General features: G+C 42.8%; 49 protein-coding genes and 1 pseudogene (2 of these 50 only partly in view). 30 read left to right on the top strand and 20 right to left on the bottom strand.

What is annotated here, in order from left to right:
• Positions 1-1,588: the 3' end of a beta strand repeat-containing protein gene (locus tag HUW51_RS23795; RefSeq protein ID WP_185272071.1), read on the top strand. It extends 1,802 nt beyond the left edge of the window; 1,588 of the gene's 3,390 nt are visible here — the last part of the coding sequence; the start codon falls outside the window, past its left edge; the stop codon is at positions 1,586-1,588.
• 50 nt (positions 1,589-1,638) lie between these two features.
• On the top strand, positions 1,639-3,153 hold the full coding sequence (locus tag HUW51_RS23790) for a T9SS type A sorting domain-containing protein (protein ID WP_185272070.1): 1,515 nt from the start codon (positions 1,639-1,641) through the stop codon (positions 3,151-3,153).
• Between the two features lie 150 nt (positions 3,154-3,303).
• Here HUW51_RS23790 and HUW51_RS23785 read toward each other — a convergent pair whose 3' ends face one another.
• Positions 3,304-3,780 (bottom strand): Dps family protein, encoded by a 477-nt coding sequence (locus tag HUW51_RS23785; protein WP_185272069.1) that lies wholly within the window; start codon positions 3,778-3,780, stop codon positions 3,304-3,306.
• Positions 3,781-3,981: 201 nt separating this feature from the next.
• A complete protein-coding gene (sucD, locus tag HUW51_RS23780) occupies positions 3,982-4,872 on the bottom strand; it encodes a succinate--CoA ligase subunit alpha (RefSeq protein ID WP_185272068.1) in 891 nt (296 codons plus the stop codon).
• Positions 4,873-5,218: 346 nt separating this feature from the next.
• Between sucD and HUW51_RS23775 the strand changes: the two are divergent.
• Both HUW51_RS23775 and HUW51_RS23770 read left to right on the top strand, forming a co-directional pair.
• A pseudogene (locus HUW51_RS23775) lies at positions 5,219-6,196 on the top strand (PLP-dependent cysteine synthase family protein); the annotation flags it as partial.
• Positions 6,197-6,640: 444 nt separating this feature from the next.
• Positions 6,641-7,078 (top strand): response regulator, encoded by a 438-nt coding sequence (locus HUW51_RS23770; protein WP_185272066.1) that lies wholly within the window; start codon positions 6,641-6,643, stop codon positions 7,076-7,078.
• A gap of 107 nt (positions 7,079-7,185) precedes the next feature.
• On the opposite strand, the gene HUW51_RS23765 is transcribed toward HUW51_RS23770, so the two are convergent.
• Complete coding sequence (locus tag HUW51_RS23765) at positions 7,186-10,776, bottom strand: choice-of-anchor tandem repeat GloVer-containing protein (RefSeq protein WP_185272065.1); 3,591 nt, start codon at positions 10,774-10,776, stop codon at positions 7,186-7,188.
• Positions 10,777-11,474: 698 nt separating this feature from the next.
• On the opposite strand from HUW51_RS23765, the gene HUW51_RS24815 reads away from it, so the two are divergent.
• The 4 genes from HUW51_RS24815 to HUW51_RS23750 all read left to right on the top strand — a co-directional run bounded on the left by HUW51_RS24815 (position 11,475) and on the right by HUW51_RS23750 (position 14,075).
• Positions 11,475-11,597, top strand: coding sequence for a hypothetical protein (locus HUW51_RS24815; protein ID WP_262891306.1), 123 nt, complete (start codon positions 11,475-11,477; stop codon positions 11,595-11,597).
• Positions 11,598-11,656: 59 nt separating this feature from the next.
• Positions 11,657-12,718: an SMP-30/gluconolactonase/LRE family protein gene (locus tag HUW51_RS23760; protein ID WP_228466881.1), complete on the top strand. Its 1,062-nt coding sequence runs from the start codon at positions 11,657-11,659 to the stop codon at positions 12,716-12,718.
• Between the two features lie 110 nt (positions 12,719-12,828).
• Complete coding sequence (locus tag HUW51_RS23755; protein ID WP_185272064.1) at positions 12,829-13,518, top strand: hypothetical protein; 690 nt, start codon at positions 12,829-12,831, stop codon at positions 13,516-13,518.
• A gap of 143 nt (positions 13,519-13,661) precedes the next feature.
• The gene (locus tag HUW51_RS23750) at positions 13,662-14,075 is read left to right on the top strand and encodes a VOC family protein (RefSeq protein ID WP_185272063.1); all 414 of its coding nucleotides are present in this window, start codon (positions 13,662-13,664) and stop codon (positions 14,073-14,075) included.
• 316 nt (positions 14,076-14,391) lie between these two features.
• On the opposite strand, the gene HUW51_RS23745 is transcribed toward HUW51_RS23750, so the two are convergent.
• Positions 14,392-15,633, bottom strand: a complete 1,242-nt coding sequence (locus HUW51_RS23745; protein WP_185272062.1) for a PQQ-dependent sugar dehydrogenase — start codon at positions 15,631-15,633, stop codon at positions 14,392-14,394.
• A gap of 264 nt (positions 15,634-15,897) precedes the next feature.
• Here HUW51_RS23745 and HUW51_RS23740 point away from each other — a divergent pair, with 264 nt between their 5' ends.
• From HUW51_RS23740 to HUW51_RS23695, 10 genes are all read left to right on the top strand, one after another.
• Positions 15,898-16,854: a DMT family transporter gene (locus tag HUW51_RS23740; RefSeq protein WP_185272061.1), complete on the top strand. Its 957-nt coding sequence runs from the start codon at positions 15,898-15,900 to the stop codon at positions 16,852-16,854.
• Positions 16,855-16,953: 99 nt separating this feature from the next.
• Positions 16,954-17,403: a VOC family protein gene (locus tag HUW51_RS23735; RefSeq protein ID WP_185272060.1), complete on the top strand. Its 450-nt coding sequence runs from the start codon at positions 16,954-16,956 to the stop codon at positions 17,401-17,403.
• Positions 17,404-17,595: 192 nt separating this feature from the next.
• A complete protein-coding gene (locus tag HUW51_RS23730) occupies positions 17,596-17,988 on the top strand; it encodes a lysozyme inhibitor LprI family protein (protein WP_185272059.1) in 393 nt (130 codons plus the stop codon).
• 164 nt (positions 17,989-18,152) lie between these two features.
• Complete coding sequence (locus HUW51_RS23725; RefSeq protein ID WP_185272058.1) at positions 18,153-19,217, top strand: FUSC family protein; 1,065 nt, start codon at positions 18,153-18,155, stop codon at positions 19,215-19,217.
• Positions 19,218-19,336: 119 nt separating this feature from the next.
• Complete coding sequence (locus HUW51_RS23720) at positions 19,337-20,035, top strand: 2'-5' RNA ligase family protein (protein WP_185274655.1); 699 nt, start codon at positions 19,337-19,339, stop codon at positions 20,033-20,035.
• Between the two features lie 226 nt (positions 20,036-20,261).
• Positions 20,262-20,726 carry a hypothetical protein gene (locus HUW51_RS23715; RefSeq protein WP_185272057.1) on the top strand — a complete coding sequence of 155 codons (465 nt, stop codon included), beginning with the start codon at positions 20,262-20,264 and terminating at the stop codon, positions 20,724-20,726.
• A 173-nt stretch (positions 20,727-20,899) separates the two neighbouring features.
• A complete protein-coding gene (gene pgmB, locus HUW51_RS23710; RefSeq protein WP_185272056.1) occupies positions 20,900-21,565 on the top strand; it encodes a beta-phosphoglucomutase in 666 nt (221 codons plus the stop codon).
• Between the two features lie 192 nt (positions 21,566-21,757).
• The gene (locus tag HUW51_RS23705) at positions 21,758-24,085 is read left to right on the top strand and encodes a glycoside hydrolase family 65 protein (protein WP_185272055.1); all 2,328 of its coding nucleotides are present in this window, start codon (positions 21,758-21,760) and stop codon (positions 24,083-24,085) included.
• A 95-nt stretch (positions 24,086-24,180) separates the two neighbouring features.
• A complete protein-coding gene (locus HUW51_RS23700; protein ID WP_185272054.1) occupies positions 24,181-25,914 on the top strand; it encodes an alpha-amylase family protein in 1,734 nt (577 codons plus the stop codon).
• A gap of 180 nt (positions 25,915-26,094) precedes the next feature.
• Positions 26,095-27,471, top strand: coding sequence for an MFS transporter (locus tag HUW51_RS23695; protein WP_228466879.1), 1,377 nt, complete (start codon positions 26,095-26,097; stop codon positions 27,469-27,471).
• Position 27,472: 1 nt separating this feature from the next.
• Here HUW51_RS23695 and HUW51_RS23690 read toward each other — a convergent pair whose 3' ends face one another.
• Positions 27,473-28,447, bottom strand: a complete 975-nt coding sequence (locus HUW51_RS23690) for a YheT family hydrolase (protein WP_185272053.1) — start codon at positions 28,445-28,447, stop codon at positions 27,473-27,475.
• Between the two features lie 287 nt (positions 28,448-28,734).
• Here HUW51_RS23690 and rpsT point away from each other — a divergent pair, with 287 nt between their 5' ends.
• On the top strand, positions 28,735-28,995 hold the full coding sequence (gene rpsT, locus HUW51_RS23685; protein WP_185272052.1) for a 30S ribosomal protein S20: 261 nt from the start codon (positions 28,735-28,737) through the stop codon (positions 28,993-28,995).
• Between the two features lie 454 nt (positions 28,996-29,449).
• Here rpsT and pyk read toward each other — a convergent pair whose 3' ends face one another.
• Both pyk and HUW51_RS23675 read right to left on the bottom strand, forming a co-directional pair.
• The gene (gene pyk, locus HUW51_RS23680) at positions 29,450-30,880 is read right to left on the bottom strand and encodes a pyruvate kinase (protein ID WP_185272051.1); all 1,431 of its coding nucleotides are present in this window, start codon (positions 30,878-30,880) and stop codon (positions 29,450-29,452) included.
• A gap of 1 nt (position 30,881) precedes the next feature.
• The gene (locus tag HUW51_RS23675) at positions 30,882-31,310 is read right to left on the bottom strand and encodes an IPExxxVDY family protein (RefSeq protein ID WP_185272050.1); all 429 of its coding nucleotides are present in this window, start codon (positions 31,308-31,310) and stop codon (positions 30,882-30,884) included.
• Between the two features lie 175 nt (positions 31,311-31,485).
• Between HUW51_RS23675 and HUW51_RS23670 the strand changes: the two genes are divergently transcribed.
• From HUW51_RS23670 to lgt, 5 genes are all read left to right on the top strand, one after another.
• On the top strand, positions 31,486-31,722 hold the full coding sequence (locus tag HUW51_RS23670; RefSeq protein ID WP_007659745.1) for an acyl carrier protein: 237 nt from the start codon (positions 31,486-31,488) through the stop codon (positions 31,720-31,722).
• Positions 31,723-31,789: 67 nt separating this feature from the next.
• Positions 31,790-33,037 carry a beta-ketoacyl-ACP synthase II gene (fabF, locus tag HUW51_RS23665; protein WP_185272049.1) on the top strand — a complete coding sequence of 416 codons (1,248 nt, stop codon included), beginning with the start codon at positions 31,790-31,792 and terminating at the stop codon, positions 33,035-33,037.
• 24 nt (positions 33,038-33,061) lie between these two features.
• Positions 33,062-33,781 (top strand): ribonuclease III, encoded by a 720-nt coding sequence (gene rnc / locus HUW51_RS23660; protein WP_228466877.1) that lies wholly within the window; start codon positions 33,062-33,064, stop codon positions 33,779-33,781.
• A gap of 238 nt (positions 33,782-34,019) precedes the next feature.
• The gene (nadE, locus tag HUW51_RS23655) at positions 34,020-35,891 is read left to right on the top strand and encodes an NAD(+) synthase (RefSeq protein WP_185272048.1); all 1,872 of its coding nucleotides are present in this window, start codon (positions 34,020-34,022) and stop codon (positions 35,889-35,891) included.
• Between the two features lie 83 nt (positions 35,892-35,974).
• Positions 35,975-36,847 (top strand): prolipoprotein diacylglyceryl transferase, encoded by an 873-nt coding sequence (lgt, locus tag HUW51_RS23650; protein ID WP_185272047.1) that lies wholly within the window; start codon positions 35,975-35,977, stop codon positions 36,845-36,847.
• Positions 36,848-37,142: 295 nt separating this feature from the next.
• On the opposite strand, the gene yidD is transcribed toward lgt, so the two are convergent.
• Complete coding sequence (yidD, locus tag HUW51_RS23645; RefSeq protein WP_185272046.1) at positions 37,143-37,361, bottom strand: membrane protein insertion efficiency factor YidD; 219 nt, start codon at positions 37,359-37,361, stop codon at positions 37,143-37,145.
• 346 nt (positions 37,362-37,707) lie between these two features.
• Between yidD and HUW51_RS23640 the strand changes: the two genes are divergently transcribed.
• Positions 37,708-38,529: a PorV/PorQ family protein gene (locus HUW51_RS23640; RefSeq protein ID WP_185272045.1), complete on the top strand. Its 822-nt coding sequence runs from the start codon at positions 37,708-37,710 to the stop codon at positions 38,527-38,529.
• Positions 38,520-40,652, top strand: a complete 2,133-nt coding sequence (locus tag HUW51_RS23635) for a ComEA family DNA-binding protein (RefSeq protein ID WP_185272044.1) — start codon at positions 38,520-38,522, stop codon at positions 40,650-40,652. The genes HUW51_RS23640 and HUW51_RS23635 overlap by 10 nt, the downstream gene beginning before the upstream one ends.
• A 101-nt stretch (positions 40,653-40,753) precedes the next feature.
• Here the strand turns inward: HUW51_RS23635 and HUW51_RS23630 are convergent, their stop codons facing one another.
• The 11 genes from HUW51_RS23630 to HUW51_RS23580 form a co-directional block, all read right to left on the bottom strand.
• Positions 40,754-41,413 (bottom strand): ankyrin repeat domain-containing protein, encoded by a 660-nt coding sequence (locus tag HUW51_RS23630; RefSeq protein ID WP_185272043.1) that lies wholly within the window; start codon positions 41,411-41,413, stop codon positions 40,754-40,756.
• A gap of 200 nt (positions 41,414-41,613) precedes the next feature.
• Positions 41,614-41,973, bottom strand: coding sequence for a hypothetical protein (locus HUW51_RS23625; protein ID WP_185272042.1), 360 nt, complete (start codon positions 41,971-41,973; stop codon positions 41,614-41,616).
• Between the two features lie 110 nt (positions 41,974-42,083).
• Positions 42,084-42,449, bottom strand: a complete 366-nt coding sequence (gene rplS / locus HUW51_RS23620) for a 50S ribosomal protein L19 (RefSeq protein WP_185272041.1) — start codon at positions 42,447-42,449, stop codon at positions 42,084-42,086.
• A gap of 170 nt (positions 42,450-42,619) precedes the next feature.
• Positions 42,620-43,294, bottom strand: coding sequence for a tRNA (guanosine(37)-N1)-methyltransferase TrmD (gene trmD, locus HUW51_RS23615; RefSeq protein WP_185274652.1), 675 nt, complete (start codon positions 43,292-43,294; stop codon positions 42,620-42,622).
• Positions 43,284-43,853 carry a ribosome maturation factor RimM gene (gene rimM / locus HUW51_RS23610; protein WP_185272040.1) on the bottom strand — a complete coding sequence of 190 codons (570 nt, stop codon included), beginning with the start codon at positions 43,851-43,853 and terminating at the stop codon, positions 43,284-43,286. Before rimM ends, trmD begins: the two co-directional genes overlap by 11 nt.
• A 14-nt stretch (positions 43,854-43,867) precedes the next feature.
• Positions 43,868-44,401: a 30S ribosomal protein S16 gene (locus HUW51_RS23605; protein WP_185272039.1), complete on the bottom strand. Its 534-nt coding sequence runs from the start codon at positions 44,399-44,401 to the stop codon at positions 43,868-43,870.
• A 161-nt stretch (positions 44,402-44,562) separates the two neighbouring features.
• Positions 44,563-46,059, bottom strand: coding sequence for a hypothetical protein (locus HUW51_RS23600; protein ID WP_185272038.1), 1,497 nt, complete (start codon positions 46,057-46,059; stop codon positions 44,563-44,565).
• Positions 46,060-46,186: 127 nt separating this feature from the next.
• Positions 46,187-46,921 carry an acyl-CoA desaturase gene (locus tag HUW51_RS23595; RefSeq protein ID WP_185272037.1) on the bottom strand — a complete coding sequence of 245 codons (735 nt, stop codon included), beginning with the start codon at positions 46,919-46,921 and terminating at the stop codon, positions 46,187-46,189.
• 151 nt (positions 46,922-47,072) lie between these two features.
• Positions 47,073-47,780: an RluA family pseudouridine synthase gene (locus HUW51_RS23590; protein WP_185272036.1), complete on the bottom strand. Its 708-nt coding sequence runs from the start codon at positions 47,778-47,780 to the stop codon at positions 47,073-47,075.
• A gap of 296 nt (positions 47,781-48,076) precedes the next feature.
• Positions 48,077-48,895, bottom strand: a complete 819-nt coding sequence (panB, locus tag HUW51_RS23585; RefSeq protein ID WP_185272035.1) for a 3-methyl-2-oxobutanoate hydroxymethyltransferase — start codon at positions 48,893-48,895, stop codon at positions 48,077-48,079.
• Positions 48,896-49,203: 308 nt separating this feature from the next.
• Positions 49,204-51,846: a putative LPS assembly protein LptD gene (locus HUW51_RS23580; RefSeq protein ID WP_185272034.1), complete on the bottom strand. Its 2,643-nt coding sequence runs from the start codon at positions 51,844-51,846 to the stop codon at positions 49,204-49,206.
• 85 nt (positions 51,847-51,931) lie between these two features.
• Between HUW51_RS23580 and HUW51_RS23575 the strand changes: the two genes are divergently transcribed.
• From HUW51_RS23575 to HUW51_RS23560, 4 genes are all read left to right on the top strand, one after another.
• Positions 51,932-52,714 carry an N-acetylmuramoyl-L-alanine amidase family protein gene (locus HUW51_RS23575; protein ID WP_185272033.1) on the top strand — a complete coding sequence of 261 codons (783 nt, stop codon included), beginning with the start codon at positions 51,932-51,934 and terminating at the stop codon, positions 52,712-52,714.
• Between the two features lie 20 nt (positions 52,715-52,734).
• Positions 52,735-53,748: an MlaD family protein gene (locus HUW51_RS23570; protein WP_185272032.1), complete on the top strand. Its 1,014-nt coding sequence runs from the start codon at positions 52,735-52,737 to the stop codon at positions 53,746-53,748.
• A 124-nt stretch (positions 53,749-53,872) separates the two neighbouring features.
• On the top strand, positions 53,873-55,507 hold the full coding sequence (locus HUW51_RS23565) for an acyl-CoA carboxylase subunit beta (RefSeq protein ID WP_185272031.1): 1,635 nt from the start codon (positions 53,873-53,875) through the stop codon (positions 55,505-55,507).
• A 194-nt stretch (positions 55,508-55,701) separates the two neighbouring features.
• Positions 55,702-56,622: a transglutaminase-like domain-containing protein gene (locus HUW51_RS23560; protein WP_185272030.1), complete on the top strand. Its 921-nt coding sequence runs from the start codon at positions 55,702-55,704 to the stop codon at positions 56,620-56,622.
• 103 nt (positions 56,623-56,725) lie between these two features.
• Here HUW51_RS23560 and hemE read toward each other — a convergent pair whose 3' ends face one another.
• Positions 56,726-57,671, bottom strand: the 3' portion of a protein-coding gene (hemE, locus tag HUW51_RS23555) for a uroporphyrinogen decarboxylase (RefSeq protein ID WP_185272029.1). 110 nt of this gene lie beyond the right edge of the window; the window shows 946 of its 1,056 coding nt (coding positions 111-1,056); its start codon lies off the right edge, out of view — the gene reads right to left on this strand; it ends in the stop codon at positions 56,726-56,728.

Here is a 57,671-nt window from a genome sequence, read left to right as displayed (position 1 = left end):
AAATGCCATTGTGGCACGTGGAAGTATAAACTCTTACTTTCAAACTAATATTCAAAATACATCAACGGGTAATCAAGCCAGCTCCGATGTGGTAGCTACCGCCAACAATGGAACTGAAACCACAAACTTTATAAACATGGGGATTAATGGCTCTAATTACGTATATCAAACAGGTAATCCCATTATTACTGGTAAGGCAAACGATGGGTATTTACTTTCGGCCGGGCAAGACTTTTTACTAGTAAATAACAATGCCACGAAAGATATGATCTTCCTGACTGGGGGAACGGCCCCGGCTAATGAAGCCATGCGGATTACGGCTAATCGTAATTTGGGATTAGGCGTTACTACGCCAGCACAAAAATTAGATGTATTAGGAAATTTTAAATTAACCGGTGCTTTTATGCCCAACGGCACTGCCGGCACTGCCGGACAAGTATTGCAATCGGCGGGTGAAAATGCTTCGCCAGTTTGGGTAACGGCGGGAGCGTCTTCCAGTTGGGCTTTAGGCGGTAACAGCGTAGCGGCCTTAAATACTTTAGGTACCACCACTGCATTTGATTTGCCATTTATCACCAACAATACAGAGAAAATGCGGATTCAATCAGATGGTAATGTAGGTATTGGATTAACAGCACCATCGGAAAAATTAGAAGTTAACGGAAATATCAGAATAACAGGTCCCAATGGCGGGACCAGACGCCTGGCTTTTGATGGTACTACTTTGAGTGGTGGTGCAGGTGACCCGGATGGGATTATAGAAGTAAGGCCCGTAAATAACAGCGAACAGCAGGAAATGCTTTTTTATGTGGGTAATGATAATACGACTACATATGGCCCGGATCGGATTCGAATGGTAGCTGAGGAAATCCGTTTTCAATCTTTTAATGATGCCAGCCTTAGTTCACTCGTTAATGCCGAATCAACATCAGGTGGTGCAGTTACGCGAATGATTATTACACCGGCAGGCAATGTGGGTATTGGTGTGATAGCTCCTTCCCAGAAATTAGAAGTTACAGGTAATATGCGGCTTACTGGTGCCTTTATGCCTGGTAACAATGCGGGTACTGCAGGCCAGGTTTTACAATCAGCGGGGGCTAATAATTCGCCTGTGTGGGTTGCACCCAATGCGTCCACTACCTGGGCATTAGGAGGAAACTCCGTAGGTGCAGTAAGTAATTTGGGTACCACCTCCGCTTTTGATTTACCTTTAATTACATCGGGCACCGAAAAAATGCGAATTACAACAGCTGGTAACGTAGCTATTGGAACTACTACTCCTAATTCTACGCTATCAGTTAATGGTTCCTTAACTATGGCTGTAAGAACTGCCGCTGGTTCTGTAACATTAGCTGCTAACGACCATGTTGTAATAAATACAACAAATGGAACGGCCACCTGGAATTTACCAGCAGCAAACACGTGTACCGGAAGAATCTATCGTATAATTAACCACGGTAATGGAGCGCTTACCATTTCTCCGGGTGTTATTATCGGGTACGGTGGCTCAACAGCCAATTCCCTAGCAATGGGCGCGGCTGTCGAGATCATATCGGATGGTACCAACTGGCGAAGAATGGACGACTAAGTCTGTACTTAAAAATTTTAAATTTTAAGATTTTACCAAAGTACAGATTTATGAAAATTATCCAATTACTTCTTTCGTTTTTATTCCCGGTTGTTGCGCAGGCGCAAGGCATTGTTAATAACGGCGGTAGGATTGTGGTAGGAACCGGCGCTTTTTTTAACGTTACGGGCAATAACGGGCATATAACCAACGCCACCGCCAATAACACTAGCGGCACCATAAATAACGATGGTACCATTACTTTGTCGGGTAATTTAATTAATAATGCCGCCAACAATGTATTTATTAACCGCAACGGCCTGGGACAGGTTATTTTTAACGGTGTTACCGGGCAAGCTATAGCGGGTTCTGCGCCAACCATTTTTGAAAATATTACTCTGAACAATGCCGCCGGATTGTCTTTGCAACAACATGCCACAACGGGTACACTAACCTTAAGCCAAGGGCCTTTGTATTTAAACGGCTGGTCTTTAACCATTAACAACAGCGCCACTGCCGCCATTACGCGCACCAATGGGTATTTGGTAAGCGAACAAACCAATAATGCCGGTAAAGTAATCTGGAATATAGCTGATACTCGGGGTGCGCACGTTTTTCCGTTTGGTAATGGTTCGGGGGCTTATATTCCGTTTACTTTTAACTTAACGGCGGGCAATGTGGGCAATGTAACCGTAGCTACCTACGCTACAAACCCGGCGAACCAGCCTTATCCTACTACTCCCGATCGGGTAACCAATGTAAACGGCTGGGATGGCAAAGACAACAGCGCTAACACCGTAGACCGTTTCTGGCAAATCGATAAGGATGGTGCCGATGGTACGGCCACGCTTACTTTTACCGCTAGCCCCGAGGAAGTAGGCGAGGTAACGCTCCTGCAAGCCCAACGCTGGAATGCCGCCCGCCAAATCTGGGATATACCACTGCCCGGCCAAAGCAGTACCTTGTATTCAGCTACGGTGCCCGATGTTACCAATTTTTCACCCTGGACATTGTCCGGAAATAATTCTCCGTTACCCATCGGGGTTTTACAATTTTCGGCTACGGTAAACCAAAGCAGGGTAGATTTACACTGGAAAACCTCGCACGAAACCGCCGGAACCACGTTTACCATCAAAAAATCCCGGGATTTAAGGCACTACGAAGCTGTAGCAACTCTTAACGGAACTGGTGCTAACCAGCAGGTAAATACGTATCAGACCCAGGATAAACAACCGTATCCGGGATTATCGTACTACCGGCTAAAAGTAACCAATGCTGCCGGGCAAACTACCTACTCCGAAGTAGTGGCGGTTAATTTAAACGAGAATACCGTTTTTGCCGTGTCGGTATATCCGAACCCCACGGAAGAATTTTTAAATATTTCCATTTCCGGTAATCCCGGCACAACCTACGAAGTGCAGTTAACGGACATGGTAGGCCAACGTTATTATCTGGGTAAAGTAGTAGCCGAAAAAGCCCAGCATACTTTGCAATTACTAAAGGGGCCGCATTTCCCGGCGGGGGTATTCTTACTTTCCGTGTCGGGTAACGGGCATTTTTTTAGTAAGAAAGTAGTGGTGCAATAATTACCGGAACTTTGAATTTAAAGTGTAGGGCTGGAATTTATAAGATTTTAAAATTTAATCTTTTATGAAGGTGCTAATTAGGCAACCCTGATAGGTAAAAACAAAAAAGCGGCAGAGCAATCTCCCGCTTTTTTAATTTTAAAATTATGCTTAGCCATTCAGGAAAGCGTTTAGCATCCACAAGTTTTTTTCGTTATCATTCAGGTCTTCGCTGATTAAACCTTCGGTGCCTTCATCATCGCCTTCGTCGGCTAGTTTTAAAATTTCCCGTTCTAACTTAATGAGTAAAGTAAGGTTTTCGATGGTGGTGCCTACGGTATCGCGGTCGGTGGTAAGGTTCTGGCTTTCTTTAATAGACGATTTATTAATGAACTCAGAAAAACTATGAAGCGGGGTATAACCTAAAGTTAAAATGCGCTCGGCAATTTCGTCGATGCGGGTTAAAGCATTGGTATACAGTTCTTCAAATTTGGCGTGCAACTGAAAAAAGTTGCTGCCTTTAATGTTCCAGTGGAAGCCACGTACGTTTTGGTAATAAATATGGTAGTTTGCTAAGAGTTCGTTAAGCTTGGTAGCTAACTCCTGATTGCTCTTTTTTTCGAGTCCGGTTACAGTTAAATCTTGCATAGTTTTATTCGTTATTTAATTCTGCAATTTCTTTATAATTACCATATAAACCCCTAAACCGGCTGTAAGGTTTAGCTAAAGTAATCTGGTTAGTTTCTTTCGCGCCTAAGGCATAAAAAAAGAGATGCCTTTTGAGCATCTCTTTTAAAAAAAAATTAAAATTTAGTCTAATATCTAAAATCTAGCATCTAACATCCAGGTTTAGGCTTCGATCGATTCGCCTTTTAAAACTTTGGCCATAGTTTCGCCAATATCGGCCGGCGATTTTACTACGTGGATGCCGCATTCGGCCATAATACGCATTTTAGCTTCGGCAGTATCATCGGCGCCACCAATAATAGCACCCGCGTGACCCATCCGGCGGCCTTTCGGGGCCGTTTGTCCCGCAATAAAGCCTACTACCGGTTTTTTGTTGCCGGTTTCTTTAATGTACTGCGAGGCCATAGCTTCGTAGTTACCACCAATTTCGCCAATCATTACAATAGCGTCGGTGTCGGGGTCGTTCATTAATAATTCTACCGCGTTTTTAGTAGGGGTACCAATAATTGGGTCGCCGCCAATACCAATAGCCGTAGAAATGCCTAAACCTGCTTTTACAATCTGGTCGGCTGCTTCGTAGGTTAAGGTACCGGATTTAGACACAATGCCAATGCGGCCGGGAGCAAACACGAAGCCCGGCATAATGCCTACTTTCGCTTCGCCGGGAGTAATTACGCCAGGGCAGTTAGGTCCGATTAAGGTTAACGGTTTATCCCGGATATACTCCTTCACGTAAATCATATCTTTGGTAGGAATACCTTCGGTAATAGTAACTATAACGCCAATACCGGCATCGGCGGCTTCCATAATAGCGTCGGCGGCAAAAGCCGGTGGCACAAAAATAATAGTTACGTTGGCGCCGGTTTCGCGTACAGCATCGGCAACGGTATTAAAAACCGGCCGGTCCAGGTGGGTGCTGCCGCCTTTACCCGGAGTTACCCCGCCTACTACGTTGGTGCCGTATTCAATCATTTGTTGGGCATGAAACGAACCTTCGGAGCCGGTAAAGCCCTGAACAATCACTCTTGAATCTTTATTTACTAAAACACTCATGTTAGTAAGTTTAATTAAAAGGTATGGGGTTGGATGCAATAGGTGCTGCAAAAATAGTTTTTTTTAAGTCCGCTCCAAACAGAAATCCGGATTTACCTGATTATTTTACCCACCCTTGACCTACGCCGGTTTTTAATTAAATAAAAAGTTAAACCCCAGGTTCCCTTTTTGGCTTGCCTCTTTTTTTAGAAAATTTTAAAATTTTTTAATTCCGGAACACCAGAAAGTAATTGAACTAACCCGGCTTGTGGTTTATTATATTAAAATAAATAAATTACTTTTGTACGGCAGTAAACCGGTATCAGTCTGGTGTTGCCTGATTTTTATTCTGATAAATACGCAATTCATGTACTTAAATCATATTACGGAAGCAATTGGCCGCACCCCGCTGGTTAAGCTTAATAAAGTAACCGAAGGTATAAAAGCCACGGTGCTTGCCAAAGTAGAATATTTTAACCCGGGCAATTCGGTGAAAGACCGTATGGCCCTTAAAATGATTGAAGACGCCGAAAAAGCTGGTATTCTGCAACCCGGCGGTACCATTATAGAAGGTACTTCGGGCAATACCGGCATGGGGCTGGCCTTGGCGGCAACTGCCCGGGGGTATAAATGTATTTTTACCCTTACCGATAAGCAGAGCAAAGAAAAAATGGATATTCTGCGGGCGGTGGGTGCCGAAGTTATTGTATGCCCTACCAACGTGGCTCCCGAAGACGAACGTTCTTATTACTCCGTAGCCAAACGCCTGAACCGCGAAATACCGAACTCCTTTTACCCGAACCAGTACGATAATTTATCGAACACCGCTGCCCATTACGAAACCACTGGTCCCGAAATTTGGGAGCAAACCGAAGGCAAAGTTACTTGCCTGGCTACCGGGGTAGGTACTGGCGGCACTATTTGCGGTATTTCTAAATATTTAAAAGAACAAAGCTCCGCTGTAAAAGCCATTGGCATTGATACCTACGGTTCGGTTTTTAAAAAATACAAGGAAACCGGTTTTTTCGACGAGAACGAAATTTACCCTTACAAAACCGAAGGCATCGGCGAAGATATTCTGCCCAAAAACGTAGATTTTAGCTTAATTGATCAGTTTATAAAAGTTACCGACAAAGACGGCGCCCTGATGACCCGCCGTTTGGCTAAAGAAGAAGGTTTGTTTGTGGGTTGGTCTTGCGGCTCGGCGGTACACGGCGCATTGGAATATGCCCGCGAACACCTGACGGAGGACGATGTATTGGTCGTGATTTTACCGGACCACGGTACCCGCTATCTGGCCAAAATTTACAACGACGATTGGATGCGCGAGCAAGGTTACATCGAGTAAAATATTAAAATTTTAAAAAAAGCACTTTTGGGTTTAATTCCGGAAGTGCTTTTTTATTTTCTGGTTCAGCCATTTTCTATCTCGTCTTAATTTGAAAAAAACTTTTTTACGGCAAATCTAATTACCTTATTTTTCCGTATTAGTCTCATTAAGAAACCGGGTGTAAATACGGAGTCGGAAGGAGCTGTTTTATAGGATTGTACATTCTTATTTTATTTGGTTTCTAAAAAGTACTGCAAAAAAAGTATGGCAAGTAGATTTAGTAATAAGTATATTTCTTAAAATGCAGGACAGGATTCGGCTATACAATAAATGCACTTGGTTGTTTAAATAAATTAAATATAAAATATAGAAAAATTTATAACGGAGGTTGCTGGTTTTTTTGGTAAAAGCTCACGTTTACGAGCCGGTTTTCCGAATAAGTGTTTTAGTTTTTAAATTATGCGAAAGTTAAAAGGAGTATTGCTAATCGATGATAATGAAACCAGCAACTTTTTAAATCATCGATTATTAAACCGGATGCAAGTAACTGAGAATATCCGGGTTTTTTCGACCGGACAAAGTGCTCTGGATTATCTTCAGAAATTAGATAATGGCGATTACAATCCGGCCGACCCTAATTTTTTTGAACCTGATTTAATTTTACTGGACGTAAATATGCCGGTAATGGATGGCTTTGAATTTTTGGAAATTTTTAACCAGAAACTGGGCGACAAGATAAAGCGAAACACGGTTGTTGCTATTCTTTCTACGTCGGCCCACCCCCAGGATACGCTGCGCGCCAACGATTATTCTGCGCCTTACATTATAAAACCCTTAACCGTAGATAAAGTTAATAATCTATTAACCGAAAAATTTGACGCTGTTACTGCTTCTTAAAAAAGCAGGCTGCATGAATTTTTAAAAATTTTAATTATTTAAAAATTTAAAAAATAAAAGAGAGCACCTGTAATTACAGGTGCTCTCTTTTATTTTAATCTATCTCGTTATTTTTTAATGAAGCGGTAAGTCTGCAGACCAGTTTCTGAGGGTACCTGTAATTGGTACAAGCCTGGTTGTAAATTGGCTACATTCAGTACTACCTGGTTGTTAGTAACCGGTTCATTCAAAGTTTTAACGGTATTTCCCTGGCTATCGGTAATAACACCGCTAAACGTAGTGGTGTTTTCGTTTAAAGAAACGGTTATTTGATTTACCGCCGGGTTTGGATACAGGTTGCTAACTACTGTTTGGTTTGCCGCATTATTAATTTCAGAAGCTATTAAGGTTCCTGTTGGTAAAATTTCTATCGCCGAAACGCAAGCCTTATCCACTACAGAAACAAAATTTAAATTTACTACTCCATCCGACACCGTTACGTTTTTACTAACCACAACGGCTGTTTTTGTACCACCCGCAGCAGCCACAATATCGTAGTTCGTTAACCAGGTCGCTCCTTCGGCAGTTACGTTAAATTTGCGCAAGCCAGGCAATGGGTGGAACGTTTCGGCAAAGTGCAGTTTTACCTGATAGGTGCCGTTGGTAACCGGAATGTTGTAGCTAAAGCTGCCGCCGTTAGAAGTAGCCCGCCGGTTATCCTGGTACAAGGCGTCGTTGGTAGTGCCAGCTATATCGGCAGTGGTGGTGGAAATACTGGTAGCGCCGGTAAAATACCCATCGGCCGCAAAGTTGCCCAGTGGGGTAGTTACGGCCTCGCCCCCGGTATTTATCCGTACCAGATTAACCGGGTTGGTAACCGTTACGGTCACTGCCTGTTCTGCCGAAAGCGCCGGGCTGCCATTATCGGTTACTTTAACTTTAAATTTAAAACTGCCGCTAACGGTAGGTTTCCAGGTAAATACCCCGCTAGTAGCATGAATGGTAGCGCCACTTGGAGCCCCTACCAGCGAAAAAGTTTTAGTTTGGCCGGCATCCGGATCGGTGGCCGTGGCGGTAAAGGTTAAAGTAGCGCCTTTGCTTACGGTTTTATTACCAATGGTAGCCAATACCGGGGCATCGTTTACGGGGCTAACGGTAATGGTTACGGTAGCTGGCGCCGAAACTAAACAGCCTACACTTACGGTAAAAGTAAAGCTATCTTTACCGGTAAAATTTGCTTTAGGTGTGTAGGTGCGGTTAGCTCCGGTGCCGCTTAAAGTTCCGTTTTTAGGGTTAGAACGAATGGTGTAGGTGAGCGGCGAACCGCCGGTGCCCACCAAGGTAATTGCTTTAGCGTTATCTTCTACGGTAGTAATGCTTTGCGCTTTGGCTACTAACGGATTAGGTTGCTGTACAATTAAGCTGCCGAAAGGAGTACCGCCATCGGTAGCCATATTAAAATGCCGCACTACGCTGTAAGATCCAGCCGGCGTAATCCGGAACAAAGTACCGGCATTGTTTTTACCGCCTTTGCTGGTCATGCCGTAGAAGTTGCCGTCGCTGGCTTGCACTAAATTATCTTTCGGGGTTTCTCCATCAATAGGGCCGGATAAGCGTTTTAAAACTTTATAATCCCCGGCCGCTGTTATCCGGAAAATAGCGCCATCGTAGGCGGTGCTGCCGCCAGAGCTGGTAGTACCGTAAAAATTACCATCTTTCCCCAGGGTTAATCCGCCCAAAGGAGCACTGCCATCGGCCAGGGTGTTTAAATGTTTTAAAACTTTGAAATTGGTGCCGGTAGTCGAAATTTTAAAAATGGTGCCGTAAGCGTAAGTACCGCCATCAGATGCCGTACCGTATAAGTTGCCGTCGGGGCCTTGTACCAAATCTCCTTCGGGGTATCTGCCATCGGGGCTGTAGCTTAAACTATAGAGTACCTTGTAAGCTCCCGCGGAAGTAACTTTAAATATTGTACCTCCCCGGTTAGGTCCGCCTAATCTGGCCGTGCCATAAAAGCTACCATCTTTCCCCTGAATTAAACCGCCATGTGGGTTTGATCCATCTACAGCGCTATTAAAATGATATAGTACTTTAAATGAACCGTTGGTGGTAATGCGGTAAATGGTACCCCCGTTGTAATTTCCTCCTTCTGATGTCATGCCGTAGAGGTTACCATCAGCTCCTTGTACCAAGCCGCCCAAAGGCCAACCACCTTCGGTATTTTTATTAAAATGATGCAGCACCGTGGTTACTCCCCCGCAAACTTTAAAAATGGTGCCGTGATTAGTGGTGCCCCCAATGTAAGTAGTGCCGTAATAAGCATTGTCTTTCGCCCGCACAATATTGCCGCTGAGGGTGTTGCCCTGCGTTGCGCCGTTAAAGCTATTTAATACAGAAAAAGTGCCCGTAGGGGTAACTTTAAAAATAGTACCGAAAAAGTTTTTTCCGCCATCAGAAGCTAAGCCGTATAAGTTGCCGTCGGTGTTCCGGTAAAGCGCACCCGTTGGAGAGCCGCCATCTTTCGTGTTATCCAGCGAATAAAGTACAGTTAGTTTACCGGCAGTCGTCATTTTAAAAACAGTACCGTAGCCAAACGTACCGCCTTGGCTGGTGCTACCGTAAAGCATGCCATCCGGACCCTGAATCAAATGACCATAAGGCCGACCGCCATCGGCGCGGTAATCCAGGTGTTTAATAATGGTAAAATTGCCGGCAGTACTTAGTTTGTAAATAACGCCCACGCCATTTGTGCCGCCACCGCGGATAACCCCGTACAGGTTACCATCAGCGGCGGCCATTAAGCTATTACGGTCCGGGTAAGCGCCATCGGTACCCTGCAAATGGCGAAGCACTTTAAAGTTAGTGCCGTTGGTGCTAATTTTAAAAATAGTGCCTTGGCTATAAGTACCGCCACTGTAAGTCATGCCATATAGTGCGCCGTCTTTGCCTTGGGTTAAGCTACCATAAGAATTGCCGCCATCAGTAGTGGAGTTTAACGACCGGAGGACAGTGTATTTGCCCGCCGGAGTAATTTTAAAAATAGCGCCGTAGCTATAAGTCCCGCCATTATAGGTAATGCCGTAAAAGTTGCCGTCTATACCTAAGGCTAAAGTACCATTGGGTTTAGCTCCGGTATTGTAACTAAAATTATGAATAACGCTAAAAGTACCAGTTGGCGTAATTTTAAAGATAGTACCGTAAGTGTTTAATCCGCCGGCGCTGGTTTGACCGTAAAAATTGCCATCGGGCCCTTTTACCAGACTGCCCCGCGGATAGGCTCCATCGGTGCCATAATTAAAATGATGCAAAGTAGTTACCTCGCCCTTAGGCGTAACCCGGAAAATAGTGCCGTAAAAATCGTAGGTGCCGCCCTCGTAAGTAAGGCCGTAAAAGTTGCCATCGTCTCCTTTAACCAAACCGCCGTAAGGCGTTTTTCCCCAATCGGCAAAGCCTTTAATAATGGAATAATTAGAGCCATTGGTTTTAACCGAGAACAAAGTGCCTTTTCCTTCGGGACCGCCGTTGGAGGTAAAGCCCACCAGTTCTTCCTGGGCCAGCGCCGGAGAAAAACTAAAGCCCATTATTCCCAGAATTAATGCTAGACAAGCCGATACCCGGACAAGCTGCAGGCGGTACATTTTACCGGTAAGTAGCCCCAAGATAGAAGGATACTTTTGGCGTAAATAAAACAAGGTTGGTTTGATTAAAGGTAAATCCATAGATTAGTTGAGGTTAGATGGGTAAGAGTAAAAATTAAAAAAACAATAAAATTCTTCGGCCAGCCAAAAAGGTTTGGTTAATCCCTTTAGCAGGATATTCCTATTTTATATGAAAGCATAGTTTTGAAATTGTTCTTTACTAACACTGTTTTTTGAAAAAAGCGCCGGTAATAAGTACAACTGCCGCAACAACCAATTTTTACAAAGCCTATCAGGAATTTAAATTTAAACCTGTTTTTGCAAGATGTTCATAATCTTGTGGTTTAATCCAGGATTTTAAATTTTTAAAAATTTTGATTTTACAAGCAAGCGGCATAAGGCTTAAATCCTCGCTATAACTCTAGATTGTATAATATAAATTAAATTTTATAGAATATAATAATTTAAATAAAATTTTAATTTTGCTTCAGCCATTAAGTTTAGCTGGTTAGTATAAAAATTTTATGCTTTACTTCTAAAATCTGTGTAAAATTAAAATTCTGGCAGCAAGGGTTAAATACGTAGTAGTTCTTAATTTCTTAAAAATTTAAATTTTTATCATCCATTAAGAAGGCCTTGATTTTTGGGGTATCTGGTGGCTGGTTAATTTTAGCTGAGCGCAATAAAGCGGCGACGCTAACTAAAATAAAGGTTAATTTAAAAATTTTACCGGGCTTTTGGCGGCTTTTAATATTTGTTAATAATATGTATACTTACCATTGGCAATTATTTTGGGGACGGTTTTAAAAGAAGATGTTGGCTTTGGCTTGGTACTGCCGGCGTGTATTATTGCCAGACAAATAACGGGCGCTACTCCTTTCAGCGGGGCAGCCCACGCGTAGAATAGTTTTAATACATGGTACATTTGGATTAATCTTTCACTTAAGAAACTGTTACAAACGTGCGCATTTTTAAAAATTTTCATTTTCTGCTTTTAGTTAGCCTGGTAGTTGGCGCTTGCCAGCAACAAGAAAAAGCCACCACTGCCACTACCAATACTGCGGTTACTTCGCCTATGACACAATCTCCCATTACCACTACCGGCTCCATCGAAAAATTAGACGAATCGCTGGATGATATTATTAAACTGGGCGCCAAGATTGAAATACTGGCCCGGGGATTTACCTGGTCGGAGGGGCCGTTGTGGTTGCCCCAGGAAAATAAACTTATTTTTAACGATATTCCGCCCAATACCATGTACCAATGGTCCGAAAAAAGCGGTTTGCAGGTTTATTTAAAGCCAGCGGGTTATACTGGTACGACGCCCCGGGGTGGCGAAATAGGCGCGAATGGCTTAGCTTTAGACCCAGATGGGCGTTTGGTGCTTTGCCAGCACGGCGACCGGCGCATGGCCCGCATGGATGCTCCCTTAAATGCGCCCACACCTAAATACGTAACCCTGGCCGATAGCTACGAAGGTAAAAAGCTTAACAGTCCGAACGATGCCGTGTACAAAAGCAACGGCGATTTATACTTTACCGACCCGCCTTACGGTCTCGAAAAAAACATGGATGATCCGGCTAAAGAATTGCCTTATCAGGGCGTGTACCGGGTTGCTAAAGATGGTACCGTGCATTTACTTACGAAGGAACTGAGCCGGCCTAACGGCCTGGCATTTTCGCCAGACGAGAAGAAATTGTACGTAGCCAACTCCGATCCGGACCGGGCCATCTGGATGGTGTACGATGTGCAACCCGATGGCAGTATCACCAACGGCAAAGTGTTTTTCGACGCTACCGACATGTTGAAAAAAGAACCAGGCAATCCTGATGGGCTTAAAATAAACAAAGACGGCATTTTGTTTGCCACTGGTCCCGGCGGCGTTCTTATTTTTTCGCCGGAAGGCAAGCACCTGGGCACCATTAAAACCGGCCAAGCCACCGCCAACTGCGCCTTTAACCCCGACCAAACAGAATTGTACATTACCGCCCACATGTATTTAATGCGGGTAAAATTAAAATAATTTAAATTTTTAATGCTTTGGGTAATCTTAGGTGATTCGTATTATGCTATTGTTATATTACCCATAAGTGTATGTCATTGGTTATATCCATGAGTTGACGGAAATTTTCTATGTATATTTTCAATAGGAAAACAAAACAGAAACACATAGAGCAACTGGAGTTTAAGATTGCTAACTTATTGCAAGAAGATTTGCCTCAACTTAAGAAAGTAATTGGAATGTCAAAGGTTTATGGTATTGACTTTATGCATAAGCCAGCCGGGATATATGTTGCTAGAGGTTACAAACCTGATGCATATAACGAAATAATGCGGCATCATAGAACACACTTCAATTTAAAAGGAATACTTATACTTAACCAAAAAACAAAAGAATACTATCCGCTCCAACTAAATTACCTCTATGACAGTCTTACCAGGATAGAAGTTGAAAACCCATATAGTTTTCACAGGTTATATGATTTGGACAGCATTAAGATTGGCAAAATACAATTAGAACATTTGCCACTTGTGAACCCAGATATAGAAATCGCTGAAAAGGCACTTAAGTCCTTAACAAAAGAGCAGAAAGATTTAATGGAACTAGAAGACACTTTCGAAATAGAGATTAAAGGGAAATCATACTATACAATATTGGACATGGAAGATGGTAATTATATCGCTGTTGACGAAAATGGGAGAATTTACCGTCTGAATCATGATCACACCGAACAAATACGAAAAATAGCAGATAAACCAGTTGACTTTTTAAAACTTTACAGCGGACAAAAAAGTGATTTGGAAAAAATAATGCTTGAATAAATAATATTACTTAACCATACCTAAAAACTACGAAAGTACTTTTAAATTAAATACGTTTTAACCAAGGAGGATCCTTGCTGTCAACTATTTCAATTCTTAATTATCAATATGCGAGAGCAGTATAATACTGGAAATTTAGCAACGTGAAACAAATTTTTATCAATCTGCCAGTAAAAATTGTAGAAGCATCAATGGGCTTTTACTCCGCATTAGGGTTTACCGTTAATCCATTATTTACATTTGACGATCAAAAATGTATGGTTTGGAGCGACCAGATTTACGTGATGCTACAGACTCTCGAAATGTTTCAATTCGGAAACACGAAAAATCTTGCTGACCCAAAAAAGAATACAATCGCCACATTTACCCTTCCTGTAGAAAGCCTGGATAAACTTCATGAAATGATGGAGAATGGTTTAAAAGCAGGTGGCACTGAGTTAGCTTCAACCAGAGATGAAGGCTTTATGCAAGTAAGAAATATAGAAGATTTAGACGGACATCTTTGGGCGATCATGTTTTTGGATCTGGATAAATTTAAGTTAATGACCGGGAAATAAGAGCAGGAAACAACGGGCCCTTAGCTAATTTTTAAAAATTTAAATTCTGATGCAACGAACCAGACCAAGAATTTGGAACACGTAAGATTGAGAAAATGATGCAGGGAGTTTGGCTGTTATGAATAATATTAAAAGTACGCTAAACAGAATAATCATTCCTTGTTGCTCGTTCCATCGAATATGGAGAAAAAATCATTATCCAAATTCTAGCGGCAGAGCTCGCCGAAAAGCTTTTTATTTAGCTTAGCAATATTTTACAAAAAAGGAGACCTCATAATAAGGTCTTCTTTTTTGTAAATACTAAAAATTTAATAAACTACTTAGCAGCTTGCGCGTTGGCCGAGGTAAAGGTGTAAATCTTGCCGTCTCCGTAAGAGCAAACGTATAATTCCTGGTTGGCATCTTCGCCGAACGACGAAATATTGCCGTCTAATTTTAAAAGGGCGGCATTCTGGTATTTGCCTCCGCTTTGGGGCGTTAAAGTCCAGATGTTGCCAGTTACGTAATCGCCGTAAATGTACTTGCCTTGGAGGGCCGCCAGCTTTTTGCCGCGGTATACGTGCCCGCCGGTAATGGATTTACCCGTGTCCATGCCTTGCTGGTACGAATGCACCGGTAAGGCATAACCTTTTTTGTCGCAGTCTTCGGGTTTAAAGCATTCGTTGGCTTCCATCACCCGCCAGCCATAGTTTTGACCGTTTTTAACAATATCTACTTCCTCAATTTTATTCTGGCCTACGTCTCCCACCCACAAATTACCGGTGGTTTTATCAAAACTAAACCGCCAGGGATTGCGCAAGCCATAGGCGTAAATTTCTTCGCGGTAACCTTCTTTGTTGCCTTTAAACGGGTTATCGGCCGGAATGGAATATTTTAAATTTCCGGAAGGTTTGTTAACGTCGATGCGCAAAATTTTACCGAGTAGGCTGGCTTTGTTCTGGCCGTTGTTGTGTGGGTCACCGCCGCTGCCGCCGTCGCCGGCTGCAATATATAAATAACCATCGGGCCCGAAAGCTACTTTGCCGCCATTGTGGTTGCTAAAAGGTTGTTCGTAAGTAAGCAGTACTACTTCCGTGGCTGGGTCGGCCTGGTTGGGGTTGCTTTTGCTCACCTGAAACCGCGAAATAGCCGTTTCCAAATCTTTGCCCCGGGTATAGTTCACGTAGAAATAACCGTTATTCTTAAAATCTGGATGAAAAGCCAAACCCAATAATCCCCGCTCGCCGCCACTAACTACTTTACTGGTTATATCTAAAAATTTCTGAGTAGTTTTTACGCCCGGGTTGTTCGGAAACACGTGAATTACGCCTTCCTGGGAAATCACAAAATTGCGGTTGGTGCCATCCGGGGAGCTTACAAATTCCACGGGCATCTCAAAAGTCAGGTTCGGGAAAGCCACTTTTAATTGCACCCCGGCTGCCGCTTTATCTTTATTATTAGCGGGTTGGTTTAACAACCTAGGGTTTACCATTTGTTTATTTTGGCGAGCTTGTAAAATAAGAAAAGCCCCAAATAGCAGCAGCAAACTCAGGAGTATTAGTTTATTTATTTTTTTCATGTATTTTAAATTAAAGGATTTATACCATAAAAAACCGGAAACTAGTAAAAGCTACTAGTTCGGCTACGTAGGGCTAGCTTATAAGTTTAGTATTTGCGCCAGAAGCTATCTTTCTTGCTTTAATTCTTTTCCGGATGAGGTCTGCCGAAGCAGGTGCAGCGCAAAATTTTTAAATCAGGAAGGACTAAGCTGCTTCGTTGGACATTACCGGCCACCTGCTTACATTTACTGGCCAGGTATTTCTGGCTTATATTATTACTTACGATGAAAACATCTCCCACGTTAAACCCGTCCGCTAAAGTTAAATTGGATCCGAAACAAGTGGCCGGAACGCTGGTGGTGTTTTTGGGAGCCGTATGCTTTTCGTCAAAAGCCGTTATCGTGAAACTGGCCTACCAGTACCACATTGACTCGGTTTCTTTACTCGCCTTACGCATGGCTTTTTCTTTGCCGTTTTTTCTGGTAATAGCTTTTTTTTCGCGCAAAAAAGACGTGCCGGTGGAGCCAGTTACCGCTAAAGATTATTTCTTGTTGGCCTTTTACGGCTTAATGGGTTATTACCTGGCCAGTTTGTTCGATTTTATGGGTTTGCAATACATTACGGCCGGCTTAGAACGCTTAATTTTGTTTATTTATCCCACCTTGGTTGTGGTATTTTCTTGGATTTTTCTGGGTAAAAAAATTACAAAAATTCAGTACGTAGCTTTGGGTTTAACGTATTCGGGCGTGTTGCTGGTCTTGCTCGGCGACGTAGAAGTGCAAACCAGTAAACATTTAGTAAAAGGCGGACTTTTGGTTTTTGCCAGCGCCGTTACTTACGCGCTTTACCTGATGGGTAGCGGCGTTTTAATTCCTAGGTTTGGTGCTGTCCGGTTTAATTCTTACGCCATGTCGGTGGCGGCGGGTGGGGTTTTTCTGCATTATTTAATTAACCACGGCGGCTATCAGTTGATGCGCTACGAGCCGGCAGTTTATGGCTACAGTGTATTAATGGCAGTAGTAGCTACGGTGGTTCCGTCTTACTTAATTGCCGAAGGCATTCGGTTGGTAGGAGCGGGTAACGCCGCCATTATCGGCAGCATTGGCCCGATTTCTACAATTTTGCTGGCCTATATTTTTCTGGGCGAAACGGTTTCGGTGGTGCAACTAATGGGTACCGCCATTGTACTCAGCGGCATTTTGCTGATTACTTTAAAAAAGGAAAAGACCGCGAAAGCTTAATTTTTAAAATTTTTAAATTTGGGGTGAGTAGGTGCGGGGTTTATATCAACCGTAAGGCAAAATCTGACCCAGCGGAAACATATTACGAAAAAAAAATAGATGAATGTAAAATACGGACATACCAACATCATTACCACTAACTGGAAAGCTTTGTGTAGTTTTTATCAGACCGTGTTTAATTGTGTGCCTGTTCCACCGCAGCGGGATCAAAAAGGACTGTGGCTTGATAAAGGTACCGGAGTACATAATGCCCATTTGCAAGGCATGCATTTGCGCTTACCCGGTTATGGCGATACGGGGCCTACGTTAGAGATATACCAATACGACGAAATAATTGATACTGAAAAACCCCAGCCTAACAAAAAGGAATTTGGGCATATTGCTTTCCAAACCGATAACATTCATCAATTATTGGATTTAGCCATAAAAAACGGGGCTAGTAAAATTGGGGAATTATCCCGGAACTATGTAGACGGGGTAGGTCAGCTTACTTTTATTTATATCTCCGACCGAGACGGAAATATAATTGAATTGCAAAACTGGAGCTAGCAGATAAATAACTGCCTGTTTAAAAACAATGCGGCTAGCCAGAGTTTTGCATCGGATAGGCTGCAATACAAAATGAAAAGGCTGTTCTCTGATTTGCCGCCTGTGCGCCAAGCTTTAAAAAGTTGTGGGGTAAGGCGAAAATACCCACCAGCTTTTTACGTATGCTACTTCTAAAACAGAAAGTAGAGCTACATGAACCAACTACTCACCATTCTCTTGCTCTTAACGGGTACCGTGTGCTACGGGCAAACCCAGGTCGATATGAACAAGCAAGCTTACGCCAAATACCAGAAAGCCGACCAGGAACTGAATGAGGTGTATAAAAAGATTTTAGGTCAGTACAAAGCCGATAAGCCGTTTATTACCAATTTAAAAGCTTCCCAGAGAATCTGGGTTACGTTCCGGGATGCCGAACTGAGAATGAAGTTTCCGGATCGCGAAGGTAATTATTACGGCTCCCTGCACCCGGTATGCCGGGCAAATTACCTGGAAGAATTAACCTGTCAACGAATCGATAAACTGCGGGAGTGGCTAACCAACCCAAAAGAAGGGGAGGGCTGTGCGGGCTCCGTGCAAGCAAAGTAAAAATTTACACGCGTGCTGTTGCTACCCTAAAAGTAATTTTTAAACCGGCCACTATTTTCTTCTGAAAAATGCAAAAAATTAAAAAATCCGAAATTATTCTGTTTTTATTTGTTCTAAAAACGTACTAGGTAGCTTAAACAAAAACACAGCGGATAAACCTTACCGTGAACTGGCAGCAGTTTTTAACTTTTAATTCGACCAAACGGCCCTGGCACTTGCCTATTCTGGCCGGACTGTGCGTGGGCATTCCTTTATTAGTGGGCTATTATACCAATCACATCGAGGGGGGTAAGTTGGCTTCACTGGCAGGGTTGGTTATTTTGTACATTCAATCCAATAACCTGGTAAACCGCATGATCACCTTAATGACTTGTGGTTTTGGCATCATGCTGTCGTTTTCGGTGGGCTTGCTTTTTTCTTTTCATCCGATGGTAGCGCCCTTGATATTAAGCGTTTTTTCGTTTGGGGTGCATTTTTGTTTGTACCAGTTGCGGTTTACGCGCCCGCCCGGCAACTTCTTTTTTATTATGGTAGCGGCTATGGCTATTAGTTTGCCATTTAACCCCGATAAAATTCCGGAAAGAATTGGCTACGTGGGCATGGGTACTATGATTTCGTGCGTGCTGGGTTTGCTGTACAGCCTGTTTACTCTTAAAAAGAACCAAACCGACGATATAACCTGGACCCCAAAAAACCAATACGTCAACACGCTGGAATCTATTACCTTCGGGGTATTCGTGGGGCTTTCTTTAGCCATTGCGCTTTTATTTAAATTAGATAATCCGTATTGGGTACCTACGTCGTGCGTGGCCGTTATGCAAGGGGTAACCACCAAACATATTTGGTTAAGAAGTAGCCAGCGGATTGTGGGCACGTTGCTGGGGCTGGGTGTTACCTGGCTTATTATTTTTCTAAAGCCGCCGTTGCTGGTAATTTGCTGTAGTATGGTGGCTTTGCAAATAATCGTGGAGTTTCTGGTAGTCCGGAACTACGCCGTTGCCGTGGTATTTATCACAATTCTTACCATTTTTCTGGCGGAGTTTAATAGTGTGCTGATCGCAGATCCGAATAAATTATTTCTGGCCCGGTTTATCGACATTACTATTGGCAGCCTGGTAGGAGCCGTGGGCGGTTGGGTTTTGTTTAACGAACGCATTCACTACCTGGCTACCCGGCAAATCAGAAGAACCAGGCTGGTACTGCGCAAAAAACATTCGCCTAAATTTTAAAATTTTAAAAATCACTCAACTGCCGGCACGTACAGTTAGACCTGGTTTTAATGTTTTCACGGGCTGGGTTATTGTTTTAAAAAGCTTGCAGAATAAGGCAAGAGCATGAAAAAATGAGCATGGAGGCACCAACCCATTTAAAGGAGCATTACCAACAGTTATATAATCGTTCTATTTCTAAAATTCAAGCTGGCCAGGTAGAGGTAGATGAATCGATAGATTCTCCGGATGATAACCGCCGGGGTATTACGCTGTTAATCCGACCGCCTGATTATATCAAAAGCAAGATTCAGGATTTCTTGCACATTTTGCGAGCTGTGGCGCCAGAGCAATATTACTACCGCCAATCGGATATGCACGTTACGGTAATGTCGCTTATTTCGTGTTACCCGGGTTTTAGCTTAGATAAAATTGCAATAGCCGATTATGTGGCAATAATTCAGAAAAGTCTGGCTAATACCCGGCAATTCGAGATTAATTTTAAAGGTATTATGGCTACACCCGCGAGTGTCTTAATTCAAGGCTTTTTACACGAGCCTACTTTAAACGATTTACGTGATCAGCTCAGACAAAATTTTAAAAATTCTACATTAGAGCAAACTATTGATAAGCGGTATTCCATCCAAACAGCCCACGCTACCGTAGTACGTTTTCGAAAAAAACTCAGCCATTCCGAAGCATTTGCCGACCTGTTAGAGCAATACCGCCATTATAATTTTGGTACCTTCCCGGTCGAGTCCTTAGAGTTGGTTTATAATGATTGGTACCAGCGCCAGGAAAAAGTACGCTTGCTGCATGTATTTAAATTGCCCGGTTAATTTCTAATTGATTTTAGCAATACCCGTAAATTTTACCAAAATTTATTCTGGTGAAAAAACTAAAAATTTAAAAATTCAGGCAAAATACTTCTGGATTAATCCGGGGCGGATAGCTGGTAATCCGGCGGCAAATAGTTTACTTTACCACATAGAAAACGGAAAATAAACCTGCCATTTTCAATAGCTTACCCCGCCATCTTACTAAAACTTAAACCAGAATTGACCCATGCGCTTAAGAACTTTAATTTTACTGGCCTGCCCTTTGTTTGTGGCTTGCGGAAAAGAATTGCCAAAACAAAACGCAGTAGCCGAAACCAAACCCATAGTGGGTACCTGGCGCTTAGTTACCGGCACTTTAATCGAAAAAGGCGACACTACCGTTACCGATTATACCCGAAACAACTCCTTTATTAAAGTGATAAATAATACGCACTTTGCTTTTCTGTTACACGACGTAAATAAAGGCAAAGACTCGGCGGCGGTGTTTTCGGCCGGTGGGGGAAGTTATTCCTTAACCGATAGCACGTATACCGAACACCTGGAATATTGCTCCGACCGCGCCTGGGAAGGGCACGATTTTCCCTTTACCATCACCATTAAAAACGACACGCTTACCCAACGCGGTATCGAAAAAATAGAAAGCTCCGGCATTAACCGGGAAAACATTGAAAAGTACGTGAAAGTTAAGTAAATCAGTGCTTGTCAGCTTTCAGGAATACAAGTTCTTCCCTTACCCTAAATACCAGTTTGCCCGAAGCCCTATGAAGTGATACATAAATATTAAAATTATTTAATATATTGCCAGCCGCTTACCGTATTTAAAAATTTTAGGGTGCAGTACTTAAAAAAAACCATTCGTACAAAATGATTAAAGCCTGTATTTTTGATTTAGACGGCGTAATAGTAGATACCGCCGTGTACCATTACCGCGCCTGGAAACAACTCGCCCACGAATTAGGCTTCGGTTTTACCGAGCAGCAAAACGAACAACTTAAAGGCGTGAGCCGGGTTAGGTCGCTGGAGCTGATTTTGGGTTGGGGCGGCGTTACCAAATCACCGGCAGAACAAACAGAATTAGCTACCCGCAAAAACCAGTGGTACGTGGACATGATCAACCGCATGGAGCCTTCTGAGATATTGCCGGGCGCGCAGGAATTTTTAAAAATTATCCGGCAAGCCGGTATTAAAACCGCCTTGGGTTCGGCGAGTAAAAATTCTTCCATTATTCTGGAGCGTTTGGGCCTTTTGCCGCTTTTTGATGCCGTGGTAGATGGCAATCACGTTACAGCATCTAAACCCGATCCGGAAGTATTTTTGAAAGGTGCCGAAGCTTTACAGGTAAACCCCGCCGATTGTGTAGTATTTGAAGATGCCATTGCCGGGGTGCAGGCTGCTAAAGCCGGTAACATGAAAGTAGTAGGCATTGGCTCGCCGGAAGTGTTATCCGAAGCTGACCTGGTAATACGTGGTTTACACGAAATGACTTTGGCGCAATTACAAGCGCTGGATACGGGAGCTGACAATATATAATACCAGGATAAGTGTAATTTAACTTACAAAAACGCAGCGGCGAAAGCAATTTTTTAAAATTTATCCTGGCTGAACGGCCGCACTCAAATCAAAAGCTTCGGCATAAATCAGTAATAGCACTCCGGAAATTAAAAAATTTAAAAATTTCGGTTCAATCAATCTAAGTTCCGGTAAACCTATCAGCAAAACAGCATGAAAAATTATATTAAAACCGATGAGTGGAATATTATTGAGGAAGGTTTTGACCCGCACCTGAATAAAATATCCGAAAGCATTTTTAGTTTGGGAAACGGCCGAATGGGTCAGCGGGCCAACTTCGAAGAGGCTTATTCTGGTGAAACGCTGTTGGGCAACTACGTGGCCGGCGTTTATTACCCCGATAAAACCCGGGTGGGCTGGTGGAAAAACGGCTACCCCGAATACTTTGCCAAAGTACTGAATGCCGCCAACTGGATCAGCATCGACGTAAATATTGCCGGCGAAACTTTAAATTTACACACCGCCCAAGTAACCGATTTCCGGCGGATGCTGAATATGCGGGAAGGCTATTTGCAACGTACTTTTACTGCCGAGCTCCCCAGCGGCAAACAAGTAAAAGTAAACGCCCAACGTTTTTGCAGCATCTCCGACGATGAAGCCGGCGCTATTTGCTACCAAATTACTCCGCTCAACTTTTCCGGGGAGCTTACCTTAACCCTGGCGATTGATGGCGACATAAAAAACCAGGATGCCAACTACGACGAAAAGTTCTGGGATGAAGTAACGAAAAAAGTATATCAGGATAGCGCTTATATTACCCTCCGGACAAAGAAAACGGCTTTTGAAGTATGCACCGGTATGCAGTTTCAGGTGTACCAAAACGACCAACCTTTGGCGCTGTCTGCAGAACCAATCCAACGCGAAAAGTACGTGGCTAGCCGGGTTACCGTGCCCGTAGAGCAAAACCAGGAAACTACTATTTTTAAATTTGCCGCTAACTTATCTTCCGAAAATTACCCAAAAGACAAACTACTGGAGCATTGCCGGGCATTGATTCAAAAAATAACCCGCAAAGGTTATAACCAAATGCTGCAAGAGCAAGCCCAGGCCTGGGCCGCTAAGTGGGAAGAAAGTGATATTGTCATTACCGGCGATGCGGCGGCGCAGCAAGGCATCCGGTTTAATATATTTCAACTAAACCAAACTTATACCGGCGAAGATGCCCGCCTGAACATTGGACCAAAAGGCTTTACCGGCGAAAAATACGGCGGTACCACTTACTGGGACACCGAAGCGTATTGTGTACCTTTTTACCTGGCCACAGCCGATCCGCAGGTTACGCGTAACTTGCTTATTTACCGCTACAAACACCTGCAAAAAGCCATTGAAAATGCCGAAAAGCTAGGCTTTACCAACGGCGCAGCGCTTTATCCTATGGTTACCATCAACGGCGAGGAATGCCACAACGAATGGGAAATTACCTTCGAAGAAATTCACCGGAATGCCGCTATTGCTTTTGCTATTTATAGATACGTACAATATACCCAAGATAGCGCCTATTTAAAGGAGTACGGCCTGGAAGTACTGATTGGCATTGCCCGGTTTTGGGCACAGCGGGTAAACTGGAGCAAAGCCAAACAACAGTACGTGATGTTGGGCGTAACCGGCCCGAATGAGTACGAAAACAACGTAAACAACAACTGGTACACCAACACCATGGCTTTGTGGTGTTTAGAATATGCGTTAGAGGTAATTACGCAGGTAAAAGCTAATTCTCCGGATGATTACGCTGGGCTGGTGCAGCGTACTAACTTTCAGGAAGAACCAGAAACCACAAAATGGCAGCATATTTTAAAAAATATGTATTTGCCCGAGGATAAAGAGCAAGGAATTTTTCTGCAGCAAGACGGTTATTTAGACAAGGAAAATATTCTGGTAAAAGATTTAAAACCCGCCAACCGGCCACTTAATCAGAAATGGAGCTGGGACCGAATTTTGCGGTCGCCGTTTATTAAGCAAGCCGATGTATTGCAAGGCATGTATTTTCTGGAAGACCGGTTTGATTTAGAAACTATTCGCCGGAATTTTGATTTTTACGAGCCCCGCACCGTGCACGAAAGTTCTTTATCGCCCTGCGTGCACGCCATTCTGGCGGCCAAACTCGGCGACGAAGAACGGGCTTACCAGTTTTACCTGCGTACCTCTCGCCTGGACCTGGATGATTACAACAACGACACCGAAGATGGTTGCCATACTACCTCCATGGCGGGCACCTGGATGAGCGTGGTAGAAGGTTTTGGCGGCATGCGGGTCCGAAATAATCAGCTACATTTTAATCCTTTTCTACCGGCCAAGTGGCAATCTTTTTCTTTTAAAATCCGGTTCCGGGGAGCTATACTAAATGTTGAAATCAGCCAGGAAGGGGTTTTATTAACTAATTTTTCCGGTAGAGCTATTGCGCTCCGGGTTTACGATAAATCTTATGACATTCAGGCAAATGCTTCCGTTTTAATAAACCCCAACGAGGCTGCGCCAAATTAAAAAAATTAAAAAATCTAATCAAAAGCCCCGGTACCAGTTATATAAAAGGCATTTTGCTTTTGCTGGCGCGTATTGCTAATGGCACCTGATAAACTATGAATTATAATACCACCGAAGAAACGATCGTTGACAATAAATTTATTATTTACCAGCTTTTGGTGCGCTTGTTCGGCAATACCAAAACCACCAACAAACACTACGGCTCGCGCGATGAAAACGGCGTGGGTAAGTTTAACGACATTACTGACATAGCTTTAAGTGAAATTAAAAAATTAGGTGCTACTCACATCTGGTACACCGGCGTATTGGAGCACGCCACTATGACGGACTACTCCGCCTACGGCATTAAACCCGACGACCCGGATATTGTAAAAGGCATTGCCGGTTCGCCGTATGCCATTAAAGATTATTACGATGTAGCCCCGGACTTAGCCGTGGATGTTGAAAACCGCATGGCCGAGTTCGAAGCCCTGGTTCGTCGCACCCACCAGCACCAGTTAAAAGTGATTATTGATTTTGTGCCCAACCACGTAGCCCGTACTTATAACTCCGATGCAAAACCAACCGGAGTAATGGATTTTGGCGCGCACGATAATACCAACTTGGCTTTTAGCCCCCATAATGATTTTTATTACATACCGCATCAACAGTTTGTGGTGCCAGCAGGCGTTAATGCGGGCGGGCCGGAATATAAAAATCCGTTAAAAGATGGGCATTTCGATGAGTTTCCGGCTAAAGCTACCGGCAACGATGTATTTTCGGCTACGCCCGGCATCCACGATTGGTACGAAACCATTAAATTAAATTACGGAGTAGATTATCTGGATCATCGCAAAACTTACTTCGACCCGGTGCCGCCGGTTTGGCTTAAGATGCGGGATATTCTGGAGTTTTGGGCTCATAAAGAAGTAGATGGTTTCCGTTGCGATATGGCCGAAATGGTGCCGGTGGAGTTCTGGAACTGGGTTATTCCGGCAATAAAGAAAATTAATCCCGATCTTATTTTTATTGCCGAAGCTTATAATCCACAGGAATATCACAGGTATTTTACCACCGGTAAGTTTGATTTTTTGTACGATAAAGTAGGTTTATACGATGGTTTAAAAAGGTTAATCCGGGACGAGTGGAACGGGAACGTGAAAGATATTACGCATGTGTGGAGCCAGGAAAGCCGCGGCTTTTCTTCGCGCATGGTACGTTTTCTGGAAAACCACGATGAAGAACGCATTGCTTCGGCAGGCTTTGCGGGTAATCCTTGGTTGGTGAAACCGGCCATGCTTATCTCGGCTACTTTGTCTTCGGGTCCCGTTATGATCTATTTTGGTCAGGAAGTAGGCGAACCCGGAGCAGGCAACGAAGGGTTTAGCGGCGAAGATAACCGCACCACTATATTCGATTACTGGGGCGTTCCGGAGCACCAAAAATGGATGAACCATGGCCTTTTCGACGGCGGACATCTAAACGAGGAGCAAAGAAATTTACGGGCTTTTTACCAGCAACTTTTAACAGTTACCCGGCAGAACGAAGCAATTCGCGCTGGTCAGTTTTACGAGTTAGCCAATCTGCCTGGTTTCTCGCACAAGCAGTACGCTTATCTGCGGTATACTACTAACCAACGCATTTTAATTGTTGCCAACTTCGACCGCTATCACCCCTTAGCCACTATCCTGCATTTGCCAGCGGAGTTATTTAACGAGTTACAAATTGCAGTGAAGAAGGAAGTAAATTTAAAAAATCTGCTAACGGGTGGATCTATTTTTATAACAGATATTCAAGCCGGCATACCTATCAACATTGCCCCAACCGATGCCTGGATACTGGAATTTTAAAAAACTGGGGTTGGTAGAGTAGTATCCTGAAAGTAAAATTAGGGCCATTGCATCGGAAGATGAAAATTTATCAATATCTTATAGAAAGATTAACCTGGTTCTGACCGAAAGACCTAACTGTCTTAATTTAACCGGTTTAATCTTATCTAAGATGTAGTTTCAATTACTCAAACCAAACAAATGGCATCCCTGTCTCCACCCGCTTCTACTTCCAGAACCGCTTTAGCGAAGCCGCGCTTAAATTTTTGGCAAATATTTAATATGAGTTTTGGCTTCTTAGGAATTCAGTTCGGGTTTGCCCTGCAAAATGGCAATGCTTCCCGCATTCTGCAAACCTTTGGGGCCGATGTAGAGCATTTATCGTTATTCTGGCTGGCGGCTCCCATTACCGGTATGGTGGTGCAGCCCATTGTTGGTCATTACTCCGACCGTACCTGGAACCGTTTGGGGCGCCGGCGGCCGTACTTTTTAACGGGTGCTCTGTTATCAGCCCTGGCATTAATCATTATGCCTAACTCGGCCGTGCTGGCCGCTATGATACCACCCATCATTATTGGTGCCGGTATGCTGATGATTATGGACGCATCTTTTAATGTGGCGATGGAGCCATTCCGGGCGTTAGTAGCTGATAACTTACCGGATGATCAACGAAGTGATGGTTTTTCGGTGCAAACCTTTTTAATTGGAGTAGGGGCGGTATTAGGTTCGTCGTTGCCGTATATTTTAGCCGAATGGTTAGGTATATCCAAAACTGCGTTGCCCGGCCAGGTACCCGATAATGTGGTTTATTCTTTTTATACCGGAGCTATTATTTTAATCGGTTCTATTCTCTGGACGGTAATTTCTACCAAGGAATACGCGCCAGCAGAACACGCGCAATTTCATCCCCACGAGGCTACCGAAGAACCCAAAGGTTTATCCGCTATTTTTACCGATTTTTCAAAAATGCCCGTTACCATGCGGCAGTTAGGTCTGGTGCAATTTTTTAGCTGGTTTGCTTTATTTTCGATGTGGGTTTATGCTACTCCGGCAGTAGCCCAGCACGTTTACCACATTTTACCCAACGATACTGCCTCCACCCAATATGCCGATGCCGGTAATTGGGTAGGCATTTTATTTGGTATTTATAACGGTGTTTCCGCCATTTACGCTTTGTTTCTTCCTACGGTCGTGCGGGCAACCAGTCGCAAAACGGCCCACGCCCTTTCGTTAACTGCCGGCGGATTAGGCTTGTTATCTATCTATTTTATTCAAGATCCTAAGTTACTTATACTCGCCATGGTAGGAGTAGGGCTGGCCTGGGGCAGTATTTTAGCTATGCCTTACGCTATTTTGTCCGGCTCCATCCCGGCTAAAAAGATGGGCGTTTACATGGGGATTTTTAATTTTTTTATCACCTTCCCGCAAATTGTAAACGGCCTTTTCAGTGGCATTATGGTGAAGCAGCTATTCCATGGTCAGGCCATTTATACCATCGTATTGGCGGGTATTTTTATGTTTTGTGCTGCCCTTTCGGTTTTGTACGTGCGCGATAGCAAAGATCCAATGGCAGTATAGTTTAACTAAAGCCTTTTTTAAAAAATTCGATTGCCCGGCGTTCGGAGTAATATTTATTCTGCCGGTAATTCTCGACAAAGCCAACGTGCCCGCCATCTGGAGGTATTTCCAGATAAAAGTACGGGTTTGCCTGTGCCTCTGCTACCGGAAAGCATTCCGGCGATAAAAAAGGATCATTCTTTGCGTTTACGAGCAGCGTTGGTACGCGGATGTTGGCTAAATATTGTTTGGAGCTGCACTTGGTATAATAATCGTGCGCGTCTTTAAACCCATGAATAGGCGCGGTATAACGTTCGTCGAACTCCGGAAACGTACGTAACCGGTGGTAGCCGTCCAGGTTCATGGTAGCTGGCATTAAAGAAGTTTTATCGATTAGTTTTTTGCGTAAGCTTTTTAAAAACCGCTGCATGTAAATCCGGTTTTCAAATTGCGCCATTTTGCGGGAAGCGCTGCTAATATGGCAAGGCACCGAAAATACCGCAGCTTTTTTAATTTGTTCAGGTAGTTGCTCCGGCTGTTGCCCCAGGTAGTTGAGCGTAATGTTGCCACCCATGCTAAAACCAGTCAGGTATATTTCGTGGTATTGATGAAGCGTTAAAACGTGCTTTACTACTAAATCTAAATCATCGGTTGCGCCCATGTGGTACGAACGGAGCAGCTTGTTAGGTTCGCCACTGCAACTTCTAAAATTCCAGGCTAAGGCATCAAAGCCGATCTGGTTCATGGCCTTAACCATACCTTTTATATAGGGCCGGTTGGCATCTCCTTCTAAACCATGCGATAGAATAACTAATGTGTTGGTAGCGGTTTTAATTTTACTCCAATCTAAATCCAGGAAATCGCCATCCGGCGTATCCAGGCGCTGGCGTTGGTAGTGCACTTGGGGTACTTCGCGGAATAAACTGGGAATAATAGTTTGTAAATGGCCGTTAAAAAAATAAAGGGGTGCCCGGTAAGAGCTTTCAATTACTGGCATGAAGATACTATGCTGAGTTTTTTTAATTTTTTGTCCAGAGAACGTTGTTTTGGGCCTTGCTTTCGGGCTACAATTATAACAGGAAACCTTTACGTTCTAAAATTGGTTACATTACATCCCAAATCAAAAGCGGAAAAACAAGGCGGGTGCTATCTGGGTTAACAGATTACTAACTTAAACTTACAAGAAAATTATAAACTAAGTTTGGAATCGTAGTAAAATCATATTAACTTTGCACACTCAATTTGTAAATAGACATAAATATTTAAAAATAATATTAATAAATCATGGCTAACCATAAGTCGGCATTAAAAAGAATTAGAGCAAACGAGACTAAACGTTTATTAAACAGATATCAGGCAAAAACTACCCGTACTTTTATTAAGAAGTTAAAAGGTACCACGGACCAAGCTGAAGCTCAGGAACTGTTTAAAAAAGTTTCTTCTATGCTGGACAAATTAGCTAAGCGTAATATTATTCATAAAAATAAAGCTGCTAATAACAAATCTAAGTTGGCTAAACACATTAATGCCTTAGCTGCTGCTTAATTTATTAGCGATCTTATTAGCTATAATTTTGTAAGCCTTACTTTTAGTAAGGCTTTTTTTTGTGCCTGAATTTTTAAAATATATACCAACACAAAATAAAGCTCACCATTTAACACTAGAGTTATATTGGTTGGATTGCTATTCAATAAACAGAATTTTTAAAAATTTAAATTTTGCCAGCCTACTATGTAACAAACAGCTTCAGCCAAGTGCAAGTATAGATGCTAAACTGTTCTGTTGTTCAGCGAGTTTTTTGTTTTAAATGAAACAACTCTATTAAGCCATCAAAGCTGAAGTCGCAGCTATGCGAACGAGAATCTACTACTATAATTGTAAGTCACGGAAGTAAATCCACGCCATAGTGTACTTTAATGACTTATCGGAAAAAGATCATAAAAAAGAAAGCCCAGACACTCCTGATGTCCGGGCTGGATTATAAAAATTTTAAAAATAGTTAAGCTATACTTAATTTAATGGTGTTAGCGCTACGACGCTCCCGCACCGGGATGCTGGTTACATTGATATAAATATCTCCGCTTTGCAAGTAATTGTTCTGAATTAATGCGGTCCGGAAATCAGTAATTAATTCGTCGGTAGAATTTGGATCGCCTTCGTAGTAGAAACCCCGGATACCCCAAACTAAATTTAATTGATGCAGCAATTGCCGGTTATCCGTAAAAATAAAAATATTGGCTTTAGGGCGGTGCTTGGCAATGTGAAAAGCAGTGTAACCCGAGCGAGTCATGCAAATAATGGCTTTGGCGTTGGTATCGCGGGCCAGGGCGCAAGCGTTAGCTACCACCATTTTGCTGTAAAACGATTGCACATTAGGTGCCAGGTTAATTACCTTGTTAAATACACCGGGCTGCGACTCCACCGAAGATAAGGTGCGGCTCATGCTCCGTACGGTCTCTATGGGGTAAGATCCCGCGGCAGTTTCGGCACTTAACATAACGGCATCAGCACCATCCAGAACGGCATTCGCCACGTCATTGGTTTCGGCGCGGGTTGGCCGGGCATTGGTAATCATGCTTTCCATCATTTGGGTAGCTACAATTACGGGTTTGCCCGCTTTGTTACACTTATCAATCATCATTTTTTGCAGCATCGGTACTTCTTCTGCCGCAATTTCTACACCTAAGTCGCCCCGGGCAACCATAATACCATCGGTTACCGCAATAATTTCATCGATATTCCGGATCGCTTCCGGTTTTTCAATTTTCGCGATGACCATGGTTTTTTTACCGCGCTCCGCAATAATCCGCTTAATTTCGTGAATGTCTTCGGCCCGGCGCACAAAAGATAAAGCTACCCATTCCACATCGTTATCTAAACCAAAATGCAGATCCTCCACGTCTTTTTCCGTAAGGGACGGAGCCGAAACTGCGGTATCCGGCAAATTGATGCCTTTGCGTGGTTTTACAGGTCCGCCGTATTTTACTTCTACATCAACTTCTTTGTCACCATCCGTAGCTAAAACTTTTAACTCGATTTTACCATCGTCAATTAAAATAGCATCGCCGGGCTTCACGTCCTTGGCCAGGTCCAGGTAAATAGTAGAAAGGCGGGTGGCCGTACTTACCGAATGATCGCAAACTAATTTTATTTTATCGCCGGCATGAATGGTTACCATGCCGTTTTCTACATCGCCTAAGCGGATTTTAGGACCTTGCAAGTCCTGCATCAGACAAACATTCGTGCCGAGTTCCTGATTTATCTGACGGACCGTATTTACTACTTGTTGGTGGTCGCTGTGTTTGCCATGCGAAAAATTTAAACGAAACACGTCAACCCCTTCCATAACAAGTGCTTTTAACATGCTGTACTGGTTACTGGCCGGACCAACAGTGGCAATAATTCTGGTCTTATTAAAAGTTATTTCCATATTAGAACATCAGGTTTTCCTTGAACTTAAGAGTATTCGGGTCAAATTTTTTAACGTATTGAACGAGAGGCACAAATTTAAAAAGGGAGTTTAACTCCTGCCGCCATTTATCATTTACCTCGCCGTTTATTTGCAGCAAGTAATCATACTCTTTTATGTCGGGAGCCAAAAAAGGTTTTTTTAAAGTACTTAAATCCGCAGATTTATTGCGTAAAAGCCGGAAAGTGCTGCACTCAGTGCAATGTAGGTAGTTAGAAATTACCAAACGGCCTTTATTTAAAAAATCAAAATAAATGTCTTTTTGCTTAACTAATCTGATTCTTAGATAATTATTGAGCGCCCAGGCTAATTTGTGTTCTCTGCTGGAAGAAACAAGGCCAAACAGCTCAAAATCGTAATCATAATCTAAGTCGAGGCAGATTGTTTTCATGTTTAATTTTGCTGCAAGGTAAACAAATATTTGGGGGGCTAAAATTAAAAACTCAGAATCATAGTTCGCTGTAAAATTGGAAAAACTTTTTTCCACAAGTTATTCAGATATTTTTTTTTGAAATTGTCTATTTAAATCTATTAATTTGCACAGTATTTCAAAAAAAGCTAAGAAAATGTCAGAAATCGCAGAAAAAGTAAAAGCAATAATCATTGATAAATTAGGAGTAGAAGAGTCGGAAGTTACCCCCGAAGCAAGTTTCACCAATGATTTAGGTGCTGACTCTTTAGACACTGTAGAATTAATTATGGAGTTTGAAAAAGAATTTAACGTTTCAATTCCCGACGATCAGGCTGAAAACATTGCTACTGTAGGCCAGGCTATCAGCTACCTGGAAGAGCATGCCAAATAATTCCTTTCTTTTTTATTAAGTACTATTTTTAAAATTATTCTATTTTTACCTCCCTCTACATTCGCTTATGGAGCTTAAGAGAGTTGTAGTAACAGGACTCGGTGCACTCACCCCAATTGGAAATACTGTTTCGGAATATTGGAATGGCTTATCTAATGGCGTGAGTGGCGCTGCGCCTATTACCCGCTTTGATGCCAGCAAGTTTAAAACGCAGTTTGCTTGTGAGGTAAAAGGCTACAATCCAGATGACTACTTCGATCGGAAAGAAGGACGAAAAATGGATATGTTTACCCAGTTTGCCATTATTGCCAGTAACGAGGCAATTGCTGATTCCGGCATTCTGGACAATGTAAACCGCGACCGGGTAGGAGTTATCTGGGGCTCGGGCATTGGTGGTTTAAAAACCTTTCAAGAAGAATCTATTCAGTTTGGTCGTGGCGATGGTACTCCCCGGTACAATCCTTTCTTTATTCCCAAAATGATTGCCGATAGTTCATCGGGCAATATTTCGATAAAGAATGGTTTTCGGGGGCCAAATTTTGTTACTACTTCGGCTTGTGCTTCATCTTCCGATTCTATTGTTACCGCACTAAATTACCTTCGTTTAGGGATGGCGGATGTAATAGTAACCGGTGGTTCCGAAGCGGCCATTACCGAGTCGGGCATTGGCGGTTTTAACGCGTTAAAAGCCATGAGTGAACGGAATGATGATCCTTTAACGGCTTCGCGTCCGTACGACAAAGACCGGGATGGTTTTGTACTGGGCGAAGGTTCTGGAGCTCTAGTGCTGGAAAGTTACGAGCATGCCGTGGCCCGAGGTGCTAAAATATACGCCGAAGTTATTGGAGGTGGTTTATCTTCGGATGCCTACCACATTACTGCTCCCGACCCGAACGGCGAGGGCGTAGTAATAGTAATGCAAAATGCTCTACGCGATGCCAATATTCGCCCGGAAGATGTGGATTACATTAATACTCACGGCACCAGTACGCCGCTCGGCGATGGGGCAGAAGTTACCGCTATCCAAAAAGTATTTGGAGATCATGCGTATCGATTAAATATCAGCTCCACAAAAAGTATGACCGGGCATTTGCTTGGCGGAGCCGGTGGTATTGAGGCAGTAGCTGCTATTCTGGCCATTCAGAACGGTATTGTTCCGCCTACCATCAACCATTTTACCAACGACGAAACCATTGATCCCGGATTAAATTTTACCTTTAATAAAGCACAAACTCGGGCAGTGAACGTAGCCATTAGCAATACTTTTGGTTTTGGTGGGCACAACACGTCGGTTATTTTCCGGAAGGTACAGTAAGTGGTTAGTGCTTGGTTGAATTAGGTGTTACGATTATTCCGCAATATACTTGGTTTTAACAAGGGCCTGGATAAGGCCATTTACAGCGTAACCGGCATTACGCCGGGTAATATGCGCCTGTACCATTTGGCCCTAACGCATACATCTTTTGGCAAACCCCAAGGGAGCGAACGGCACCAAACCAATGAGCGGCTGGAGTTTTTAGGCGATTCTATTCTGGGGGCGGTAATTGCTGATTTTCTTTACAAAAAATTCCCGTATAAAGACGAGGGTTTTCTTACAGAGATCCGTTCGCGCATAGTTAACCGCGAATCTTTAAATCACATTGCCATCCGGATTGGCATTAACACCTTAGTTAAAGTAGATCAGGCCAGCCAGTTAGCGCGGTATAAATCTATTAATGGGAATGCTTTAGAAGCTTTGGTAGGGGCTATTTACCTCGATAAAGGCTACAACGAAACCAAGCGGTTTATCCTGGATAAACTCATTAAGCCGCATTTTGATTTAAATGAATTAGTATCCACTACTAAAAATTTTAAATCTAAACTCATCGAGTGGGCGCAATCGCAGAATAAAGTAGTCCGGTTTGATATTATTAACCAAAAGCAATCTGGTAGTACTACAGAGTTTACCTCCGAGGTAACCATTGATGGGCAACCCATTGCTTCCGGTACGGGCTATTCCAAGAAAAAGGCTGAACAAGCTGCCGCAGAAAAAGGCTTAATTGCGCTACAGGTATCTTGAGCCGTTTCTGGTATTTCTTTTTTAAATTTTTTCAATAATCATTTCTTTAGTTCTGTAGTACAAGCCGGAAGCATGGCGTGATTCACGGGAAGGTTGCGTTCAATTTATTTATCATAAATTTTTAAAATTTAAAAAAATCCTACTTCTTTCATCAGGATAGCCCAATAATGCATTAGCATAAAAGACTTCTTTAAAACTTATCTTAACTTGGCGAGTATATTTTTCGTTGAAAGAACCCATGAAGACAAGTCTTAAAATTGCGGGAGCGGCACTAAACCAAACTCCCCTGGATTGGAAGAATAACTTAACCAATATAAAAAGAGCCATAACCGAGGCGCAAGCGCAGAACGTAGAAATACTATGCTTACCCGAATTAGCCATAACCGGCTACGGTTGCGAAGATATGTTCCTGAGTTCGTGGTTGCCAGAAGTAGCTTTTGAAAAGTTACTGGAAGTAAAGGAATGGTGCGCTAACATTGTAGTATGCGTTGGTTTACCCCTCCGGTTAAATAATCATATTTATAATACCACCTGCGTTATTAAAAACCGGGAAATAGTTGGCTTTACGGCGAAGCAATTTCTGGCCAACGATGGCGTGCATTATGAGCCGCGTTGGTTTACCTCGTGGCCCGCTAACATCATCCATACTTTTGAAAAGAACGGCCAACAGTATGAGGTAGGGGATATTATTTATGAAGAACAAGGAGTTAAGTTTGCTTTTGAAATCTGCGAAGATGCCTGGCGTTCGGACGAAGACCGGCCTGCTGGTCGGCATTTAACCAAGGGGGTACACTTAATTATAAACCCGAGTGCAAGCCATTTTGCCATGAGCAAAACCGATTTGCGTTACAAATTAGTTTTAAATGCCTCCAAAAAGTTTAAATGCGCTTACTTGTACGTAAACTTACTGGGTAACGAAGCCGGCCGCATGATTTACGATGGCGAAATTTTAATTGCCCAAAATGGTAACTTAATAACCCGGAACGTATTACTCAGCTTTAAAAATGTGGATGTAGAGTCGGCGGAGGTAAACTTCGCGCAACCACTACCAACCGCCGAAACCATAACGGAACTCGGACCCATCGACGAAATTAAAGAATTTATTTCGGCTATAACTTTAGCCTTATTCGACTACTTGCGCAAAAGCCGGAGCAAAGGTTTTGTATTATCATTAAGCGGCGGTGCCGATTCCTGCGCCTGTGCCATTGCCGTTGCCGAAATGATTCGTCGGGCGGTTTGTGAAATCGGACTAGACGAATTTGCCGCCAAGCTCAATGTATTTACCGCCGAAGAAATTAGTCACTATAAGACCTTATCCGAATCGGAACAGGTTAAAGCGGTAACTAAGCGATTACTTATTACGGCTTATCAGGCTTCCCGCAACTCTTCCGAAGATACTTTTAATTCGGCTAAAGGATTGGCTGATTCCATTGGGGCAACTTTTTACCATTGGTTTATCGATGATGAAGTGGCCGGATATACCGAGAAAATAGAAAACTCAATTGGCCGCAAACTTACCTGGGAAACCGACGATATTACCCTACAAAATATTCAGGCCCGGGTGCGGGCTCCCGTTATCTGGATGTTGGCAAACATCAATAACTCGCTTTTAATGGCTACTTCTAACCGCAGCGAAGCGGCCGTAGGTTATGCCACCATGGATGGTGACACCGCCGGCAGTATTTCGCCGCTAGCTGGTATTGACAAGGATTTTTTAAGACAATGGCTGGTGTGGGCCGAACGGGAGCTAGGCTACTCGGGTTTGCGGTTTGTAAATGCCTTGCAACCCACCGCTGAGTTACGGCCCGCAGAACAAACCCAAACCGACGAAAAAGATTTGATGCCTTACAAAATATTAAATCAAATAGAGCGGCTCGGTTTTTACGAACGATTGTCGCCCAAACAGGTTTTTGAAAAAATGCGCGGCGTAGAACCAGATGATTTGCTAAAAATGCACATTAAACGGTTTTTTACCCTCTGGACGCGTAATCAATGGAAACGCGAACGCTATGCGCCTTCTTTCCACCTCGATGATTATAACTTAGACCCACGTAGCTGGCTGCGTTTCCCGATATTAAGCGGCAGTTTTCAGGAAGAACTTGATTTTTAATGCAAAACTAGCCTTTTGGTTTATTTAAAAGATAGCGCCAAGATTACCTTAAATTGTGTAATTTTGGCGCTTACTTATTTACTATGATCTCAACCAACGTTTTACTCTGGAACCCTATTGTCTGGAATGTTTCGCCGGAAATATTTGATTTTGGATTTTTTGCTTTGCGCTGGTACGGTTTGTTATTTGCCCTGGGTTTTGTTTTTGGGCAACGTATTTTAACCCGCATTTATAAAGCCGAAGGCCGCACAGAGCAAGACGTTGATGTAATTACTTTATATATGATTGTGGGTACCGTACTGGGTGCCCGTTTGGGCCATTGTTTATTCTACGAGCCCGAAGTTTATTTAAGTGACCCCATCCGGATATTAAAAATTTGGGAAGGCGGCTTGGCCAGTCACGGTGCCACTATTGGTATTTTGCTTTCGCTATTTTTATTCAGCCGCAAATATAAATTTGATTATCTATGGGTTTTGGACCGGATTGTGATTGTGGTGGCTTTGGGCGGAGCGCTTATTCGATTAGGTAATTTATTTAATTCCGAAATTATTGGCAAACCTACCACTTTGCCCTGGGCATTTAAATTCGAAAGAAATCACGAAATTATAAACGGAGTTCAAGCTTCTTTGCAGCCGCGCCATCCTGCTCAGTTATACGAATCCATATCCAGTTTCTTACTTTTCCTTTTCTTGTATTTTCTCTGGAACCGTCGTAAATCACTTACCCCGCGCGGTTTATTATTTGGCTTGTTTGTGGTAATCTTGTTTTCCCTCCGCTTTGTTTACGAGTTTTTGAAAGAAAACCAGGTAGATAAAGAAGACTATTTGCTAAATACCATTGGCATGAACATCGGCCAACTATTAAGTATCCCATTAATCATAATTGGCTTATTTATTTTGGTCCGGGCTATCACAAAACCTACTTACGTCAATCCCTTAACCAATTCGGTAAAGTAAGCATTTTAGTACTGTAAGTTTATTGGGTTCCATGTAGTTATAGCCAGGAGCTATCTCCGAAATAGAACATTTTTAAGCTTGTTATGGTACGATAAATTGCCTTATCTGAAAACCTGCAAAAAGAAAATTTTCCGGCTAAAAAGGTTAAACTTCTGGTAAAGCCACGTTTGTTGCGGTACCAAGCATAGTGCTAGTTTAACTTTTGGAAAATAAGTTGGAGTATAAAGTTATTATGAGATAAATCTACGCAAGGTTGGTTAACGCAATTTTTTAAATTTTTAATATTTTAGGTTAGTTACGGCACCGGGTCGTAGCCGCTGTCACCCCAAGGGTGGCATTTGGCTAATCGCCGGATGGCCAATTTAGTACCGGTAATAGGGCCGTGCTTGTGCAAGGCTTGCGCGGCGTATTCGGAGCAAGTGGGAGTAAACCGGCAACTAGGCGGTTTTAAAGGCGAGAGCACCCGCTGATACACCCAAACTAAACTTAATAAAAAGTATTGTAAGATCTTCATCGTTTACCAATCTAACTCCTTCTTCTACAACCAAAAATCAAGCGGCGGCGTGCCTTTTTAGCTGTTGTAAAACTACTTATTTCTATTTTGATAAGTAAAAAGACACCTGTATTTAGACATTAATTACTGGATTATTATTGGTTTAATATTATGATCATCAGTTTTAAAAATAAGGTGTTCATCCGGTTAAATCAATATTGTCCAGGTACTTCCGGCTTTTTACTTTTTTAAACATTTGATTTTTAAGAATCAAAATAGAAGTTAAACGCCTAACGGCAAATTTCTTCCGTTAGGCATTTAGTTTTAGAAAGCTATCATACTTCAGGTTCGATTTTAAAAGTACAGTATGGTTGTTTTTACCCGATTAACTTTTTGTTTCTTTTTAATTTTTAAATTTTCCGAAACGTTTGCTGCGCATGACCCTTTTCCGATTGGAGCCAGAGCTACCGGTTTATCGGGTGCGGCGGTAACTTTATCGGATGTTTGGGCTATCCGGAACAATGTGGCCGGAATTGCAGCTTTAAAAAAGGCCGAAATTGGAGTGTTTGCCGAAAACCGGTTTAATATTGCGGCTTTTTCTACGGCGGGTTTGCAAGCAGTTTTTCCCACTAAAAAGCTGGGTGTATGGGGCGTAGATGCTTCGCGGTTTGGCGACGAATGGTATAACGAACAACAAATTGGCTTGGGGTTTGGTCACCGGTTGGGTACGGTAAACCTGGGTATAAAGGCAGATATATTGCAAACCCGCGTTGCCGAATTGGGTAGTAAAAAGGTAGTTGTCCTATCTTTTGGCGGCCAATCCGAAGTTATCCCGCACTTAGTTTTTGGCGCGTCTATTTTTAACTTAAATCAAGCGAAACTCTCTGATTTTATGGACGAACGCTTACCTACCGTGATGCGGGCAGGGCTTTCGTACCGGCCCATCAAACAAGTGCTTTTAGTAACCGAAGCCGAAAAGCAACTGGAGTATCCGGCGAATATAAAAGTAGGTTTGGAGTACAAAATTATCGAAAAACTTACCTTGCGCACCGGCTTAGCTACCGCTACCGAGCAGTTTTCCTTTGGTACCGGATTTCAGGCAAAACAGCTGCAGTTCGATTATGGTTTTGGGCAGCAATTAGTATTAGGAAGTATTCACCAGTTAGCGGTTTCTTTTAAATGGAAGTAATAAGCCGCAATAAATGGCTGGTTCGTTGTCTGGTGGTTTTTCTTATTTTTGCTGGTCATTTTTCCTTTGCCCAGGAAATGCCGCGCCCCACCATAAACCTGGAGTTGCTGGCTCAGGAGCTTTTAACCCAGCCCGATAATACCAACCAAGAGTACGAAGATGTGTACGAAAGTTTGATTCAGTATTACCAGCAACCCATTAATTTAAATAAAACAAGCCGGGAAGAGCTGGAGTCTTTGTTTATTCTAACGCCCATGCAGGTGAATGGTTTTTTGGAGTACCGGAAGCAGAATAGCCCAATTTTAACGCTTTATGAACTGCAGGTTATTCCGGGGTTTGATTTGCCAACTATTTATAAATTATTGCCCTTTGTGGTTGTGCCGGAAGGTAACTTGCTCACCCAAATAAAACCTTTATGGTCGCGGATGCGGCAGGAAGAAAATCAATATTTACTGGTTCGGTACGACCGCACTTTACAACAACGCAAAGGCTACACTGTACCCGATACCAGCAGCACCGGAAAAATAGCTTCCCGGTACCAGGGTTCACCTAATAAGTACCTGGTTCGTTACCGTAACAGCCACGCCCGTGATTATAGCGTGGGGTTTACCGCCGAAAAAGATGCGGGCGAGCAATTGATCTGGGACAAGAACACCCGGCGCTACGGCCTGGATTTTTACTCGGCCCACTTGCAATTGTATAATCAAGGAAAATTTAAAACTCTAGCCTTAGGCGATTACCAGGTGCAGTTTGGCCAGGGATTGTTATTGGCCGGCGGGTTTGCTGTGGGCAAAGGAGCCGAAACCATTACTGCCTTACGCCGAAGTAATTTGGGTATCCGGCCTTATACGTCGGTGCTGGAGTCCACTTTTTTCCGGGGTGGCGCTTTCACGTATAAATTAGGTGCCTGGGAAGTAACAACCTTTTACTCGCGTAAAAACCTGGATGGCAATGTGCAAACTGGCAATGATACTATTATAACGCAAACAGAGGAAATCGATGATTCTTTTTCTTCTATCCAGGCCACGGGCTTTCACCGCACCTTAACTGAAATTAACTCTAAACACCGGATAGCCGAACAGGTAATTGGCGGCAACGTAATTTTCCGGGATCAAAAAACGCCTTTGACGATTGGGGTAACTGCCTTGCGCACACAATACAGTGCTGCCCGGCAACCGCTCCAAAGACAATATAATCAGTTCGATTTTACCGGTCAGCAGCTAACCAATGTAGGTACGCATTATTCCTATAATTGGCAAAATTTAAATTTTTTCGGTGAAACTGCCCGGTCCGCATCCGGCGGATGGGGAACTATAAACGGCCTTTTAGCCAGTTTGTCGGCCCAGGTAGAAACATCCATACTGTACCGGAATTATGGCCGCAACTTTCACTCGTTCTATGGCAATGCTTTTGGCGAAAATACCCGCAACAACAACGAGCGGGGTTGGTACTTTGGCTTAAAAGTAAAGCCATTAGCCCAATGGGAACTTACCGCCTACCACGATATTTTTACTTTTCCGTGGTTAAAATACCGGGTAGATGCGCCTTCTTCGGGGCACGAAAGCCTGGTGCGGTTGCAATACAAACCCACGAAAACCGCGGTGCTTTACGCGCAATTCCGCACCGAAAATAAAGGGCGCAATGCGCCGGTTATAACGCAACAAATAGATTTTGTTAGTCCGGCCATCCGGCACAGTTTTTTACTTTACCTGGATTATACGCCCATGCCTAAACTGAACCTGCGCTCGCGGGTACAAAAAAGCACTTTTACGCTGGAAGGAAAAGCCACGCAAGGTTATTTTATGGCTCAGGACCTCAACCTGGATTTAAGAAAGTGGCAATTTAGTACCCGGTACGGGTTATTCGATACCGACGACTATGATAACCGGCAATACAGCATAGAACGCGATGTACTTTATGCCTTTTCGGTACCGGCGCTAAGCGGCATCGGTACGCATTACTACTTTTTAACGCAGTTTAAGGCGGGCGCGCACTTGGATTTTTGGGTGAAATACGCAGCCACCCAGTACCGCCGGCAAAAAACTATTGGCTCCGGGTTAGAAGAAATCCAGGGCAACCAACGGGAAGATGTTCGGTTGCAGATGCGCTATTCTTTTAATTAATAAACCAAAGTTTAGTAGCCGCTTTCATTTTGTTCATGGGCAAAAGTATTACCGGGGTAATATAGTAAATCCAAAAACGAAATTTTTTAAAAATTTTAATTTCAACCGGCAACAAACATGTGCGCGGCATCGGTATGTTTGCATTTTAAAGCAATATCCATGGCGGTTTCGCCGGCTTGCGTGGTGGCGTTTATATCAGCCTGGTGTTCCAAAAGTAGTTTAATCATTTCGGCATCGCCGTGTTGGGCCGCCGTATGCAAAGGCGTAAAACCGTGTTGTTGCGTAGCGTTTACATCGGCGCCATGCTCTAATAATAAAGTAACAATTTCCGGGTTCCGCGAAGCCACCGCCGAATGCAAAGCTGGCACCTGCCAGTCATTCTGAGAAGGTTGATTTACATCGGCGCCTTGGTCCAGTAATAACTTAACGGTATCTGTGTGGCCGAAAAAGCTGGCTAAACCAAGCAGGCTATAACCATCCGGGGAAAATTGATTTAACAAATCAGGCTGCTCCGTAAGTAGTTCCTGCACCCGTTCGTTCAAACCTAAAGCCGCGGCTTCAAATACATCAAGCTCATAATCAGCGCTATTCAACATCGCTTCTATCAACCGCGGATTACGTTGGTAAGCGGCTAATAATACGACCGAAATCTGATTTTCGGTTTTTGCGTGAATTAAATTGGGATCAGCGGATAATAAAGATTTAACCTGCGCCACATTACCCGCTTTTACGGCTTCCAGCATTTCAGTTTCGTTAGACATAGCTTAGCTTTTCGTTGCAATACTAATATACCGATTTCAACCAAAATGGGTTATCTATTCTGATTGATGCAGGTACTGGCAAGTGTTGTGGTTAGGAGCGATACACAAATGAAAATTTTTAAAAATTTGCTTCGTGCATAAAGCATGCAAGGTCGTCAGCTATGATTTTGCTTTTATATAATTTGAGATCGATTATTTCTCTATTTTAGATAATTCCAGATGATAGCTATTGCAATTATTATGAGTACAATTAAACAACCAATACTTCTTTTCTCATCAAGTTTATTAGATTCTTTTTTATATTCTATTGCTTTATCTACTGGAAGAAAGAAGCCGCGCCAAGCATAATCAGGGGTGTTCAAAATCCAAACTTCTTTACAAGTCCTGCATTCAAAATACAGATTTGAGTCAAATGCAGATAAATAATCGGTCTTGTGCATGTCAAGAACTGATATTTTGCCTTCGGTACATTTTTCTTGAAGTATATTTTCAAAGTCCTCAAAGTTTTGTTGGGTCGGAAACTTGTAAATCAATTCTTGAAAACAATCTTCGCACATCACTTGATTATTCTGTTTATAATTAACGTACAATTACTAAAAACAAAAAGCCCTAGCCAATTAATGACCAGGGCTTTTTGTTTGATTATCAACGTTTATCTGAATAGACTTAATTAAGCCGTTTTCATGCGGCGCTCTTTAATTCTGGAAGCTTTACCAGATAAGCCACGCAGGTAATACAAACGAGCTCTTCTTACTTTACCCCGACGAATAACCTCAATTTTTTCGATGTTAGGCGATAAAAGAGGGAAAATACGCTCTAAGCCAATTTGGTTAGATACTTTACGAACGGTGAAAGTTTCGCCATTGCTGTTCGGGTTTTTACGCTGAATAACAACTCCCTGAAATTGCTGAATACGCTCTTTGTTACCTTCGCGTATTTTTACGTGAATGTTTACGGTATCACCAGCCGCGAAATCAGGAATACTCGCGCGTTTTTCATTGTATTCTTGTTGAATGAGATCTAATAATTGGCTCATGGCTCTTATAATGGATTATAACGTATCTTCGAAATTCGGACTGCAAAGATATAAAATATTTTACATTAATGCACAAATACTGCAAAATTTTAATATGCTACTTAACTGCCGAATATTCTCTGATTGTTGAATTTGAAATTTTAAAAATTTAAAAATATGTTTTCCTGGAATTATTTAAGTAAATCCGGGCGGCGTTGTTCGGTGCGGGCAATCGCCTGCTCAAAACGCCATTGTTCAATTTTGGGCGTATCACCCGAAAGCAACACTGCAGGCACCGTCCAGCCATTGTAATCTGCCGGTCGGGTATACACGGGTGGGGCCAGTAAACCATCCTGAAAAGAATCGGTTAAGGCTGAAGATTCGTCGTTTAAAACGCCAGGCAAAATCCGGATAATGGCATCTGTTAAAACAGCCGCGCCTAATTCACCACCGGATAAAACATAATCGCCAATGCTGACTTCGTGCGTGATAAAATGCTCCCGAACCCGCTCATCTACGCCTTTGTAATGGCCGCACAGGATAATAATGTTCTGCAACAGCGAAAACCGGTTTACCGCATTTTGGGTTAAAGTTTCTCCATCAGGCGTCATGTATATCACGGCATCATAGGAGCGTTGTTCTTGCAGTGCAGCCAGGCATTTGGCAATGGGTTCAATCATCATAACCATTCCGGCACCGCCCCCAAAAGCATAATCATCTATCTGGCCGTATTTGTTAATGGCAAATTGGCGCAAATCATGCACGTGAATTTCTACGATGCCTTTTTGTTGCGCTCGTTTTAAGATAGAGTGGCTAAATGGGCTTTCGAGTAAATCGGGTTGGCAACTGATAATATCAATTCGCATCATCGTTGCGTTCCTCCTCGTTGGGGCTGCCGGGTTGCATGTAAATATCTACCAAGCCTTCGGGCAGGTTTACGTATAAGGTTTGGGTGGCTTTATCGGCGCGCAGAATAATTTCATCCTGTACGGGAATTAACACTTCCACTCCCTGGTAATCCATCGCCATTAAATCTTGGTGGGGCAGTTCAAACAGTTCCCGTAGGGTACCCAGCTTTCCTAAAGTTTCATCCACGATGGTATAACCAATTAAATCGTGGTAATAAAACTGGTCGTCGTCCAGCTCCGGTAACTCCGTTAAAGGAAGGTACAAGGAAATGCCTTTTAACTTTTCGGCTTGTTCGATGGTATCGGTGTCTTCGAATTTTATCAGAAACCGGCCTTTCGCTTGCGGGTCAATGGCGTCAATAAAAAAAGGAACCAGTTTTCCGCTGATAAGCAGAAAAACTGATTCCAAATCTTTGTAATCTTCCGGGTAATCTACATCAAAAAAAGCGATTACCTGGCCCTTGATACCATGCGTCCGGACGATGTAACCTAACTGGAAACAGGCATCAATATTCATGGTAAGTAAAAGAATTAAGCTTGTTCTTCGGTTGCTGGCGCATCGGCGGCATCTTCAGCCGGAGCGGCTGGTTCTGCAGCTTTGGCAGCATCAGCAGCCCGCTTACGAAGCGCTTCGGCCCGAGCCTCGTTAATTTTGCGCTCGTTTTCTAAAGTAGCTTTCGCAGCATCGGATTTTTTCTGGCTCAAAGTGTCGCGTTTGCTCTGGATCTTCGCTTCTTTCTCGTCTTTCCAGGTCTGGAATTTAGAGTCGGCTTGTTCTTGCGTTAAAGCACCTTTAGCTACCCCAATTTGCAAATGCTTACGGAACAACACTCCGGTATACGATAACATTGCTTTTACCGTATCAGTTGGTTGCGCCCCGTTCATTACCCAAGTAAAGGCTTTATCCTGGTCGAAATTAATCGAAGCCGGATTGGTGTTGGGGTTGTAAGTACCTAACTTTTCAATAAATCTACCATCCCGTGGTGATTTGGAGTCAGCAACCACGATATCGTACATGGCAGCTTTTTTACGGCCTCTCCGGGCCAGTCTGATTTTAACAGGCATATGATAATTAACGTTTTGTTAAGCGACGGAACCCGTCCGTCTTTTTGAGGGTGCAAATATAAACATTAATTCTAAAATTTTAAAATATTTTAAATTAATGCGTTACTTATTACTTTGTTCTATCCGCTACCACAGGTTTTAATGGAGTAAAATTTAAAAAATCAGGGTATTCGAAGCAAGCGCAACTGAACAGAATCCTGTACAGCTTGGCATTGAACTTCCAATGCTTGTTGGTACGAAAAACCGGCAAATTCACTTTGATCGAGATATAAATACGGCGCCATTAAACTAGGCTCGGACCAAGCGGCGAGCGGTACTAATTTTTCTAAATTTTTAAATTTTAAAATATTAGCGGCCAAGTAATAATCATCGAGCAGCACATACTGGTAACCATGTTTTTCTAAGAATTTTAATTCTTCTTCGTTAAAAACCGGCGTAACGGCAATGTTTGCTTTTTGGGCAAAAGGCATAATTCCTAAACCAACCGTAGTAGCCACTTTATTTATTTTATTAGCTTTTAATTCAGAAATTACCCGGGGGTAATTGGTGGGAGCATACCTGTAAAATTCTTTTTGCACTATTTGGATTTGGTAAACAATGCTGATACAAACTAATCCAACTACCAACGCTCGGTTTTTAATTAATTTTAAGCCGCAAATAAAAGCAATGGCATACAGTAAACTGTAAATCAAAAATAAGCCCCTAGGCGCTTTTTGCAGCAAATGCATGCCGGTTAAAAGCGGATATACTATAAAAAATATAAAGCCGTAGCAGTTTACCGGCGCTCGGCGAACCTGCCCAAAAATCTGCCGCCAATAAATTACAGGAAAGAAAAGGATGCCCATAAAAAGCAAGGGCGATTCGAAACGCAGAAAATAATGCAGGTAAAACGTGAAATCAAGGTGGAAGAAACCAATTCGGGCGCCCGGGTTCGGAACCTGATAATTATGAATTAAGATGTAGTAAACCGCCGGAAGACGGTAAAAAGGTAACCCTACCAGCCAAGCCACTACGCCGTAAATAATAAAAGGTACCAGCAAAATAGCGGCAGCGTAAAGCAGGTGTTTTTTTTTAATGGCTTTATCTTGATAAACAAACTCCAGAAGAATGGCTACCGGAAAAAGCAAAAGTAACTTGTAATTAAGTGTAAGGCCCAAAGCCAACAATCCAACCACTTGCAGAAATGTCCGGCTACTGTGTTCCGTAAACCGTTGGTAATACAAGGGGAGTAGCAACGCAAACAACAATAAACTAGGCGCCTCAATGGTAAAATAACGCCCGTTAGCGGTGAGGTAGCCGGAGAATCCGGTAAATAAAAGTAGAACAAAAGTCTGGAATGCGGTAAGTTTAAAAACCTGCGCTACAAACCGGCCTATTAACAGAATGGCTAAAACATTAATGATACAGTTAAGGGCGATAAAAGCATGAAAATCCGGCAGGAATGGTGTGAAAACCGCATAAAACAAGAAAAAAGTGGGGCTAGCGTGTTGAAATAAATGCTCGAAATTGCCGGACCCAATTTCCTGCACAATTTGCCAGTTTTTGGCAGAATCGTAATCTAAAAAACCAGATTGACAGAGCCGGTGCGTTTGAACCAGAAAGATAAGAATACCGGCTAACAGGTAACTAACCAGAAAACGCGATTTTGTTTGAAGCACCCTGTATTATTTAGTTTGGAACGGTAGAGGTATAACTTTATCCGCAGTACGAAGCTCTAAAAGTAAAAAAGTCTCCTTATATCTAAATAAGGAGACTTTTTTAAAATTTTAAAATTTACTTATGTGATTAAGCCCGTACTTTTTTTAGGCGTATGATACGTAGTTTATCCAAGGCCCAGATTACCGGATAAGTAGGGTCAACTTCCCACCATTTTACTCCGAAATTTACCCGGTTTGGTAATTTATGATGGTTATTTTGAAATAACTCGCCACCGGTTAAGAAATCAAAAAACAAAGAGTTCCGTGATTTATCGTTATTATCGAAATTTTGATAACCGTATTTATGGCCGCTCCAGTTTACAATAGCGCCGTGAATAGGGCCCATTAAAAAGTGAATCGGTAAAAGTAAATACATCCACCACTGCGTAGCAAAGGCAATATAAAATAAAACGTAAAATGTTCCCCAGGCAATCCGCGAGAAATATGTATCGCCAAAGTTTTCTACCGCATTCCACAGCGGGTAGTTACCTTCAAAACGGGCTTCGGCTTCTACCCGGTTATGCAGCACATTGTTGTAGATGTTTTTGGTTTTCCACATCATGGTAAAGGCATTATTAGAAAAATGCGGCGAATGTGGATCTTTATCGGTATCGGAAAAAGCGTGGTGCATGCGGTGCAGAATGGCATAAGCCCGCGGTGATAAAAACGAAGAACCCTGAGCAATATAAGTTAATAAGAAAAAGAATTTTTCCCAGAAAGGATTCATCGTAAACATTTTGTGCGCCGCGTACCGGTGCAGGTAAAATGTTTGTACAAATAAAGATAAATACCAGTGGACTACGAAGAATATAAGAATGGGCATCTTGGTTAAAATGATTGTGGAAGGTTAAAACTACTTTTAATTGGAGTTTAAGTTAAAACAGTATTTGTTCTTTTAAGTTCACAAAGCTACAACACCCAGCATAAACTTTTAAAATTCTGGTAAAAAAAATCAGCTAATATGATTAAAATCATTATTGCGAAACCAGCAGATTTATTTTTTGTTGAAACAAATTCCAGGGAAAAGTAGATGGAGGTAAAGCCGATACAACCACCTTTTCCTGCCGTACGGGATGCACAAAGTTTAAACGGAAAGCGTGCAAACAAATGCTTTTATCCGGTAAAAGTTGGGGAGCACCGTACTTTACATCGCCCACAATCGGACTTTTTTGAGTGGCCAGTTGCACCCGTATTTGGTGAGGACGGCCAGTGACCGGTTTAACCTGAACTAAAGAAAATTCCTGTTCCTGGCTCATGAACTGGTAACTTAATTCGGCGCGTAAACTTTTAGGTACTTCTTTGGAGAAGGCTTGGGTAACGTTACGCTTTTCGTCTTTTACGAGCCAATGTATCAGATGGGCTTCTTTAGAAATTGGCGGTTTACTGGTAACTGCCAGGTACGTTTTATGAATGGTATTGCTGCGAAATTGTTCGTTCATGCGCGACAGGGCTTTGGAGGTTTTAGCCAGCAAAACAATGCCGCTCACAGGTCGGTCGAGGCGGTGCACCACGCCGGTAAACACGTTGCCCGGTTTCTGGTATTTTTCTTTCAGGTAGTTTTTTACTAATTCTGATAAGGGCACATCCCCGGTTTCGTCACCTTGCACCAAAACACCCGCCGGCTTATTTATTACTATTATGTGATTATCTTCGTAAACAACCAACCGCCCAATATCCAGCATTTTTTAAAAATTTAGCATTTTGGGTTATTTATTCTCCTGTTTTTAGGAAAGCAACAGCTTCAATACAAATCTTTATAAAAGAAGGATTTATATTAAAGCTGTTTAACATTTTTAGATTAATAATGAGTTGTATCCAGAAAAAGCTCATACAAATAATTTTTTGTTGAGCTATTCGGTTTTGGTGGTGAGGACACCCCCAAAGGCGACATTTGCCCACATTACTAATAATTCCTCGGCACTATTTAGAAATAAATGCCACAATTTTAAACCTGTAATCTGCAACCTATAACCTGCAACTAATAAGCTTCTTCAGCACTCGGAAAGTCGCGCGATTTTACGTCGGCAATATAGTTGCTTACTGCGTTGGTCATTACTTCGTGTAAATCAGCGTACCGGCGCAGGAACCGGGGTTTAAATTCTTTAGTAATGCCCAGCAAATCATGCGACACCAAAACCTGCCCATCAACGGCTGGTCCGGCGCCAATGCCAATTACCGGAATGCGTAACCCTTCGGCTACCCGGCGCGCCAATTCTGAAGGTATTTTTTCGAGTACCAGGGCAAAACAGCCGAGTTCTTCCAGCAATAAGGCGTCTTCCAGGAGTTTTTTAGCTTCTTGTTCTTCCCGGGCCCGTACGGTGTAGGTGCCGAATTTATAAATTGATTGCGGCGTTAAACCCAAATGACCCATAACGGGCACCCCGGCGCTTAAAATCCGGATAACGGAATCTTTAATTTCGCTGCCACCTTCCAGTTTAATTGCGTGAGCGCCCGATTCTTTCATAATCCGGATGGCCGAGCGCAAGGCTTCGGAAGAATTACCCTGGTAAGAGCCAAAAGGTAAGTCTACCACAACCAGAGCACGTTTTACTCCGCGCACCACCGACGAAGCATGGTAAATCATTTGATCCAGAGTAATCGGAAGGGTAGTGGTATGCCCGGCCATTACATTCGAAGCAGAGTCTCCGACCAATAACACATCAACCCCCGCACCATCCAGGATAGTTGCCATGGAAAAATCGTAAGCCGTGAGCATCGATATTTTCTCTCCGCGCTCCTTCATGGCCTGTAACTGGTGAGTCGTAATAAGTTTTATATCTTTTCGGTGTACTGACATGCGAGGGTAACAATTAATTAAAAATCAAAAAATTATGAATTAGAAATTATATCAAATTAGGTTCTGATGTTTCTCAACCAGAAAATAAAACTTGGTTTAAGATTTAGTTTTATTAACTAAAAACAGGCTGTTCTAATCATACAACATATGCGTAGCTAGTAACTAGGTAATACTGTTTTTCTACCAAAGTGGTAATATTTAGAATAAAAAACGCTTCTAATACCGGAGTAAAAGAAGCGTAATATTAAGCGTTAATTTCTAATTTTTAATTTCTAATTTTTAATTTCTAATTCATAATTTCTAAACTACTAGCGCCAGTAAATTCCCCGGTTGCGGGTAAGTTTTAAATCGCGCAGGATAGAAGAACGGGCATTTATGTTAATCGAATAAGATTGGTACTGCCCAAAAGGAACCCACGAAATGCTCATTTCCCAGCAATGTAAGTCGCGGTAAATGTTAATGCTGGTGTAGGTCATTTGCTTAAACTGGAAATCGTAACCGGTACTATAAGTTACTTTCCATTTATCAGTTAAATTTACCGAACCATCTACGCCCAACGATTTAGAAATTTGGTCTTTAGCGCTCAAACGGGTGCTTTTAAAATAAGAAGCAGTAAAGTTAAAACTCAAAGTCCACGGAATTTTAAAATCTACGTATTCGGCAATTAAATTAGGGTTGGTTTCCAGCGATGGCCGGTTAGCGCTGGGTGGCTGATTCTGGTTTTGTGCTCCTTTTTTAAGCGCTTCGGGGTTTAACTCCATCGACATGTTTAAATTGGCATTTACCAGGCGGGCTAACTGGCCACTACTTAAGGTATATTCATTTAAACGACGACCGTTGCTGTTCACTTTATAAGGGTCGAAAACGGCATTGGAGAATAAATTTAATTTTTTAAATAATAAGGTCCGGAACTGCACATTAAAATTTTGCAACTGAAAAGAATCGGCAGCAAAATTGTAGCCCGATGTTATACCTAAGTTATCAATTAAGCTTACTTTCTCGAAGGTACTGGCTGTATCGGACTTTGATTTTACCTTCATCTCCACGTTGTTGGTTAAGCTGAAATTCATATTGCTTTGCTCCATTGACGTGGGTACTCCGTACAAGTTACGGTAAATAGGTAAGTATTGAATGGGTATATTATTTTCGATGTCGGGTCGGCCCACCTGGATACGGCGGGTGTATTTGTTTGAGAAATCAGGGTTGTATGAGTAGCTAATATTGGGCGTCATTAAGTGACGGATAGCCTCAATTTTTTTGCCTTTAATAATATAGGTACCATACACCCGGGTGCTTAAACTGGCCGAAGCGGCGTAAGAATAAGCCCGGTAAAAGCCTTTGGTCGTGTCAATTTGAATGGCATTTAAGTTGTTGATGTAGTTGTAATCGAATTTTTTAAAAAACCAGGTTTCGTTGTAGCTTAAGCCCGGCGATAGTTGAAAATACTTAAACAACCGCAAACTGTTCATGGTAATGGGCAAGGTATGCTGAATACCGTAATCGGCGTTGGCTAAGATTCTTTGAAAATTTTTACCGTTTAATTTTAAAATGGTATCGTTCGCACTGCCACCCACTAAATTAGAAACCCCGCTTAAGGATGTACCATTAATTTGAGTAGAAACTAAATTGCTAGCCCGTACACTATAACTCAAAGCAATATCTTCGAACCAGTTGCCGGTGCTTTTTTTCTGAAACCACTTAAACGGAGTTTGGCGGTTTACGGCAAAGGTAGCTTCGGGTAAGGTAAAGTTATGGACGCCAGTAGTGGTGTTCATATTATGCAAAGCCGATGCCGTTAAGGTAAAAGGCGAGGTTGGCTTCGCAAACTGGTACTGCACGCTGGAGTTAAACGTGTTATTTAAAGCACTTCGGGGATCCTGAAAGTTATTTTGGCGATTATAAAACTGCGTACCCGCGTTTACACTAGCCGACCATTTACCACCTGGCCTTAAGTTAGTGGGCGTGTGGCTGGCGCTAATCCAGAAAGACTTAGGCTCAATCCGGCGAAAGTTGCCCGGACCAATGCTGGCTTCACTTACCGATGTAACCGGACTTTTGTTGGAGCTAAAACTCATGCTGATATTACCGCGGTAACGGTAACGTTTGATGTACATCGATTGCAACTGAACGCCGTAACTACCCAACGAGAAAATATCGCCGGTTAATCGCATATCGATATTTTCGTTTAATACAAAATAATATCCGCCGTTCCGTAAGTAAAAACCCCGCTGCCTCGATTCCCCGAAAGTAGGTATAATCAATCCGGAGCTGCGCTTTTTGGGCGTAGGAAAGTAACCAAACAAAAAGCCCAAGGGCGTAGGAATATCGCCAAATACCAGATTAAAAGGGCCGGTAAAAATCTTTTTACCCGGTATGGCCTTCATCTTACTAGAATTTATGTAAAAATGCGGATGCGGTAGATCGCAGGTGGTATATTTTGAATGAATGCCGTACATGGCATCGCCTTCGGTTTTTTTAACAACTTCGGCGTGCAGAAAACCTTCGCCCTGCTTGGTTACTACCTCCCGGATCTTGCCTTTTTTGGTTTTAAAATTATAGCTAATCTGCTCGGCTTCATACGATTGCTGGTCGTCTTTAAACAAGGGTGTACCAATGGCTTTGCCTGTAGAATCTTTGGCTCCAATGGCATTTACCAGGTTGGTTTTATAATCCAGTTGGGTGGTATGCGCCTTCAACGACATAGTACCATATTCAATACTGGCATCGTTGTACATATTAACCAAGCGGTTTTGTACGTTTAAAACAATAGAATCTTTAGCGGTATACTTAATTGTGGTAGTAATATCACCTTGGATCGAATCTTGTTTTACCGTAACCGTATCTACGGTTATTTCCGGGGTTTGGGACGTAGTTGTCCGGTTAGGCGTTTGCTGCGCCCAGGCACTTATCAATCCCGATAAAGCAAAAACCAGAGTGAAGTATATCCTCAAAATGTGTGGTAAACGGTTCAGAATTAATTAGCTTTTTATATATTTTTGCAAAGGTAAGATCATTAGTTTTAATGTAACGAAAGTCGTGAGAAATATTGTTTTATTTTTATTGCCGGCCCTGATTTTTGTTTTTTCTGGATTTAGTACGAACCTTAAACGTCGCGATAACCGCTTGCGCACTGTGGTAATTGACGCAGGCCACGGCGCCCACGATAACGGTTGCAGTGGTAAATTTTCGAAAGAAAAAGATGTTGCCCTAAAAGTAGCCTTGCAGTTAGGCAACCTGATCGAAGAAAACCTACCGGAAGTAAAGGTTATTTATACGCGCAAAAGCAACGTATTCGTAGAGCTAATCGACCGGGCAGGTATTGCCAATAAAAATAACGCCGATTTATTTATCTCCATTCATTGTAATTCCGGGCCAAGCTCTGCTTTCGGCACCGAAACCTTTACCATGGGGCTGCATACGTCCGAAGGGAATTTAAAAGTAGCCAAACGCGAAAACTCCGTTATTTTAAAAGAAGAAGGGTATAAAGAAAACTACGACGGCTTTGACCCTAATTCGCCGCAAAGCCACATTTTGTTATCGCTGCGGCAAAGCGCTTACATGGATAACAGCCTGCGTTTTGCCCAAAAAGTAGAGCACCAGTTTGAAAATAAGGTAAACCGCAAAAGCCGCGGCGTAAAGCAAGCGGGCTTAATTGTGCTCTGGAAATCGGCGATGCCCAGCGTTTTAATCGAGACCGGATTTTTAACAAATCCCGAAGAAGAAAAATTTCTCAACGATAAAACCGGACAATCGTATATTGCATCAGGCATATACCGGGCTTTTAAAGAGTACAAGCAAGAACTCGAAGCCTCAAACTAACTCAACCTAAACTTAACTGCGTGAAATTTGCAAAAGAAATAAAAGTAGCATTACTGGGTATCGTAGCCATTGTAATGCTTTATTTTGGTTACACCTTCCTTCGCGGATCCGATTTTTTCTCGTCCAACACCACTTATTACGTCGAGTACGATAGCGTAGACGGCTTAAACATATCAGCTCCCATTGTTTTAAACGGGGTAAAAATAGGTACCGTAGCCGACATGTATATTCTGAAAGATAAGAATAACAAAATACGGGTAACCTTGGCGGTAGATGATGATATAACCGTGGGGGATTCTACGATAGCCAGTTTATCGAACAGCGATTTGCTGGGCGGCAAGGCTATTACCTTGTTTCTGCGGCCTAATTCTAAAAAGTACAATGGCGGCGAAACTTTGAAACCATTCGTAGAGAAGAGCATTACCGATATGCTGACGGCCAAAGCTATGCCGGTATTGGGTACCGTGGATTCTACTTTGGTTAAATTAAATTCGTTCTTTAACGAAGATGCCAAGCGGAGTATACAAGCTACAATTTTAAATACCCAGGCCACTACCGAAGCGGTAAAAAACTTAATGCTCGCCAACCAGCGCAACATTAACCAGATTACCTCGAACATGGCCGATTTAACCAGTTCTTTAAAAACTACCGAGCAAAAGTTTAGCCGGTTGGCCAGCAACTTAAGCCAGATTACCGATACTTTAAAAAATACGCCGATTAACAGCACGGTACGGCAGTTAAATGCCACGGTAGCCGAAGCCCAAACCATGATCCAGAAGTTTAACCAGGATAGCGGCACGTTGGGCAAAATTATGAACGACGATTCGTTGTACCGCAACATGAACGCTTCTACTGAAAGCCTCAACGCTTTGCTGCAAGATTTAAAAGCGAATCCTAAACGGTATGTGCATTTTTCTTTAATTGGGGGCGGCACCAAAGTAAAACAAGCCGATAATGTAAAATCAGCGGATAAAGTGCGCAACGCAAATACCGTAGAAAATACCGGGGTGGTAGGCGAAGTGCGAAATAAATAAGGAATAACGCAGCAAAGCTTAAAGCAAAAATTTAAAAATTTTATTCGCTCTTATTCTTAAATTAAGCAGCTAAATTTTTTAAAATCCGCTTTCCAGCGGATTTTTTACGTTTTAACCCTTTGCTATGGATCAAAATATCGATTTTTTTAAAAATGAAGATGTTTTAAAGCAGCAGGTTTATCAACTAAAAAACCGGTTGGCAAAAGTATACCTGGGCGGCGGGGAAAAACGGCTGCAGGCGCAGCGCGAAAAAGGGAAATTAACCGCCCGCGAACGCATCGCCTACTTATTAGATAGCTCCACGGAATACCTGGAAATTGGCGCTTTTGCCGGCGAAAACATGTACCCGGAGCACGGCGGTTGCCCCAGCGGAGGCGTAGTTGTAGTAATTGGGTACGTAAAAGGCCGGCAATGCGTAGTAGTGGCCAACGACGCCAGTGTTAAAGCCGGTGCCTGGTTTCCGATTACGGCCAAGAAAAACTTACGCGCCCAGGAAATAGCCCTGGAAAACAAATTGCCCATTATTTATTTGGTAGATAGCGCCGGCGTTTACCTGCCCTTGCAAGACGAGATATTTCCGGATAAAGAACATTTCGGCCGTATTTTCCGAAACAACGCGGTTATGTCGGCCAGCGGCATTATTCAGATTTCGGCCATTATGGGGAGCTGCGTGGCGGGAGGCGCTTATTTACCCATTATGTCGGACGAGGCCATAATTGTGGAGCAAACCGGGTCTATTTTTCTGGCGGGTTCTTATTTGGTTAAAGCGGCCATTGGCGAAACGGTAGATAACGAAACTTTGGGCGGCGCTACCACCCACTCCGAAATCTCTGGGGTAACGGATTATAAGTTTAAAACTGATCAGGAATGCCTGGACGCTATTCGCAATATTTTTGATAAAATAGGGGAGCCCCCAAAAGCCGGCTTTAATCGGGTTGCACCCTTGCCACCCAAATTAAATCCTGCGGAAATATACGGCTATTTGCCCGCCGACCGGGTAAAACCTTACGACATGATGGAGCTGATTTATCGCCTGGTAGATAATTCGGAATTTGAACCTTACAAAGAGCTTTACGGGCAAACTTTAATCTGCGGGTTGGCCCGGATTGATGGTTGGGCCGTTGGCATTGTTGCGAACCAACGCAAAATAGTAAAAACTAAAAAAGGCGAATTGCAAATGGGTGGCGTTATTTACTCCGATTCGGCGGATAAAGCAGCACGGTTTATTATGAACTGTAACCAGAAGAAAATTCCTTTGGTGTTTTTGCAGGATGTTTCCGGGTTTATGGTAGGCAGCAAAGCCGAACACGGCGGTATTATTAAAGACGGGGCTAAAATGGTAAATGCCATGGCTAACTCCGTGGTGCCAAAGCTTACCATTATCATTGGCAATTCGTACGGGGCCGGCAATTACGCCATGTGCGGCAAGGCCTACGATCCCAGATTAATATTCGCTTGGCCTACCGCGCAAATGGCCGTGATGAGTGGTGCCGCTGCGGCAAACACGCTATTGCAAATACAAGTTGCTTCTTTAAAAAGTAAAGGCGAAACCATTACCCCCGAAGCCGAAAAAGAACTTTTAGAAAAAATTACTTCCACGTACAACGAGCAACTGTCGCCGTATTATGCCGCAGCCCGCTTGTGGGTAGATGGCATAATTGATCCCCTGGAAACGCGCCAGGTAATATCCATGGGCATTGCCGCCGCCAATCAAGCTCCGCTAGAAAAAGCGTTTAATGTGGGCGTAATTCAAACCTGAGAAATAAATTAGAAATTAAATTTTAAAAATTAGAAATTTGCGCCTGTTCCCTAAACATAAATCAACCAGAATTCTTTTAAGTAAAGCCGCAAAAGGAAACGCGGTGCATTGATAAATTTGTTAGTACAGTCAGAAATAAGAAACTTTGGATTTATTTCTGATTTCTAATTTTAATTCATAATTAATTTGTAAGAGTGACAAATCAAGAAATAAAAGCTTTAATATCTTTATTAGACGACGAAGACCAGGAAATTGCGGTGCACGTTGAAGATAAATTGGTGTCGTTGGGTGAGCCGGTAATTCCTTTTTTAGAAGAACACTGGGAAGAAAGCATTAACCCCGATGTACAGAAAAAAATTGAAGATTTAATACATAAGCTGCAATACGAGTCGTTGACCAACCGGCTGGCTAATTGGCGGAAAAGCGGCGCCGAAAACTTAATCGAAGGCATGTGGCTGGTAAATACCTACCAATACCCCGACGCCGACTTGGCAATAATCAACAAAACGCTGGACCAAATTTACTACGAAGCCTGGTTACATATAAAACCAGATATGCACCCCTACGACCAGATTAAGGCGTTGAATCACGTTTTATTCCGGATTTACAAATTTTCGGCCAATACCAAAAATTTTCATTCGCCAGCCAACTCCATGTTGCACCTGGCTTTGGAAACGCAACGGGGTAATCCTTTAACTTTGTGCGTTATATACCTGACCATAGCCCAAAAATTAGGCTTACCCGTTTACGGCGTTAACCTGCCCAATTTATTTATTCTGACTTATAAAAAGGATAATTATCAGTTTTATATTAATGTGTATAACCGCGGTTTAATTTTATCTAAAACCGACATCGATTCGTATATTTTGCAATTAAACCTGCACCCGGTAGATATTTTTTACGAACCTTGCTCTAACCTGGATATTGTAAAACGGGCCTTACGGAACTTAGCCGTTTCTTTCGAAAAATTAAACGAAGCCGAAAAAGCCACCGAGGTAAACAAATTAATTGATGCCGTTACCGACGAATCCGGATTGACCATCCCCCGGGAATTGGGCAACGAAGAAAATGAAAGTGATTTTGAATCCGGAGAAGACGATGATATAATAGATTAAACTTACCGCTCCTATAAAACCAGAAAAGCCGCTGTAACAAGCGGCTTTTCTGGTTTTATAGGAGCAAATAACTTCTGAAATTTAAAATTTTAAAAAATTAGATTTAAGTAATGGTTTGTGGTGCGTTTATTTTAGTGCTGTATTCTTTTACGGTATCAATAAAGCATTTTACTTTATCCGGATCGGTATCGGGGTAAACGCCGTGGCCTAAATTGGCAATGTGCCGGGTAGGGCCAAAGGCCTGCAACATGGCAATGGTTTCGTTCCGGATACTATCAAAAGAACCATATAAAGCGCAGGGATCCAGGTTACCTTGCAGTGTTTTATTTAATCCAACCGTGGCCCGGGAGTCGGCAATGTTCATGTTCCAGTCTAAGCCAATGGTTTGGCAATCCAACTGGGCAAAATCAGCTAACGCAAAAAAGGCGCCTTTGGCAAATACCGTAATAGGTACAGCCGTAATGACTTCACAAATGCGGGAAATGTAGCGCGTCGAAAATTCGTGATAATGTGCCGGTGGCAATATACCTGCCCAGGAATCAAAAATTTGCAACATAGCGGCGCCGGCTTCTACCTGGGCCTGTAAGTAGTTTATGGTTACGGTAGTAATTTTATCGAGCAACGTGTGCGCTAATTCCGGCGAGGTATACAAAAACTTGCGGGCTTTGCTAAACGTTTTAGAGCCGCTGCCTTCTACCATATAAGCCAGAATAGTCCAGGGAGCGCCGGCAAAACCAATTAAAGGAACCCGGCCGTTCAGGGCGCGTTTAGTTATTCTGAGTGCCTCGTACACGTAATGTAACTGAAAATGAGCATCGTCTACGCGCAATTGGTTAATATCTTCGGCGGTTTGAATAGTTCTAGGAAAAATGGGGCCGCGTTGTTCTATCATTTCGTAGGTGCAACCCATGGCTTCCGGCACAACCAGAATATCCGAAAAAATAATGGCGGCATCTACGCCCAGAATATCCACCGGTTGGATGGTAACTTCCGAAGCTAATTCCGGGGTTTCTACTAATTCTTTAAAGCCGCTCACACTGCTGCGTACC

Source organism: Adhaeribacter swui (assembly GCF_014217805.1).
GTDB classification, from domain to species: Bacteria; Bacteroidota; Bacteroidia; order Cytophagales; family Hymenobacteraceae; genus Adhaeribacter; species Adhaeribacter swui.
This window is presented reverse-complemented; position numbering and strand designations above follow the sequence as displayed.

What these genes read in the sequence shown, in the direction of transcription:
- HUW51_RS23715 (WP_185272057.1), top strand. Translation starts at nt 20,262, where the DNA reads ATGCGCTTAAGAACTTTAATTTTACTGGCCTGCCCTTTGTTTGTGGCT.
- rpsT (WP_185272052.1), top strand. Translation starts at nt 28,735, where the DNA reads ATGGCTAACCATAAGTCGGCATTAAAAAGAATTAGAGCAAACGAGACT.
- HUW51_RS23565 (WP_185272031.1), top strand. Translation starts at nt 53,873, where the DNA reads ATGGATCAAAATATCGATTTTTTTAAAAATGAAGATGTTTTAAAGCAG.
- HUW51_RS23730 (WP_185272059.1), top strand. Translation starts at nt 17,596, where the DNA reads ATGAACCAACTACTCACCATTCTCTTGCTCTTAACGGGTACCGTGTGC.
- pyk (WP_185272051.1), bottom strand. Translation starts at nt 30,880, where the DNA reads ATGGAAATAACTTTTAATAAGACCAGAATTATTGCCACTGTTGGTCCG.
- pgmB (WP_185272056.1), top strand. Translation starts at nt 20,900, where the DNA reads ATGATTAAAGCCTGTATTTTTGATTTAGACGGCGTAATAGTAGATACC.
- HUW51_RS23700 (WP_185272054.1), top strand. Translation starts at nt 24,181, where the DNA reads ATGAATTATAATACCACCGAAGAAACGATCGTTGACAATAAATTTATT.
- HUW51_RS23745 (WP_185272062.1), bottom strand. Translation starts at nt 15,633, where the DNA reads ATGAAAAAAATAAATAAACTAATACTCCTGAGTTTGCTGCTGCTATTT.
- yidD (WP_185272046.1), bottom strand. Translation starts at nt 37,361, where the DNA reads ATGAAGATCTTACAATACTTTTTATTAAGTTTAGTTTGGGTGTATCAG.
- HUW51_RS23590 (WP_185272036.1), bottom strand. Translation starts at nt 47,780, where the DNA reads ATGCTGGATATTGGGCGGTTGGTTGTTTACGAAGATAATCACATAATA.
- HUW51_RS23785 (WP_185272069.1), bottom strand. Translation starts at nt 3,780, where the DNA reads ATGCAAGATTTAACTGTAACCGGACTCGAAAAAAAGAGCAATCAGGAG.
- HUW51_RS23770 (WP_185272066.1), top strand. Translation starts at nt 6,641, where the DNA reads ATGCGAAAGTTAAAAGGAGTATTGCTAATCGATGATAATGAAACCAGC.
- HUW51_RS23690 (WP_185272053.1), bottom strand. Translation starts at nt 28,447, where the DNA reads ATGCCAGTAATTGAAAGCTCTTACCGGGCACCCCTTTATTTTTTTAAC.
- HUW51_RS23640 (WP_185272045.1), top strand. Translation starts at nt 37,708, where the DNA reads ATGGTTGTTTTTACCCGATTAACTTTTTGTTTCTTTTTAATTTTTAAA.
- HUW51_RS23675 (WP_185272050.1), bottom strand. Translation starts at nt 31,310, where the DNA reads ATGAAAACAATCTGCCTCGACTTAGATTATGATTACGATTTTGAGCTG.
- nadE (WP_185272048.1), top strand. Translation starts at nt 34,020, where the DNA reads ATGAAGACAAGTCTTAAAATTGCGGGAGCGGCACTAAACCAAACTCCC.
- HUW51_RS23765 (WP_185272065.1), bottom strand. Translation starts at nt 10,776, where the DNA reads ATGGATTTACCTTTAATCAAACCAACCTTGTTTTATTTACGCCAAAAG.
- rplS (WP_185272041.1), bottom strand. Translation starts at nt 42,449, where the DNA reads ATGAGCCAATTATTAGATCTCATTCAACAAGAATACAATGAAAAACGC.
- HUW51_RS23595 (WP_185272037.1), bottom strand. Translation starts at nt 46,921, where the DNA reads ATGCCCATTCTTATATTCTTCGTAGTCCACTGGTATTTATCTTTATTT.
- HUW51_RS23605 (WP_185272039.1), bottom strand. Translation starts at nt 44,401, where the DNA reads ATGCCTGTTAAAATCAGACTGGCCCGGAGAGGCCGTAAAAAAGCTGCC.
- sucD (WP_185272068.1), bottom strand. Translation starts at nt 4,872, where the DNA reads ATGAGTGTTTTAGTAAATAAAGATTCAAGAGTGATTGTTCAGGGCTTT.
- trmD (WP_185274652.1), bottom strand. Translation starts at nt 43,294, where the DNA reads ATGCGAATTGATATTATCAGTTGCCAACCCGATTTACTCGAAAGCCCA.
- HUW51_RS23720 (WP_185274655.1), top strand. Translation starts at nt 19,337, where the DNA reads ATGGAGGCACCAACCCATTTAAAGGAGCATTACCAACAGTTATATAAT.
- lgt (WP_185272047.1), top strand. Translation starts at nt 35,975, where the DNA reads ATGATCTCAACCAACGTTTTACTCTGGAACCCTATTGTCTGGAATGTT.
- HUW51_RS23695 (WP_228466879.1), top strand. Translation starts at nt 26,095, where the DNA reads ATGGCATCCCTGTCTCCACCCGCTTCTACTTCCAGAACCGCTTTAGCG.
- HUW51_RS23790 (WP_185272070.1), top strand. Translation starts at nt 1,639, where the DNA reads ATGAAAATTATCCAATTACTTCTTTCGTTTTTATTCCCGGTTGTTGCG.
- HUW51_RS23670 (WP_007659745.1), top strand. Translation starts at nt 31,486, where the DNA reads ATGTCAGAAATCGCAGAAAAAGTAAAAGCAATAATCATTGATAAATTA.
- panB (WP_185272035.1), bottom strand. Translation starts at nt 48,895, where the DNA reads ATGTCAGTACACCGAAAAGATATAAAACTTATTACGACTCACCAGTTA.
- HUW51_RS23740 (WP_185272061.1), top strand. Translation starts at nt 15,898, where the DNA reads ATGAAAACATCTCCCACGTTAAACCCGTCCGCTAAAGTTAAATTGGAT.
- HUW51_RS23755 (WP_185272064.1), top strand. Translation starts at nt 12,829, where the DNA reads ATGTATATTTTCAATAGGAAAACAAAACAGAAACACATAGAGCAACTG.
- rimM (WP_185272040.1), bottom strand. Translation starts at nt 43,853, where the DNA reads ATGAATATTGATGCCTGTTTCCAGTTAGGTTACATCGTCCGGACGCAT.
- HUW51_RS23630 (WP_185272043.1), bottom strand. Translation starts at nt 41,413, where the DNA reads ATGTCTAACGAAACTGAAATGCTGGAAGCCGTAAAAGCGGGTAATGTG.
- fabF (WP_185272049.1), top strand. Translation starts at nt 31,790, where the DNA reads ATGGAGCTTAAGAGAGTTGTAGTAACAGGACTCGGTGCACTCACCCCA.
- HUW51_RS23635 (WP_185272044.1), top strand. Translation starts at nt 38,520, where the DNA reads ATGGAAGTAATAAGCCGCAATAAATGGCTGGTTCGTTGTCTGGTGGTT.
- HUW51_RS23735 (WP_185272060.1), top strand. Translation starts at nt 16,954, where the DNA reads ATGAATGTAAAATACGGACATACCAACATCATTACCACTAACTGGAAA.
- HUW51_RS23705 (WP_185272055.1), top strand. Translation starts at nt 21,758, where the DNA reads ATGAAAAATTATATTAAAACCGATGAGTGGAATATTATTGAGGAAGGT.